This is a genomic window from Azorhizobium sp. AG788 (assembly GCF_943371865.1).
Lineage (GTDB): Bacteria > Pseudomonadota > Alphaproteobacteria > Rhizobiales > Xanthobacteraceae > Azorhizobium.
In genome coordinates this window covers 1-56,446 of the sequence record NZ_CALRWL010000014.1, presented here as the reverse complement: position 1 = coordinate 56,446, position 56,446 = coordinate 1, and the positions used below count along the sequence as shown (strand labels likewise).

Below are 56,446 nucleotides of genomic sequence, written 5' to 3'. Positions count from 1 at the left end.
CGGAGTAGCGACCCGGGAGCGTTTGCGCGTGGGCCGTCACGGCCAGAAGCGAAGCCCCAAGGGTGAGGAGAAGGGTGTTGCGCAGCGTCATGGAACCCGTGTTAACCCTGAAACGTGACGAAATTGGAAACGCGAAACCTGAATCTTTGTCCCAGTTTGGATCCAATTGACGCAGGCTATGTCTTCAAGGACTCAATGCCGAGATTTGTTCCGGTTATTGGTCTGTAACCCCGCGCGTCGGGGTGCGCAATCGTTGCGATGCCCCCGACAAGGGATCGTGAAGAATGGCACAAGCCTCATTCCAGCCTCACTCTTGCACTGCCCCTGATTTGAATATAAAGATATCTTTATGTCCTTTGGTTTGCCCGCTGCTTTCGATCCGCATCTGCCGTTTGCGACTCTCCTGGAGGGCCTCAAAGCGGCCGGCGAGGACACGCGCCTGCGGCTCCTCGCGGTTCTAGGGGAGGCCGACCTTACCGTATCCGACCTGACGGAGATCATGGGCCAGTCGCAGCCGCGCATTTCTCGCCATCTCAAGCTGCTAGCCGAGGCCGGACTGGTAGAGCGGCATCGGGAGGCCAGCTGGGTCTTCTACCGCCGCGCCACCGAAGGGGCGAACGGCGTCCTGGCGCTGCGTCTGCTAGCGCTGATGGACCCCAATGACCCGGTGCTGGCCCGCGATCGTGAGCGCCTCGCCGATGTGCGCGCCGCCCGCGCCGCCGCCGCGCAGAGCTATTTCCGCACCCATGCGGAGCAGTGGAACCGCATCCGCAGCCTGCATGTGCCCGAGGCGGAGGTGGAAGCCGCCGTGCGCGCCACCCTGGGCGGGGCGCGCATCGATGCGCTTTTGGATCTCGGCACCGGTACCGGCAGCATGCTGGAATTGTTCGGCGGCGAGATCACCCGCGGCCTTGGCCTCGATCTGTCGCCGGACATGCTGGCGGTGGCCCGGGCCAATCTGGAGCGGGCGGGCCTGCGCAACTGCTCGGTGCGCCAGGGCGACATCTATAATCTGGCCATGCCGCGCGACAGCTTCGACGTGGTCATCATCCATCAGGTGCTGCACTTCCTGGATGACGGCGCCCGCGCCGTGCGCGAGGCGGCCCGCGTGCTGCGACCGGGCGGGCGGCTGCTGGTGGTGGATTTCGCCCCCCATGATCTGGAATTTCTGCGTGAGGCCCATGCCCACCGCCGCCTCGGCTTTTCCGCCGAGACCGTGGAGGGCTGGATGGTGCAGGCCGGCCTGGAGCCGGTCAAGCACACCTCCCTGGAGCCCAAGGGCCTCGCCCCCGAGCGGAACACCGCCGGAACACTGATCGTATCGCTCTGGCTGGCCCGCGACCCGCGCGTCCGGGTGGCCGCCGAGCCCCAAAGGGAGATGGTTTGATGTCGGGCCCCATCCGGGCGAGCCGCGAACTGGGCAAGGCCCCGGTCTCGGTGTCGTTTGAGTTCTTTCCGCCGAAGACCGAGGAGATGGAGCGCACCCTGTGGGCCTCCATTCACCGGCTGGCGCCATTGGCGCCGCGCTTCGTCTCTGTGACCTACGGCGCCGGCGGCTCCACCCGTGAGCGCACCCATGCCACCGTCTCGCGCATCGTCACCGACACCGCGCTGGCGCCGGCCGCCCATCTCACCTGCGTCGCCGCCAGCCGGGCGGAGATCGATGACGTGGTGCGCGGCTATGCCAAGGCCGGGGTGAAGCACATCGTCGCCCTGCGTGGCGATCCCACCACCGGGGTGGGCACCGCCTATGAGCCGCATCCCGACGGCTATGCCCATGCCTGCGATCTGGTGGCGGGCATCAAGCGGCTGGGGGATTTCGAGGTGTCGGTCTCGGCCTATCCCGAGAAGCATCCCGAGAGCGCCAGCATCGATGCGGACATCGACGTGCTGGCCCGCAAGGTGGATGCGGGCGCCACCCGCGCCATCAGCCAGTTCTTCTTCGATAACGACGTCTATTTCCGTTATATGGACAAGGTGCGGGCGCGCGGCATCACCATTCCCATCGTGCCGGGCATTCTGCCGGTGACCAATTTCAAGCAGGCAGCCAAGTTCGCCGCCGCCACCGGGGCCAGCGTCCCGGCCTGGCTGGCGGCCCGCTTCGAGGGGCTGGACGACGACGTGGAGACCCGCAAGCTGATCGCCGCGGCGGTGGCGGCCGAACAGGTGACCGACCTGGTTGATCGCGGCGTCACCGATATCCATTTCTATACTTTGAACCGCGCCGACCTGGTCTATGCCGTCTGCCACCTGCTGGGCCTGCGCCCGCAGGGCGCGCCGGCGGAAGCGGCGGTGGCGGTCGCATACTAGGCTGAATTGAAACTAAGGGCCTGACCTCATGCCGCAGAAGGTCGTCATCCCCGGACTTGATCCGGGGATCCACGGGGCTCCGCCGGGGGCAACCTGCAAGGGTCTGCGCCGTCGGCGCTGCGTGGATGGCCGGGACAAGCCCGGCCATGACGGGCGTGAGCTGTGTGTTGGTTTGGGAGGAAAAGATGGGACATGAGCCAGACGATCCCATCCGGATGGATCTGGGCCGGTTGACGGCACGCATCGACACACCAGACGGCCAGCCTGCCGCAAGTCACCGGAGCAATGAATTGCTGCGCATGGTTATGAAGGGCGACGAGATCCTGCACCGCTGCGCGGCGGCCGGGATCGAACGGCGCCTCGAGAAGATCGAAACCCGCCTCGCCGAGCTTGAAAAGCGCGGCCAATAGCCAGATCGGGCCACCCGGCCCGCCCCGTTTTCAGCGGCTCTCAGTCATATGACCCCGAGCCACGAGGTGCCCCCATGAGCGATGTCCACGACGAGACCCAGTCAGCCCTCATCGCCGCCGCCCGCGCGCGCATCCTGGTGCTGGATGGCGCCATGGGCACCATGATCCAGGGGCTGAAGCTGGATGAGGCCGGCTATCGCGGCCCGCGCTTCGCCGACTGGCCGCGGGACGTGAAGGGCAATAACGACCTGCTGAATCTGAGCCAGCAGGACGACGTGCGGGCCATCCACCTGAAGTATTTCATGGCCGGCGCCGACATCGTCGAGACCAACACCTTCTCCTCCACCACCATCGCCCAGGCCGATTACGGCATGGAGGCCTTGGCCTATGAGCTGAACGTGGAAGGCGCGCGCCTCGCCAAGGAAGCGGCCATCGAAGCGGAAAAGCTGGACGGCCGCCGCCGCTTTGTCGCTGGCGCCATCGGACCCACCAACCGCACCGCCTCCATCTCCCCGGACGTGAACGACCCCGGCTTTCGCGCCACCTCGTTCGATGAACTGGCGGTGGCCTATGGCGAGCAGGCCCGCGGCCTGCTGGAAGGCGGCTCCGACCTGCTGCTGATCGAGACCATCTTCGACACCCTCAACGCCAAGGCGGCCATCTTCGCCATCGAGGGCCTGTTCGACGAACTGGGCTACCGCGTGCCGGTGATGATCTCCGGCACAATCACCGATCTGTCGGGCCGTACCCTGTCCGGCCAGACCCCGTCCGCCTTCTGGTATTCGCTGCGCCATTCCGAGCCGTTTTCCATCGGCCTGAATTGCGCCTTGGGCGCCAAGGAAATGCGCGCCCATATCGCCGAACTGGGCCGGGTCGCCGACACGCTGGTGTGCGCCTATCCCAATGCCGGTTTGCCCAATGAATTCGGCCTCTATGACGAGAGCCCGGAGGCCATGGCCGAACTGGTGGGCGAGTTCGCCGCCTCCGGTCTGGTGAACATCGTCGGCGGTTGCTGCGGCACCACGCCGGACCATATCGCCGCCATCGCCCGCGCCGTGGCCGGCAAGACCCCGCGCGCCATTCCCGATCTGGTGCCCATGCTGCGCCTGTCCGGCCTGGAGCCGTTCGAGCTGACGCCGCAGATCCCGTTCGTGAACGTGGGCGAGCGCACCAACGTCACCGGCTCCGCCCGCTTCCGCAAGCTGATCACCACCGGCGATTTTTCCGCTGCGCTGGCCGTGGCCCGCGACCAGGTGGAGAGCGGCGCCCAGGTGATCGACGTCAACATGGACGAGGGCCTGCTGGACAGCCAGGCGGCCATGGTCTCGTTCCTGAACCTCGTCGCCTCCGAGCCGGACATCTCGCGGGTGCCGGTGATGGTGGACAGCTCCAAGTGGGCGATCATCGAGGCGGGCCTGAAGTGCATCCAGGGCAAGGGCATCGTCAACTCCATCTCCATGAAGGAGGGGGAGGAGGCGTTCCGCCATTATGCCCGTCTGGTGCGCCGCTATGGCGCCGCCGTGGTGGTGATGGCCTTCGACGAGCAGGGCCAAGCCGACACCTTCGAGCGCAAGACCGAAATCTGCGCCCGCGCCTACAAGATCCTGGTGGACGAGATCGGTTTCCCGCCGGAAGACATCATCTTCGATCCCAACGTCTTCGCGGTGGCTACCGGCATCGAGGAGCATGCGCCCTATGGCGTCTTCTTCATCGAGGCCACCCGCTGGATCCGGCAGAACCTGCCCCACGCCCATATCTCCGGCGGGGTGTCGAACCTCTCGTTCTCGTTCCGCGGCAACGAGCCGGTGCGCGAGGCCATGCACGCGGTGTTCCTGTATCACGCCATCCAGGCGGGCATGGACATGGGCATCGTCAATGCCGGCCAGCTGGCGCTCTACAATGAGATCAAGCCGGAACTGCGCGAGGCCTGCGAGGACGTGGTGCTCAACCGCCGCGCCGACGGCACCGATCGCCTCCTGGCCCTGGCCGAAGGCTTCAAGGGCGGCGCCGGCAAGGAAAAGCGCGAAGCGGACCTGACCTGGCGCACCTGGGACGTGGATAAGCGCCTCGCCCATGCGCTGGTCAACGGCATCACCGACTTCGTGGAAGTGGATACGGAAGAGGCGCGCCAGTCGGTGGCGCGGCCGCTGCACGTGATCGAAGGCCCGCTGATGAGCGGCATGAACATCGTTGGCGACCTGTTCGGCGCCGGCAAGATGTTCCTGCCCCAGGTGGTGAAGTCCGCCCGCGTCATGAAGCAGGCGGTAGCCTATCTCATGCCCTATATGGAGAAGGAAAAGGAGGAGGCGGGCCTCGGGGAGGCCTCCGCCGCCGGCAAGATCCTCATGGCGACCGTCAAGGGCGATGTGCACGACATCGGCAAGAACATCGTCGGCGTCGTGCTCCAGTGCAATAATTACGAGGTCATCGACCTCGGCGTGATGGTGCCCGCCGCCAAGATCCTGGAAGTGGCCCGCGCCCAGAATGTGGACGTGATCGGCCTGTCCGGCCTCATCACCCCCTCGCTGGACGAGATGGTCTCGGTCGCCTCCGAGATGGAGCGCGAGGGTTTTCACGTGCCCCTCCTGATCGGCGGCGCCACCACCTCGCGCGTCCACACGGCGGTGAAGATCGCCCCGCAATATCTGCGCGGCCAGGCGGTTTATGTGACCGACGCCTCACGCGCCGTGGGCGTGGTCTCCAATTTGCTCAACGTCGACACCCGCGACAGCTACATGGCCGACATCAAGGCCGAATATGTGAAGCTGGCCGACGCCCATGCCCGCGCCGACGACGCCAAGCAGCGGGTGCCGTTGGCCAAGGCGCGCGAGAATGCCCTGAGGCTGGATTTCGCCGGCACCGTGCCGCCCAAGCCCAGCTTCCTCGGCACCAAGGTGTTCGAGGATTACGACCTCGCGGACCTGGTGCCCTATATCGACTGGTCGCCCTTCTTCGCCTCCTGGGAGCTGGCGGGGCGCTATCCGGCGATCCTTCAGGACGAGAAGGTGGGCGAGGCGGCGCGTTCCCTGTTCGCGGACGCCCAGGCCATGCTGGCCAAGATCGTGGAAGAAAAGTGGGTCACCGCCCGCGCGGTGATCGGCTTCTGGCCGGCCAATGCGGAGGGCGACGACATCGTCCTGTTCCGCGACGACACCCGCAAGACCCCGCTCGCCACCCTGCACACCCTGCGCCAGCAACTGGCGCGCCGGGAAGGGCGCTACAATCTGGCCCTGGCCGATTTCGTCGCGCCGCTGGAGACCGGGCTGCCGGACTATATGGGCGGCTTCGCGGTCACCACCGGCATCGGCGAGCAGGCGCGCTCCGACGCCTTCAAGGCCGCCAATGACGATTATTCCGCCATCCTGTTCAAGGCGCTGACCGACCGTCTGGCCGAAGCTTTGGCCGAGCGCATGCACCACCGCGTGCGGCGCGAATTCTGGGGCTATGCGGCGGATGAGGCGCTGGGGCCGGACGATCTGATCGCCGAGAAGTACCAGGGCATCCGCCCGGCGCCGGGCTATCCGGCCCAGCCGGACCACACGGAGAAGGGCACGCTGTTCACCCTTCTGGACGCCACCGCCAAGATCGGCCTGGAACTCACCGAGAGCTATGCCATGTGGCCGGGGGCTGCGGTGTCGGGGCTCTATTTCGCCCATCCGCAGAGCGCCTATTTCGGCGTCGGCCGCATTGAGCGCGATCAGGTGGAAGACTATGCCGCCCGCAAGGGCTGGACCGTGGAGCAGGGCGAGCGCTGGCTGGCGCCAATCCTGAACTACGACCCGGCCCGGCGCGCCGCGGCGGAGTAAGACGCCCCGTCTGCCGCAACGACACAAAAAAGGCCGGATGCCTCAGGGCACCCGGCCTTTTTCGTGGCCGAAGGGTCAATCCTCGTTCGCCTTGAACCGCCCCAGGTTCTTCATCACGAACGGCGCGATCAAAGCGATGGCGGCCACCGCCAGCAAGGTGGCGGAGATCGGGCTTTCCAGCAGCACCATGGGATCGCCGAGCGAGATCGACAGCGCCCGGCGCAATTGCGCTTCCGCCACCGGGCCGAGGATCAGCCCCACCACCACCGGGGCGATGGGATAGTCGAACCGGCGCATGATGTAGCCGAGCAGGCCGAAGGCCATCAGCATCATCAGTTCGACGATGGACGGCTTGGCGGCGATGGTGCCCATGGTGGCGAACACCAGGATGCCCGCATAGAGCCAGGGCTGGGGGATCGACAGCAGTCGCACCCACAGCCCCACCAGCGGCAAATTCAAAACCAGCAGCATGACATTGGCCAGATACAGCGAGGCGATCAGCCCCCACACCAGTTGGGGATGATCGGCAAACAGCAGCGGGCCGGGGTTGAGGCCATATTGCTGGAAGCCCGCCAGCATCATGGCGGCGGTGGCCGAGGTGGGCAGGCCCAAGGTGAGCAGGGGAACGAGGGTTCCCGCCGCCGAGGCATTGTTGGCGGCTTCCGGCCCCGCCACGCCCTCGATGGCGCCGGTGCCGAACTCTTCCGGATGCTTGCTCAGCTTGCGCTCCAGCGCATAGGACAGGAAGGTGGGGATCTCGGCGCCACCCGCCGGCAAGGCGCCGATGGGAAAGCCGAGCGCGGTGCCGCGCAGCCAGGGCTTCCAGGAGCGCTTCCAGTCCGAAAGGCTCATCCACAGCGAGCCGCGCACCGGCTCCAGTTTTTCTTCCTCGATATGCCGGCGCGAGGCCACGAACAGCGCTTCGCCAATGGCGAACAGCCCCACCGCCAGGGTGGTGATCTCCACCCCGTCCAGCAATTCCGGCACCCCGAAGGCGAGGCGCGACTGGCCGGTCAGCGTGTCGATGCCCACCAGCCCCAAGGCGAGGCCCACGAACAGGCTGGTGAGGCCGCGAATGGGACTGTCGCCGAAGGTGGCCGAGACGGTGACGAAGGCCACGCACATCAGCGCGAAATAATCCTCCGGGCCGAACTGGATGGCGATGTCCACCAGGGTCGGCGCCAAAAACGTGAGGCCCAAGGTAGCGATGGTGCCGGCGACGAACGAGCCAATGGCGGCGGTGGCCAGCGCCGGACCGCCGCGCCCGGCCTTGGCCATCTTGTTGCCCTCCAAAGCGGTGGCCATGGAGGCGCTCTCGCCCGGCGTGTTGATGAGAATGGCGGTGGTGGAGCCGCCATACATGCCGCCGTAATAGATGCCGGCGAACATGATCAGCGAGCCGGCGGGATCGAGCTTGTAGGTGACCGGCAGCAGCAGGGCGACGGTGAGCGCCGGCCCGATGCCCGGCAGCACGCCCACGGCGGTGCCCAGCAGCACGCCGATCAGCGCGAACAGCAAATTCATCGGGGCGATGGCCACCGAGAGGCCCTGCATCAGGGCGCCGAGCGTATCCATGGGGAGACCTCAGATCAGGCGTTCGAGGGGGCCCATGGGCAAAGACAAGGTGAGCAATTTGGCGAACAGCAGATAGGCCACGACGCCGATGCCGAAGCCGATGCCCAGATCCGCCAGCAGTGCCCGCCGCCCGAACGCCCGCGCGGTGGCGGCGAACAGCACGGCGGTGGCGGGAATGAAGCCGCCGCCGAGCCCGATCAGCGCGATCAGCGCCGCCATGCCGCCGAGAATCCAGCCGATGGCGTTGAGGTCGCCGCGCTCGCGGTGCGGCAGGGTTCCGCGCAGGGCCGAGCCGAGATTGGCCAGGGCCAGCACGCCGAGGCCGATGGCCACCACCTTTGGCGCGGCGTCGGGGCCGAGGCCATAAGGGGAGGGCGAGGCCAGAGTGGTGGCGTCCCACCAGATCACCCCGGCAATGACCGCCAGGGCGCAGGCGATGGTCACCCCCGCGCCGTCCGGTTTCCTGATTTTGGTGTCCATCTTGCCTCCCCCCAGCCCTGCGGGCCGGACCTCACCCCGTTCGGCGGCAGGCCGCCGCCGGACGCCTGGCTGCTCAGGGCTTCACCAACCCCACGGACTTGAGGATTTCGGTGGTGCGGACGTTTTCCTGCTTCAGGAAATCGGCGAAGGCATCGCCGGTCAGCAGCGCGTCGTCCCAGCCCTTCTGCTTCAGCACCTCCTGCCAGGCGGGGGACTTGGCCATCTTCTCCACCGTGTCCACCAGCGTCTTGCGCTGCTCCGGCGTGAGGCCGGGAGGGGCCACCACCGCGCGCCAGTTGGTGATCTTCAGCGGGATGCCGGCTTCGGTGAGGGTGGGGGTGTCCACGCCCGCGATGCGTTCGCCGGCGGTCACCGCCAGCAGACGCAACTTGCCCGCCTTCACCTGGCTTTCGAACTCGCCATAGCCGGAAATGCCCGCGGTCACCTTGCCGCCCAGCACCGCCGCCAGCGCTTCGCCGCCGCCGGAGAAGGGGATGTAGTTGATCTTGGCCGGGTCCGCGCCCGCCGCCTGCGCGATCAGGGCGGCGGCGATATGATCGACGCCGCCGGCCGAGCCGCCGGCCCAGGTCACTTTGCCGGGATTGGCTTTGATGGCGGCGGCCAGATCCGCCATGGTCTTGAGCGGCGAGTTGACCGGCACGGCGATCGCCTCGGTCTCCTCGGTGAGGCGGGCGATGGGCGTCACCTGGTCCAGGGTCACCGGCGCCTTGTTGGTGAGGATCGCGCCGACCATCACATAGCCGGTGACCATGAGCTGGTTGGGATCGCCCTTGGAGCCGGTGACGAACTGGGCGATGCCGATGGTGCCACCGGCGCCGGCCACATTGGTGACCTGCACGCTGCGGGCCGCACCCGAGGCCACCATCGCCTGCTGCATAGAGCGCGCGGTCTGGTCCCAGCCGCCGCCGGGAGCGGCGGGCGCCATGATCTTGAGGTCCGCCAGTTGGGCGAAGGCCGGCCCCGCGCTCAGCGGTGCGGCGAGCAGCATGAGGCCGCCGAGGGCGGCTTTCAGGCCGCGGCCGCTACCGACGGAGCGGCTCTGGACGCAGGTGTGCTGGCGAGGTGGCATGGCGTGTTGTCCTTCCCTGTACGGCTCACGTCCGCATGGCCATCGCCGCAGACCCGGCGTGGCTTTCGAGAAAGCATGGGTCGGTTCCGAAACGAAAGGAAGGGAGAAAGAGCACGCGGACGCGGGTTTTTCACCGCTGCGCCATACCGTTGGGGAATGCCCGCGATGATCCTCGGTCTCTGACCGCAGAACCGTCCCTTGCGCCCGCCCGGCGAAAGCGGGGCGGGCGCAAGGGCAAGATCGTCCGTGCCGGCGCGGCGGCGAGGCTCAGACGCTGGTGGGGTAGTTGGGGCTCTCGCGGGTGATGGTCACGTCATGCACGTGGCTCTCGCGCAGGCCGGCGGAGGAGATGCGCACGAAGCGCGCCTTCTCGCGGAATTCCGCCAGATCCGCCCCGCCCACATAGCCCATGGCGGCGCGCAGGCCGCCGGCGAGCTGATGCAGCACGCTGGCCAGCGAGCCCTTGTAGGCCACTTGGCCCTCGATGCCTTCCGGCACCAGCTTCAGCGCGTCGCGCACTTCGGCCTGGAAATAGCGGTCGGCGGAGCCGCGGGCCATGGCGCCCACCGAGCCCATGCCGCGATAGGCCTTGTAGGAGCGCCCCTGATACAGGAACACCTCGCCGGGGCTCTCCTCGGTGCCGGCCAGGAGCGAGCCGACCATGGCGCAGGAGGCCCCCGCCGCCAGAGCCTTGGCCAGATCGCCGGAGAATTTGATGCCGCCGTCGGCGATGATCGGGGTGTTGGTGGCCTGGGCGGCTTCCACCGCATCCATCACCGCGGTCAATTGCGGCACGCCCACGCCGGCCACGATGCGGGTGGTGCAGATGGAGCCGGGGCCGATGCCCACCTTCACCGCGTCGGCACCGGCGTCGATCAGGGCCTTGGTGCCGTCGCCGGTGGCGACATTGCCCGCCAGGATCTGGGTGGTGTTGGACATGCGCTTGATGCGCGTCACCTGGTCCAGCACCTTGCGGGAATGGCCGTGGGCGGTGTCCACCACCACCAGGTCCACGCCGGCATCGATCAGACGCTCGGTGCGCTCATAGCCATCGTCGCCCACGGTGGTGGCGGCGGCGACCCGCAGACGTCCCTGGTCATCCTTGGCGGCGTTGGGATTGGCCACCGCCTTCTCGATGTCCTTCACGGTGATGAGGCCGACGCAGCGATATTCATTGTCCACCACCAGCAGCTTCTCGATGCGGTGGTGATGCAGCAGGCGCTTGGCCTCGTCCTGGCGCACGTTTTCCGTGACCGTGATGAGGTTGTCCTTGGTCATCAGCTCGGCGACCCGCTGGGTGGGGTCGGTGGCGAAGCGCACGTCGCGATTGGTGAGAATGCCCACCAGCTTGCCGCCGCGCCCGTTCGAGCCACGCTCCACCACCGGAATGCCGGAGATGCCGTACCGCTTCATCAAGGTGAGCGCATCGGCCAAGGTCTCGTCGGGATAGATGGTGACCGGGTTCACCACCATGCCGCTCTCGAACTTCTTCACCTGCCGCACATGCTCGGCCTGCAATTCCGGCGTGAGGTTGCGGTGGATCACGCCGATGCCGCCGGCCTGGGCCATGGCGATGGCGAGGCGGCCCTCGGTCACCGTGTCCATGGCGGCGGAGAGGATGGGCAGGTTCAAGGTGATGGTGTTGGTCAGGCGGGTGACGAGGCTGACGCCGCCGGGCATCACCTCGGAGGCGCCGGGAACCAGCAGCACGTCGTCAAAGGTGAGGGCCTCGCGGAAGGGCGAGCCATTGAGGGTATGAATGAGTGCCGACATCGCCAACTCCTGGTCGCGGACCCACCTCGCCGGAGGTGGCACGCTGAGACGGGATCGAGACGCGCGACCGGTGCCGCATGACGCTTCGAGTTGGCAGTGGCGGATACCATGGGCGCACGACGAATAGAAGACCTCAGCGACGCTTTCGCCATGCGCTGCACGCAACGGCGTACCGTGCGCAGCGGGGTGCTGCGGCCTGCGGCCCCTTTTGCCGGGGTGTCGGACCTGGATTTCGCCACGCGGGCGGCGGCTGGCGAGGCCCGCGTGCCGCCACCCTCGCCGGCCGCGGCGCGACACAATTTTCGTATGGAATTCATCAAAACTCTGAATAGCTGCCTTTCTCCAACGAGTTAGGCGCGGAGCGCGCGCGAAATCCGGTTTCCCCTTTGCGCCATCATGTTCTAGGGTCCGGCCTCCCGCGCTGTCGCGGGGCGAGCCTCGCGCGGATTTCTGCCATGCCCATGATGCTCCTCGGACTTGTGCTTTTCCTCGGCACCCATGTGGTGACGAGCCTGCCCGGCGTGCGCGCCGGGTTGATCTCAAAGGTTGGGGAGGGGCCGTACAAGGGCTTCTATTCGCTGCTGTCCGCGTCCGGGCTGCTGTTGACCGCCTATGGCTTCGGCCTGTGGCGTGCCGCCGGCCCGGTGAATCTGTGGTATCCGCCCCTGGGCATGCGGCATGCGACCATGGGCCTGATGCTGCTGTCCTGCATTGCCCTGGTGGCGGCCTATGTGCCGAGCCATATCAAGGCCAAGCTCAAGCACCCCATGCTGGTGGGGGTGAAGATCTGGGCGCTGGCCCATCTGCTCAGCAATGGCGATATGGCGTCCGTGGTGCTGTTCGGCGCCGTGCTGGCCTGGGCGGTCTATGACCGGATCTCGGTGAAGCGGCGCGGCCTGCCGCTGCCGGTGGCCCCCAAGGGCTGGGGCGGCGACGCCATCGCCGTGGCCGGTGGCGTGGTTTTGTATCTGGTCCTCATCTTCCTGTTCCACCCGTTCGTGGTGGGCGTGCCGGTGATGGGCTGAAGCCCGAACGGGCAAACAAAAAAGGAAAGGGAAACGCGCCATGTCCATTCAAGCCGAGGCCCGCCGGGTCACCGCGCCCGAGATCCGTGCCCGCAAGGGCGGCGAACCCATCGTCAGCCTCACCTCCTATCATGCGCACACCGCCCAATTGCTGGATCGCCATGTGGATGTGATCCTGGTGGGCGACAGCCTGGGCATGGTCATGCATGGCCTGGAAACCACCGTGCCGGTGACCGTGGACATGATGATCGTCCATGGCCGCGCCGTGGTGCGCGGCACCAAGCAGGCGCTGATCGTGGTGGATCTGCCATTCGGCAGCTATGAGGCGAGCCCGGTGGAAGCCTTCCACACCGCCGCCCGCATCCTGAAGGAGACCGGCGCCGGCGCGGTGAAGCTGGAAGGCGGACGCCGCATGGCCGAGACCGTCCGCTTCCTGGTGGATCGCGGCGTGCCGGTGATGGGCCATGTGGGCCTCACCCCGCAGGCGATCAACACGCTGGGCTCGTTCAAGGCTCGCGGCCGCGACGATGCGGAGGCCGAGGAAATCCTGGCGGATGCCCATGCGGTGTCGGAGGCGGGCGCCTTCTCCATCGTGCTGGAGGCCATCGCCGAACCGTTGGCCCGCCGAATCACGCAGGAGGTGGCGACGCCCACCATCGGCATCGGCGGCAGCCCAGCCTGTGACGGCCAGATCCTGGTGCTGGAAGACATGCTGGGCCTGGCCCCCCGGGTACCCAAGTTCGTCAAGCGCTATGCGGAGCTGGGGCCGGCCATCGAGGCGGCGGTCTCCACTTATGCCCAGGAGGTGCGGGCGCGCACCTTCCCGGCAGCGGAGCATGTCTATGCTTCGCGGGTGAAGAAGGTCTCGTGAGGCGTTCGACCCGCGTTCCGGGACGTCTTGCCCCATGGCTGGCCGGCATCGCCCTCGGGCTGGTGCTGGCGGGCCTGATCGGGGGCGTGCGGCCCGCGGCGGCGGCGGAATGCCTGCTGGTGACCGATGCGCAGACCCGCACGGTGGTGGCGCAGTCGGGCGCCTGCATGGCGCGCCATTCGCCATTCTCCACCTTCAAGATCGCCATCTCCCTGATGGCGTTCGATGCCGGCCTGCTGGAAAGCGCAGCCTTGCCCGTTCTGGAGACGGAGCCAGGGCTGGCGGACTGGAACGCGGCTTGGCGTGGCCCGCAGACGCCGCAATCCTGGATGACCCACTCCGTAGCGTGGTTCTCCCAGGTGCTGACCCGCCGCCTGGGGCCGGAGCGGTTCGCCGCTTATGTTAAGGACTTTCGTTACGGGAACGAGAATGTGGGCGGGGTCAAGGGCGCCGAGGACGGATTGATCAGCGCCTGGCTGGGCTCGTCTTTGGTGATCTCGCCACGGGAGCAGGTGGATTTCCTGCGCCGCATGCTGGGGGGGGATCTGCCGGTGTCGCGGCAGGCGGTGGACCAGACCCGCGCCCTGCTGAAGGCGCAGGAGACCCCGCTCGGCTGGAGCCTGTTTGGTAAGACCGGCGCCGGCTATGCCCGCCGCCCCGATGGCACGCTGGACAAGTCCCGCCCCATGGGCTGGTTCGTGGGCTGGGTGGAAAAGGACGGGCGTACCCTGATATTCGCCCGCTTCACCGCTTTGGACATCCCGTCGGCGGAGCCGCTGGGGCAGGTGGCGCGGCGCCAATTGCTGGCGGCGCTGGCGCCGGTTCTGAGTGCCCAGGCGCGGTGAGAGGGGGGCCGCCATCGGGGCGCCCCTCTGCAATTTGATCGCGAAAGCCTATCAATGCGAGCCGATCTATGTCTTTTTCCGTCGACTGCCGGTGCGGGAGGCGTCGGGCGCGGGATCGTGTCCGGGGTCGGCATTGGGCTGACGGCGCCGGGCGAGATGCGGGCGCGGTCAAAAAATGGCAAGAATCGGGGCGTTTGCCACGATGAGGCCGCATGGATAACTTACCGGCCCTTGCCTGGCCCCCGTTTCACGGTGGCGTGCGGGCCGTCGCGCTTTTGGACTTTGAATGACCGACATTTTTCACGAGATCGATGAAGACCTCCGGCGCGAGCGCTTCCGCCGCCTGTGGGACCGCTTCGGCATTTACCTCATCATCGCCGTGGTGGCGGTCATTCTCGGCACGGCGGCGTTCAGCGGCTATCGCTGGTGGGTGCAGAAGCAGGCGCAGGCGGCCAGCGTGCAATTTGAAGCTGCCGTGAAGCTGGCCGACGCCGGCAAGCACCAGGAGGCGGAAGCCGCTTTCACGACGCTGGCCAAGGACGCACCCTCCGGCTACCGGGCCCTGGCGCGATTCCGCGCTGCCGGCGAACTGTCCGCGCGCGATGCCGCGGCGGGCGTCGCGGCCTTTGATGCCTTGGCGGCGGATACCAGCCTCACGGTCATCGAGCGCGATCTGGCGCGCATCCGCGCCGGCCTGATGCTGGTGGATACCGGCACGGTGGATGCGGTGAAGCAGCGCGTTCAGGCGCTCGCCGACGGGCAGAGCCCGCTGCGCCATGCGGCGCGCGAGCTGATCGCGCTGGCGCAATATCGGGCGGGCGACCTGCCGGCCACCAACGCCACCGCCTCCACCATCATTGCCGATCCGGAAGTGCCCTATGGCGTGCGCTCCCGCGCCGAGCTGCTGCGGACCCTGAGCGCTCCGGTGGCGGCGGCGGTTCCTGCGGCGCCCGGCGGCACTCCGGCCGCCCCGGCGGTCGCGCCGGCCTCCCCTTCCGTTCCGCCGGCGCCCGCCGCCGGCACTCCCGCCACGCAATGAGGAGCACCTTAATGCTTCGCGGCCGTCTTCGTATCGCCTGTGCCTTGATCCTCGCCCTTGGCGTTTCCGGGTGCGAGAGCCTGGAGAAGCTCAATCCCTTCGGCGACGGCAAGAAGCCGATCGTGGGCCAGCGCTCTCCGGTATTCCCGGAAGGCGTGCCCGGCGTCGAGGCCAAGGCCCCCGTGCTTCAGCCCAGCAATTCCAACGTTCCGCTCGGCGCTGCGCCCACTCTCAAGCCTGACTAGGCGGTGGGACCGGATGTCGGTCCGATCGCCTCACTCTTGTTCTCGCATCGGCTTTTTCGAAGTCCGCATCCCATTTTTTCGGGCCGATGCTACAGTTGCGGGCTCGTCCCGATGAAAGCCGTTCCCATGTCCTTCACCCTGGCCATCGTCGGGCGCCCCAATGTGGGCAAGTCCACCCTCTTCAACCGCCTGGTGGGCAAGAAGCTCGCGCTGGTGGATGACCGCCCCGGCGTGACCCGCGACCGCCGCGAGGGCGACGCGCGCCTCGGCGACCTGTCGTTCCGCATCGTCGATACGGCGGGGCTGGAGGAAGCCGATCCCGGCAGCCTCGAAGGCCGCATGCGGGCGCAGACCGAGACCGCCATCGGCGATGCGGACGCGCTGCTGTTCATGATCGACGCGCGCTCGGGCCTCACCCCCACCGATCACGCCTTCGCCTCCCTGGTGCGCCGGGCCGGCAAGCCGACCATCCTGGTGGCCAACAAGAGCGAAGGCCGCGGCGGCGAAGCCGGCGCGCTGGAGGCCTATAATCTTGGCCTCGGCACGCCGATTCCGCTCTCCGCCGAGCATGGCGAGGGTCTGTCCGACCTCTATGACGCCATCTGCGAGGCCCTGCCGGCGCAGACCTTGCCGATGCTGGAGGAGGATGAGGACCCCGACGGCGAGCTGGACCCCAACCGTCCCATCAAGGTGGCGGTGATCGGCCGGCCCAATGCGGGCAAGTCCACCCTCATCAACCGGCTGTTGGGCGAAAATCGTCTGCTTACCGGCCCGGAAGCCGGCATCACCCGTGATTCCATCGCCGTGGATGTGAACTGGAACGGCCGCGCTCTGCAGGTGTTCGACACCGCCGGCCTGCGCAAGCGCGCCCGCATCGACGACAAGCTGGAGAAGATGTCCGCCACCGACGCGCTCCGGGCGCTGAAGTTCGCCGAAGTGGTGGTGGTGCTCATGGACGCCACCTGTCCGTTCGAGGAGCAGGATCTGCGCCTCGCCGATCTGGTGGCGCGGGAAGGCCGGGCCATCGTGCTCGGCTACAACAAGTCCGACCTCGTGACCTCCGCCGCCTTCTCGCGGCTGCGGGAGGAGGCGGACCATTGGCTGCCGCAGGTGCGGGGCGTGCCCATCGTCCCCCTCTCCGGCCTCACCGGGCGCGGCCTGGATAAATTGGTGGAGGCCATCGGCGAGGCCCACGCGATCTGGAACACCCGCATCGCCACCAACCCGCTGAACAAGTTCCTGGAAAACGCCACCGATACCCATCCGCCGCCGGCGGTGTCCGGGCGCCGGGTGAAGATCCGCTACATGACCCAGCCCAAGGCGCGCCCGCCCACCTTCGTCATCTTCTGCTCGCGGCCCGAGGCCATCCCGGAGAGCTATCTGCGCTATCTGACCAACGGCTTGCGCGAAGCCTTCAAGCTGCCGGGGGTGCCGATCCGGCTGAATTTGCGCGAGAAGGACAATCCCTACGCCACCTGAGGGGTGGCGGGGATGTCGGTGAGGACCGCGATATGTCTGCGGCGTGGCGGCTGGTCGCCGGCCTTCTGGCGGTTCTGCTCATGCCCGCAGGCGCGCAAGCGGCTTGCAAGGGGAGCGCGGCCGCGCCGCGCTTCACCCTGTCCGGCGGCGAGGCGCGCGATGGCGCCTCCGGGCTCCTCTGGCAGCGGTGCAGCCTCGGCCTGACCTGGACCGCAAACGGCTGCACCGGCGAACGCACCGGCCTGAACCTTGCGGATGCGAAGACGGCGGCGCTGGCGGCTGGGGGCGGCTGGCGCCTGCCCACGGTGGATGAACTCTACGACCTGGTGGACGAGGGCTGCGGCGAGCCGCCCGTCGACGTGAGCGCATTTCCCGATCTCGGCGGCACCCTGGACATCGAAGAGTCGTTCTGGACCTCCACCGAGGCCGGCATGCTGAACATGGTCTACCAGGTGGACTTCGCCACCGGGCTCGCCGATGCCCGCAGCCAGGGCTATGCGCTCTCGGTCCGGCTGGTGCGCGCCGGGCCTTGAGGGGGAGGCGCACGGCATTCCGGCCCGCTCGTAACGGCCCGTTTACCCTACGGCGATAATCTTCCCGATCGAACAAAGCCGGGGAGAACGGGCATGTCGGTGCGCGGCGTGGATCGCAGGCAGATGCTGAAACTGGCGGCGGCCCTGGGCGGCGGTGCCGCGCTCGCCGCGCTGGGGCCGGCGCGGGCGGCGGAGGATGCCGACGAGGCCGCCATCCGCGCCCTGAAGCCCGGCGAGTTCGTCTGGTATCCCGAGCGGGCGCCGCAGGGCATGGTGGCCGTGGTGGTGGCCCTGCCGGAGCAGCGCTGCTTCGTCTATCGCAACGGCGTGCGCATCGGTGTCAGCGCCGTGTCCTCCGGCCGCGAGGGGCATTTGACCCCCACCGGAGTGTTCACCATCCTGGCCAAGGATGTGGACCATCATTCCTCGCTCTATAACGAAGCCTCCATGCCCTATTCCGAGCGCCTGACCTGGTCCGGCGTGGCGCTGCATGCGGGCGGGTTGCCCGGCTACCCGTCCTCGCACGGCTGCGTGCACCTGCCACTGGCCTTCGCCAAGCTGCTCTATGGCGTCACCGAGGTGGGAACGCCGGTGATCATTTCTGACGGCCATACCGGCCCGCAGGACGTGCTGGACCCCGGACTGATCCTGCCCCCGGACGTGACCGCCGCGCTGGGATCGAGCAAGGATGCCAAGGAGACACCCAGTCCCGAGCCCGTCTCCATCGTCGCCAGCGGCGCCGACCGCCGCATCATCGCCCTGAAGGGCGGGGTCGAGGTGCTGAACGGGGCGATCTCGATCCAGGACCCGGATCGGCCCCTGGGCAATGTGGTTTACGTGCTGACCGCGCAGCCCACCGGCGAGCCGCCGCGCTGGGTGGCGGTGAGCTATGAGGGCAACGGCGCCAAGGGCGGCGTGGCCCAGGAGGCGCTCTCCCGCCTGATCGTGGCCCCCGCCATCAACCAGCAACTGGCCGCGCTGCTGATGCCCGGCGCCACTTTGCTGGTGACCGAATTGCCGGCCAATCCCGATACTCGGTCCGGGCGGGATTTCGTCATCCTCAATCCCCATGGCACGGTGTGATGCGGCGTCCTGTTGTCGGTTCGATGGTTCGTATGCTCTCCCGCGGCGTGTCCCTCGTGGCTCTGGCCGGGGTTGCTTTCGGCGGTGGCGGTTTCGCCTTGGCCCAGACCGCGCCGTCCGCCTCGGTGCCGGCCAAGGAATTGTTCGGCGCCGCGGCGACGCCGGCGCCTTTGGCGGCGCGATCCATCGGCTTTTATTCCAAGGGCTGCCTGGCCGGCGGCGTGCCGCTGCCGGCCGATGGCCCCGCGGCGGGCGCGGCCAAGCCTGCGGGAACCGGACCGCTGTGGCAGGCCATGCGCCCGTCCCGCGACCGCGCCTGGGGTCATCCCGACCTGATCGACTTCCTGGAGCGATTCGCCACCGAGGTGCCGCGGGTCTCCCGCTGGCCGGGCCTGCTGGTGGGGGATATGTCGCAGCCCCGCGGCGGTCCCATGCGCACCGGCCACGCCTCGCATCAGGTGGGGCTCGATGCCGACATCTGGCTGACCCCCAGCCCCGGCCGGGCGTTGTCGCGGGCCGAGCGGGAAAGCCTTTCGGCCACCATGATCGTGCGCCCGGACCGCCTGGACGTGGATGCCAAGGCCTGGACCCCCGACCATCTGGCGGTGATCCGCACCGCCGCGCGTGATTCTCGCGTGGAACGCATCTTCGTGAACGCGGCCATCAAGAAAGCGCTGTGCCGGCAGGCGGAGGGCGATCGCACCTGGCTCTCCAAGGTGCGGCCCTACTGGGGGCACGATTACCACATGCATGTGCGGCTGTTCTGCCCCAAGGACAGCCCCGACTGCCGCCCGCAGGAACCGCCCGCCGCCGACGATGGCTGCGGCAGCGATCTGGCCTGGTGGTTTACGGATGAGGTTCTGCATCCGAAGCCCCCGACGAAGCCGGAAAAACCGCGCCCACCCTTGGTTCTCGCCGACTTGCCGCCGGCCTGCGCCGCGGTTCTGGACGCCCGCTAGGCCGTGGGCTTCCCAATAGGCAGCCACCTGCCGCGTTCCGCCTCATTTGCAAGAGCTCTAGGTTGCGGGTATCCAAGGGGCGATTTTCCAGAGCGCGCGTCGGGGCGGCGAGTGCGCACAAGGCATGGGTCTTGATGGGCCGTCTCGATCGTTACATCTTCTCGACCGCCGCGGTGGCGTTCGTCGGAGTTACCGTTGTGCTCGCCGGGATGATCTGGGCGACGCAGGCGTTGCGTCAGCTCGACCTGGTGACGAGCCAGGGGCAGACGATCCTGGCCTTTGTGGCCATCACCTCCCTGACCATGCCCACCCTGGTGCTGGTGATCGCGCCCGCGGCGCTGTTCATCGCCACCGCCTACACCCTGCTGAAGCTGAACGGCGACAGCGAGATCGTGGTGATGGCCTCCGCCGGCATGAGCCATTGGCGGGTGCTGCGGTCGCTGATTCTGCTGGCCGTCCTGGTCTCCCTGTTCTGCTCGGCGCTGGCCATCGACATCGTTCCGGCGAGCTTGCGGGGCTTCCGTGACCAGGTGTCGCGGGTGCGGGCGGACGTGGTGTCCTTCGTCGCCCAGCCGGGCCGTTTCGTGAACCTGGCACCGGGGTTGGTGTTCCATGTGCGCGACCGGGCGAAGAACGGGGTGATGCGCGGCGTCTTCATCAATGACGCCCGCGAAAAGGAAATATCCACTTATGTGGCCGATCGTGGCCAGATCGTAGAGACCGAAAGCGGCATTTTCCTCGTGTTGGAACAGGGTTCAATCCATCGCCGCGTCCCGGGAGCCGCCAGCAACGGCTCGGTGGTGGAGTTCCAGCGCTATGCGTTCGATCTCTCCGCCTTGACCCCCGGCGGGCAGAGCGGCGCCGATATCCGGCCCAACGAGCGCTCGTTCGCCTACATCACCGAGCCGGACAAGAAGGATCCCTATCTGCTGATGCAGCCGGGGCGCTTCCGCGAGGAGTTCCACAAGCGCCTGTCCTCCGGGCTCTATCCGCTGGCCTTCTTCGCGGTGGCGGCGGCGGCTCTGGCGCTGCCGCGCACCACCCGCGAAAGCCGCGGCCTGGCGCTGGCCGCCATCATTCCGGTCATGACCGCGCTGCAGATCGCCAATTTCGCGGTGACCGGCCAGTTGCGCACCGCCACCTGGGCGGTGCCGGTGGTCTATCTGCTGCCGGTGCTCTCCATCATCCTGGCGGCGCTGGTGCTACAAGGGTGGGTCAGGCTCTCCTTGCCGGGTCCGGTGGCGCGGCTGTTGAACAGCCTGTCGCGCCGTGTCGCGCGCCTTTCGGCACCGTGAGCGCACATGATCGGTCGCACGCTCGGATTTTATTTCGCACGGCGCTTCGTGTCGGCCGTGGCGATGATCTTTTTGTCCTGCGTCGGCCTCATCATGCTGGTCGACTTCCTGGAGATGAGTCGGCGTGTGGCCGATCGCGACAGTGTGGGCGCCCTCGATGTGGCGCTGCTGACGATCTACCGCACCCCGGCCTTTACCGAGCAACTGCTGCCCTTTGCGGTCCTGTTCGGCGCCATGGCCACGTTCGTGACGCTTTCGCGCAAGCTGGAACTGGTAGTGGCACGGGCGGTGGGTCTCTCGGTCTGGCAGTTCTCGTTTCCGCCCATCTTCGTGGCCTTCCTCATCGGGGTGTTTGCCACCTGCGTGTTCAATCCGATCTCCGCCGACTTCAAGGAGCGCGCGAACCGAATGGAGGCTGAGATCTTCAACACCGCCTCCGGCCTGTTCGCCCAAGGGTCCGCCGGCTTCTGGATCCGCCAGCAGAGCGTGGATGGTCAGGCCATCATCCAGGCGGCTGCCTCCCAGCAGGGCGGGCGGGTGCTTTCGGGCGTGACGGTGTTCGAGTTCGACCGCGCCGGACTGCTGCTGGAGCGCGTGGAAGCGCGATCCGCCACGCTCGGCGAAGGGGTCTGGAGCCTCGCGGACGCCCGGGTGGTGGTGCCCGGCTTCGATCAGCAGACGTTCGCGACCTATCTCATTGCCACCAAGCTGGATCCCAAGCAGATCCAGGAGACCCTGGTTTCACCCGAAACCGTGTCATTTTGGCAACTGCCTGATGCCATTCAAAATGCCGAGCAGTCCGGCTTCGGCGCGGCACGCTACCGCCTTCAACTGCAAAGTCTTTTGGCCCGGCCATTCCTGCTAATTGCCATGGTGCTGATTGCCGCAGTGGTTGGCTTAAGGGTGTTTCGTTTCGGCGGTGTGGGGCAGACGATTCTCGGTGGCGTGGTGGCGGGCTTTCTGCTTTATCTGGGAACCAAGCTCGCTGAGGATCTTGGCGAGGCCGGTGTGGTGCATCCCGTTGCGGCTGCATGGTTTCCTGCAGTCGCCGGCATCTTCTTGGGGGTATTGATCCTGTTGCATCGGGAGGACGGATGACGGTCGGGTTCCACCCCTCCGTGGCCCTTGGCGGGACGGCCCTGCGCACCATGGTGCGCCGGATCGGCACCCTTGCGGCTACCGGTTCCCTGATGCTCGGCCTGACCATGCTCGCCCCGGATGCGGCATTGGCGCAGGCGGCGGCTGGGCTGACCAGCGGGATTGGCATGGCCAATCCCAAGACCGATCCCAATTCCAAGATGCTCGTGACCGCCGACCAGCTGGTCTACGACTATAAGAACGACACAGTGTCCGCCGTCGGCAACGTCCAGGTCTATTATGACGGGCAGTCGGTGGAGGCCAAGCGCATCACCCTGTTCCGCAAGACCAACAAGCTGCGGGCCGAAGGCGACGTGCGCCTGAAGGAGAAGGACGGCAAGATCGTCACCGCCGACAATATGGAGCTGTCGCAGGACCTGAAAGAAGGCTTCCTGAACTCCTTGCGGCTGGACACGCCGGACAAGACCCATTTCGCCGCCACCCGCGCTGATCGCGCGGAAGGCAACATCACCGTCTTCCAGAATGGTATCTACACGGCCTGCGAGCCGTGCAAGGACAAGCCGGAAAAGCCGCCCCTGTGGCAGGTCAAGGCTGCCAAGATCATCCATAACGAAGACGAGAAGATGATCTACTACCAGGACGCGACACTCGAGTTCTTCGGGCTTCCGTTCGCCTATTTCCCGTATTTCTCGTCTCCCGACCCCACCGTAAAGCGCAAGACCGGCTTCCTGTTCCCGGAATTCTATTCCGGCAGCATGGTCGGCTACGGCGCCAGCGTGCCCTTCTTCTGGAACATTGCGCCGGATCGCGACGTGACGCTCGATCCCATGTTCTACAACAAGCAGGGCGTGTTGATGAAAGGGGAGTGGCGTCAGCGCCTGGAGAACGGCTCCTACAGCATCCGCGCCGCCGGCATTAACCAGCTGGACAAGGACGCGTTCATCAATAACGGCGTGCAGCCGGGCTATCGCGACAATCGCGGCATGGTGGAGAGCCATGGCCAGTTCGCCATCAACCAGAACTGGACCTTCGGCTGGGATGGCACCGTGGTGTCGGACCGCACCTTCCTGCGCGACTATGGGCTGGTCAGCTCGGACGTCACCGAGCGGGTGTCCCAGGCTTATCTGACCGGGCAGGGCGACCGCAGCTATTTCGATCTGCGCGGCATGTATTTCCTCGGCCTGTCGCTGACCGACGACCAGACCCGTCTGCCGGTGGTGGGAACGCTGGACTACACCTATGTGTTCGGGAAGCCGGTGTGGGGCGGTGAAGCGGGCATCAATGTCAACTTCACCACCTTGCAGCGCGACAATGCCGATTTCATCGGCATGTCCTCCACCACCGCGAACGGCGGCAATATTGGCATCCCGGCGGGGTCCTGCGCCCTGAGCAATCCAAATCCCACCCAGTGTCTGCTGCGCGGCGCGCCGGGCGACTACACCCGCCTGTCGGCGGAGCTCTACTGGAAGCGGACGCTGGTGGACAGCGCGGGCCAGATGTGGACCCCGTTCGCGCAGGTGCGCGTCGATGTGGCCCAGGCGGACATCAGCACGCTGCCCACCAACTACACCAGCGGCACCCTCATTCCCGGGCAGAACCCGTTGCAGTCCGGCAATGAGAGCCTGATCCGCGCCATGCCGGCGGTGGGCCTGGACTATAAGTATCCGTTCATCGCGGTGGAGAGCTGGGGCACCCAGACCCTCACGCCGCGGGCGCAGGTGGTGCTGCGGCCCAACGAAACCAGCATCGGCAAGTTTCCCAACGAGGACGCGCAGAGCCTGGTGTTTGACGACACCAATCTGTTCTCCGTGGACAAATACTCGGGCTATGACCGGGTGGAGGGCGGCGGCCGCCTGAACGTCGGCGTGTCCTATACCGCGTCCATCCGCGGCGCAGGTACCATCAGCGCCTTGGTGGGCCAGTCCTACCATCTGTTCGGGTTGAACTCCTTTGCCGAAGGCGACATGGCCAACACCGGCCTCCAGTCGGGCCTGGACACGGATGTGTCGGACTACGTCGCCCGGTTCAGCTACTCGCCCACGGACAAGCTGGAGTTCATCAGCCGCTTCCGCTTCGCCGAGGACAATGGCTCGCTCCAGCGCTTGGAACTGGAAGGCCGGACCCAGATCGACAAATGGTCGATCTCGGCGATTTACGGCCGTTACGCACCGCAGCCGCTGCTGGGTTATTATGATAACCGTGAAGGTATCTTCACCACAGTCGGGTACAAGCTGAACGAGAATTGGTCGCTGAACGGGGCCGTCCGCTATAACATCGTACAATCCGAGTTCGATTATACGATGGCCGGCATCAGCTATGCGGACGATTGCTTCACTCTCGCTCTGAACTACATCTCCGACTACGCAGCCAATGGCACCGGCGGGTCGCCAAACAACACCCTCTTGCTGCGCATCGGCCTGCGGACCTTGGGTGAGACCAGCATCAAGGGCAGCATCGGCAGTTCCACCACGTCAAATTAGTGTTGACGTGGCCTGCGGCTTGGCCCCATTGCCGCCACAGGAAAAGGGAACATGAAGCGCGCTCATCCTGACGACCTTTGCGGTGGTCGGGCGCAATTTCCGGGATGACCGATGACCGTTTGCCGTCGCCTCTGCCTTCTGATCGCTGCCGTCGTGGCCATTCTGTCGCCCGCCGCCGCCATGGCGCAGGTGCTGGTGATGGTTTCAGGCCAACCGATCACCGCCAATGACGTGAACCAGCGGGTCAAGCTGCATCAGCTGATCGAGCGCAAGGCGCCCTCCAATAAGGAGGTGCTGGAAGAACTGATCGACGAGCGCATCAAGATCCAGCAGGCCGCCCGCTTCACCATCACGGTGGACGATGACGAAGTGGACCGGATGTTTTCCAGTGTGGCCGAACGCTCGGGGCGTACGGCGGCTCAGCTGACCGCCGGCTTCGCCCAGTCCGGGCTCAATGCCAAGACCTTCAAGGAAAAGCTGCGCGCCGACTATGTCTGGAACCAATATGTGCGGGCCCGCTCGCCCGTGGTGAATGTGCGCGATTCCGACGTCGTCGCCGCCCTAAACCAGAAGGACGGGCCGCAGGCCTTCGTCGCCACCGAATACACCTTGCGCCCGATCGTTCTGGTGGTGCCGCGCAACGGCAGTAATCTCGGCGCGCGCATGCAGGAGGCCAGCGCGCTGCGCGCCAAGTTCAACGGCTGCGACGCGGGCATGGACCTGGTGAAGGGCATGAAGGAGACCGTCATGCGCTCCCCGGTCAGCCGTCTGTCCTCGGAAATGACCGAGCCCATGCGGAAGATCCTCGACAAGACCGAGGTCGGTCGCCTGACCCCGCCGGAAGCCTCCCAGTCCGGGGTGGAGCTGTTCGCCGTCTGCGCCAAGCGCGAGGTGAAGGGCGAGAGCTCCAAGAAGCGCGACGTCAAGGACCAGTTGATGAGCACGCAGTTCCAGGCGGAATCCAAGAAGCTGCTCGCCGAACTGCGCAAGACCACGCTGATCCAGTACCGCTGATGCCCGCCCCGGTGACGCCGGCCGCGCTGGCTCTGACGCTGGGCGAGCCCGCCGGCATCGGTCCGGACGTGACCCTCATGGCCTGGCAGGCCCGGCACACCGCCGGCCTGCCCGCTTTCTTCGCCGTGGGCGATCCTGATCTCCTGGCCGTTCGCGCCCGCGCTCTGGGGCTCGACATTCCGCTGCGCGCGGTCGCGCCCGGCGAAGCCGCGGCGGTGTTCGCCGATGCGCTTCCGGTGGTCCGCGCCGGTCCGCGTGCGACGGCGTCCCCCGGGACTCCCGATGCCACCAGTGCCGCCGCCGTGGTGGAAAGCCTCGACGCTGCGGTCGCCCTGGTGCTCTCCGGCGCAGCTGCCGGGCTGGTCACCGCCCCGTTGCACAAGGCGGTGGTCTATGGTGCGGGCTTCCCGTTTCCCGGCCATACCGAGTACCTCGCTGCCCGCTGCACCCCGCCGGGCGGTGCCGCCCCGCGGCCGGTGATGATGATCTGGTCTGAGCTGCTGGCGGTGGTGCCCGCCACCATTCATGTGCCGCTGGCCGACGTGCCGCGCCTGGTGACGGTGGACCTGCTGGTGGAGACCGGGCGCATCGTGGCCCACGACATGACCGCGCGCTTCGGCCTGGCCCGTCCCCGCCTCGCCTTCGCGGGTCTGAACCCCCATGCGGGCGAGAGCGGCACCCTGGGGCGCGAGGACGAGGACGTGGTGCGCCCGGCCGTGGCAGCGCTGCGCGCGCTCGGGATCGCGGCCTCCGGGCCATTCCCCGCCGATACCTTGTTCCATGCGGAGGCCCGTGCGGGATACGACGTGGTGATCGGCATGTATCACGATCAGGTGCTGATCCCCGCTAAGACGCTGGCCTTCCATGACGGGGTCAATGTCACCCTCGGCTTGCCCCTGGTGCGCACCTCGCCCGACCACGGCACAGCCTTCGACATTGCCGGCACCGGCCGGGCCAATCCCTCCAGCCTGATGGCAGCACTGCGCCTCGCCCGTCGGCTCGCGGATGTGGATGCCGGGAGCACGCGCCGATCTGCTTGATGCAGTCTGGCCGGATCGCACGGAGACGCGGCTGAGCGGACGCAAACCCCATGCGTTGCGGGAAGCGAGCGTGTAAGCAGGCGCGAATAGAGTTTGCGCAGGAGACGCATCGGCCGTGAGCGCCATCGACAATCTGCCCCCGCTGCGCGATGTGATCCGCGACCATGGTCTGTCCGCGCAGAAGTCGCTGGGCCAGAATTTCCTCCTGGACCTCAACCTCACCTCCCGCATCGCCCGCTCCTCCGGCCCCCTGGAAGGGGCGACCGTGGTGGAAGTGGGTCCCGGCCCCGGCGGCCTGACCCGCGCCTTGCTGGCGGGCGGCGTGGCCCGCGTGGTGGCGATCGAGCGCGACCATCGCTGCGTCGCTGCTCTCGCTGATGTGGCCGCCGCCTATCCCGGCCGGCTGGAGGTGATCGACGGCGATGCGCTGAAGGTGGATGTGGGCCCGCTAATCGCCGGTGCCGCGCCCGGCAGCGTGCGGGTGGTGGCGAACCTGCCGTACAATGTGGGCACCATGCTGCTGGTGAACTGGCTGTCCAGCGATCCCTGGCCGCCGTGGTTCTCCTCCCTGACCTTGATGTTCCAGCGCGAGGTGGCCGAGCGCATCGTGGCTCAGCCGGGCGACAAGGCCTATGGCCGGCTGGCGGTGCTCACCGGCTGGCGGGCCACGGCGCGCATTCTGTTCGATGTGGCGGCCTCCGCCTTTGTGCCTCCGCCGAAGATCACGTCGTCCGTGGTGCATCTGGTGCCGCGCACCGACCCTTTGCCCTGCGCGCTCGCCCATCTGGAGCGGGTCACCGAGGCGGCGTTCGGCCAGCGCCGCAAGATGCTGCGCCAGTCGCTGAAATCCCTGGGCGTCGATACGGCGGCGCTGCTGGAGCGCACCGGCGTGGAAGAGACCGCCCGCGCGGAGGAGATCGACGTGGCCGGCTTCGTGGCCCTGGCCAATGTCTATGCGGATCTCAAATCCGCCGGACGCCCGCCAAAGCAGGCTTGAACAGCGCCGGGCAAAACGGTTTACCTCTACCGTCTTGCCTGAGCTGGAAGCCCTCATGTCGATTCGTCCCCATGTCGTCGCCCTGACCCGCCCCGTGTCCAGCATGCTGGTGGCGATGGCGATCCTATGTGGGGCAGGGGGTACCCATGGCGCCCTGGCCGCCGAGCCGACCTTGGAAAAGGTGGTCCTGGTGCAGCGGCACGGTGTGCGTGCTCCCACCCAGGCGCCGGAGACACTGGCCGGCTGGACCGCGCGGCCATGGCCCACCTGGCCGGTGGGTCGCGGCCTGCTGACCCCGCACGGCGCGCAAGTGGTGGGCCTGGTGGCCGGCGGCATGCGGGACTATTTCGTCAAGGCTGGCGTGTTGCCGGCGCAGGGCTGTCCCGGCGAGGCCCTGGTGGTGTGGGCCGATGGCAAGGATGCGCGCACCCGCGAGAGCGGGCAGATGATGGCGGATCGCCTGGCGCCCGGATGCGGCGTCAAGGCGGCATTCTCGGACCCGGCGGCGTCGAAACGCCGGGACCCGGTGTTCGCCTCCATCGGCGGCGCCTGCGTGCTCGACAAGGCCGCGGCCCGCCGCGCGGTGGCCGCCGCGATCCAGACGCCCAATGGCCCGCAGATCGTCGACCCGGCCTCCGCCACGGCCATGGCCCGCATGACCGAAATCCTCAGGCCAGGCGCGCCGGCGAACGACCCTGCTGCCAGTAATGTGGTGGTGCGCAAGAGCGGCATCGCGGTGAAAGGGCCGCTGGCGGTAACGGCCAATGCGGCCGAGATCTTCCTGCTGGAATATGCGCAGGGCATGGCCGCGGGCGACGTGGCCTGGGGCGAAGCGTCAGATCCCGCCAAGCTCGGCGTGCTCCTGGCGACGCGGCAGCGGACGGTCGCGCTCACCCGCGCCTTGCCCTATGAGGCGCGCCGGCAGGGGGCGATGATTGCGCGCCTGTTCCTGGCCACCCTGGCGGGCAAGACCCGCCCGGCTGCGCCCGCGATCGGCCCGGGGGTGAAGGTGCTGGCGCTGGCTGGCCACGACACCAATCTGTCGAACATGGCCGGGGTGTTCGGCCTGGACTGGACCCTGCCGGGCCAGCCTGATGCCACCGCCCCCGCCACCGCCTTCTCCCTGGAATTGTGGCGCGACGACACCGGCACCCGCAGCGTGACCGCCACCATCTGGTATGCGGAGCTGGAGGGGATGCGGACCCTGAACCCCGCCTCCGTTAATCCGGTGCGGGTGCCGTTCCCCGGCTGCACGTCGGCCATCCCCGGCGCCTGTACCTTGGCGGATCTCAGCAAGACGGTGCTGGCCACCATTCCGGATGACTGCGGGCAGTGAGGGCAACGGCATATGCTTTCCCATGGAAAGCATATGCCGTCCCCGCGGCGATCGGCTGCCCAGGACCGCGCTTAGAGCGCGGCGCGCAAATCCGTCACGAAGCTGGCGAGGCCGGTGAGGCGGCGGCGCTTCAGGCGCTCGGCCTGGAGGATGGCTTTGAGCTTGGCGAGGCTGTCGTCCACATCCTGGTTGATCAGGATGTAGTCATATTCGGTGTAGTGGCTGATTTCGTCCGAGGCCTTGGACATGCGCTGGTGCACAACTTCTTCGCTGTCTTGGGCGCGGGTGCGCAGGCGCTGTTCCAGATCGGCGGCGGAGGGCGGCAGCAGGAACACCTTGACCAGGTCCTGGTCGGCGCTCTGGTCCAGCTGCTGGGTGCCCTGCCAGTCGATGTCGAACAGCACGTCGCGGCCGGCGGTCAGCGCCGCCTCCACCGCCTGGCGCGGGGTGCCGTAGAGATTGTTGAAGACGGTGGCGTGTTCCAGCAACTGGCCTTCGTCACGCAACTGCGCGAAGCGCGCCGCATCGACGAAGAAATAGTCCTTGCCGTCCTCTTCGCCGGGGCGGGGCGGGCGGGTGGTCACGGACACCGACATGGTGATGCGGTCGTCTTCCGCCAGCAGCTTGCGCGACAAGGTGGTCTTGCCGGCGCCGGAGGGCGAGGACAGCACCAGCATCAGGCCGCGACGGGCGAGGGCGGACTTTGAACCCGGCTTCCAACCCGGCAGAGCGAAATGGGAGGTGGGGGATGCGGCCATGGGTGGGCTCGGTCTCTATTCGATGTTCGCGATCTGCTCGCGGAACTGATCCACCAGCAGCTTCAGGTCAAGCCCGATCTGCGTCAGCGTCACCGCATTGGACTTCGAGCACAGGGTGTTGGTCTCGCGGTTGAACTCCTGGGCGAGGAAATCCAGCCGCCGGCCCACAGGCCCACCCTGGGCCAACAACTCCCGCGCGGCCCCCAGATGGGCGCTCAGGCGATCCAGTTCTTCGCGCACATCGGCCTTGGTGGCCAGCAGGATGGCTTCCTGATGGAGGCGCTCGGGGTCGAGGGCGTGATGGCTCTCGGCCAGCACCCGCACCTGCTCCGCCAGACGAGCCTGTATGGCCTCCAGGCGCCGCTCCGGCAGGGCCTCGGCGGCGGCGGCGAGGCGGGCGATGCCATCCAGACGCTCGGTGAGAATGGTGCGCAGGGCAGCGCCCTCGGCGAGGCGCATCACACTCAGGTCGGCGAGCGCCTGCTCGAAGCCTGCCAGGGCGTCACGGGCGATGGCCTCCCGGTCGCTCTCGGTCTGCTGGGCTTCCACCACCTCCACGATGCCCTTGACGCCCAGCAGGGCATCGAGCGTCGGCGGAGCGCTGCCGAGGGCGGCGGCGGCCTCGTTGGCAGCAGTGAACAGCGCCGCCAGAGCGGGGCGGTTGAGAGCCACCGCAATGCTGTCGCCTTCGCGGGTCACGGTGAAGGTGGCGGACACCGAGCCGCGGGACAAAGCCTTGGTAGCGGCAGCCCGCACGGCGGCATCCAGCGCATCGAAGCCGTTGGGCAACCGCAGGCGCAGGTCCAGGCCCTTGGCATTGACCGAGCGGATCTCCCACGCCCAGCGCCAGGCGCCGGTGAGGCCATGGGCGCGGGCAAATCCGGTCATGCTGGCAAGGGACATGGGGGCTTTCCTCGGGCCAGCTGGTGCCGGCACTTAGTTGTTGGGTTTCGCCGGGACCGGGGCGGGGGCCGCCGGAGCCGGCGCGGGCGGCGAAGGGGTGGTCGTGGCTGGCGCAGCCGGAGCTGCGGCAGGGGGCGCGGCCGGCGTTGCAGCCTTGGTCTTGGCGTCCGCCTCGATCTCGCGCCAGCGGGCGACGTTGCGGTTGTGCTGCTCCAGGGTCTCGGCAAAGACGTGGCCGCCGGTGCCGTCGGCCACGAAAAAGAGGTCCTTGGACTTCATGGGGTTGGCCACCGCCGCCAGCGAGCTCTTGCCCGGATTGCCGATGGGGCCCGGGGGCAGTCCGTCGATGGCATAGGTGTTGTAGGGCGTGGGGGTGGAAATGTCGGCGCGGGTGATGGGGCGCCCAAGGCTGCCTTTGCCGCCGACGATGCCATAGATGATGGTCGGGTCCGATTGCAGCCGCATCTTGCGGTTCAGGCGATTGACGAACACCGCCGCCACATGGCCACGCTCGTCCGCCTTGCCGGTCTCCTTCTCCACGATGGAGGCGAGAATCACCAGTTCTTCAGGCGATTTCAGCGGCAGGTCCGGTGCGCGCTTGGCCCAGATGTCGGCCACCACCTTCTGCTGGTCCGCGCTCATGCGCTTGATGATGTCCTGGCGCGGCTGGCCGCGCACCACCGCATAGGTCTCCGGCAGCAAGGTGCCTTCCAGCGGCACGCGGGTGGGACCGCTGAGCAGGTCACTGTCGTTCAGGCGATCGACCACCTGTTGGCTGGTGAGGCCTTCGGGAATGGTGATCTGATGCTGCACCACCCGGCCTTCCACCATGGCGTCAAGCACCGCTGGCATGGTGACGCCGGGCTTGAAGATATATTCGCCCGCCTTCAGCGCCTCGCCGCGATGGGTGAATTGCTGGCCGATCACGAACACCAGCCAGTTGCGGATGACGCCTTCGCGCTCCAGCAGGTCGGAAATATCGCGCAGGCCCTGGCCACGGGGAATGAGGACGTTCTTCTCGACCTTGAGCGGGCCGGGACCCTCGAACGCCAGACGGCCATACCAGGCGGTGAGGCCGCCGCCGACGGCGAGGAACAACAGCAAGGTGAATATGGCGCTGCCGATGGCCACCGCGGGGTGGTTGGCGCCGCGGCTGCGCCGCTTCGGCTTCGGCTCGGGCTGCGCCATTGCGGGTTTCCTCGGGGTTGCGCGGGGACGGGCTCCGCTCAGACTGCGCTCGCGCGCACCAGCCTCAATCGGAGCCGGAAAACCGCGTTGCCGGATATCACCGGCCGAGCGCGCCAGAGGCTAACGCGAAATATGGCGGGAGCGCGTCCCCCGTCACCGGACAGGGGACGCTCGCGCGTCAGGCGTCGTGGCGCTTGAACACCAGCGAGGCGTTGGTGCCGCCAAATCCGAACGAATTGGACAGAACCACGTCGATCTTGCGCGCCCGAGGCTTGAGCGGCACCAGATCGATCGGCGTTTCCACCGACGGATTGTCCAGATTGAGGGTGGGCGGAGCCACCTGGTCGCGAATCGCCAGCACGGAGAAGATGGCTTCCACCGCCCCGGCAGCCCCCAGAAGGTGGCCGATGGAGGATTTGGTGGAGGACATGGAGGTCTGCGCGGCGGTATTGCCCAAAAGGCGTTCCACCGCGCCCAGCTCGATGCCGTCGGCCATGGTGGAGGTGCCGTGGGCGTTGATATAGTCCACGTCGCCCGGCGTGACCCCGGCGCGCTTCAGCGCGGCGGTCATGCAGCGGAACGCGCCGTCGCCGTCCGGCGAGGGGGCGGTGATGTGGTAGGCGTCGCCCGACAGGCCGTAGCCGGTGAGCTCGGCATAGATCTTGGCGCCGCGGGCCTTGGCGTGCTCCAGCTCTTCGAGCACGACGACGCCGGCGCCCTCACCCATGAGGAAGCCGTCGCGGTCCCGGTCATAGGGGCGCGAGGCGCGGGTGGGATCGTCGTTGAACGCGGTCACCAGCGCCTTGCAGGCGGCAAAGCCGGCCAGTGCGAGACGATTGACCGGGGATTCGGTGCCGCCGGCCACCATCACGTCCGCATCGCCAAGCGCAATGAGACGGCCGGCATCGCCGATGGCATGGGCGCCGGTGGAGCAGGCGGTGACCACCGCATGGTTCGGCCCCTTGAGGCCGTGGGTGATGGACACATAGCCACCGGCCAGATTGATCAGGCGGCCGGGGATGAAGAAGGGCGACACGCGGCGCGGGCCCTTTTCCTTCAGCACCAGCGAGGTCTCGGCGATGCCTTCGATACCGCCGATGCCGGAGCCGATCAGGACGCCGGTATTGATCTGGTCTTCATAGCTGGTGGGATGCCAGTCGGCATCATCCAGAGCCTGCTTGGCAGCGGCCATGGCGAAGACGATGAACTCGTCCACCTTGCGCTGCTCTTTGGGCTCCATCCACTCATCGGCATTGAAGCTGCCGTTGCTGCCGTCACCACGCGGCACGCTCGCCGCGATCTTGCAGGGCAGATCGGAAACGTCAAAGTGCGAGACCCGGCTTGCGCCGCTCTCACCCGCCAGAAGCCGCCGCCAGGTCGGCTCGACGCCGCAGGCGAGCGGCGTCACCATGCCGAGGCCGGTGACGACAACACGTCTCATGAGGAGAACTCCGGAACCATCGTCACGACGGTCGCGGGCACAACGCGCCCGTCGACCGCCTGCACCTTTCGGGCAACCGTCAAGCGGCGTTCTTTTCCAGGAACTTGATCGCGTCGCCCACCGTCAGGATGGTTTCCGCTGCGTCATCCGGGATCTCGGTGTTGAAGGCCTCTTCGAAGGCCATCACGAGCTCGACGGTGTCGAGGCTGTCGGCGCCGAGATCGTCGATGAAGCTGGCATTCTCAGTCACCTTCTCGGGCTCAACCCCGAGATGCTCCGCGACGATCTTCTTCACCCGCTCGGCGATGTCACTCATCGATGCACCCTCATTATCTGAAATAGAATTGCCGTTCGGCGGCTGGAGGACGGCATAATGCCTTTCAGCCGCCGTGCCCAGCCCCCTGCGCACGCAGCTTTGAGAAACCGCGCGCAGATGGGCCTTGCATTAAGAGATCCGTGCCCACCGCTCGGATCAGTTCGAGCGGCTCGTAACACACTTCCCGAGCCTTTGCCAGCGAGCCGGTCGTTGCGTCAAACCCTTGGAAAATCCAAAGGCGTAGCCTCAGATCATCGCCATGCCGCCGTTCACGTGCAAGGTCTGTCCGGTGACATAACCGGCTTCGTCGGAGGCCAGATAGACGCAGGCCGCCGCAATATCCTCCGGCGTGCCCAGACGGGCGGCGGGAACCGACTTCAGGATGCCCTCGCGCTGCTTCTCGTTCAAGGCGTCGGTCATGGGCGTGGCGATGAAGCCCGGGGCGATGCAGTTCACCGTGACGCCGCGGCTGGCCACTTCCTGGGCCAGGGACTTCGACATGCCGATCATGCCGGCCTTGGCGGCGGCATAATTGCCCTGGCCCGCATTGCCGGTGACGCCGACGATGGAGGTGATGGAGATGATGCGCCCGGTCCGGCGGCGCATCATGGAGCGCACCGCCGCCCGCGACAGGCGGAAAGCCGAGGTGAGGTTCACGTTGAGAACCTGCTCCCAATCCTCATCCTTCAGCCGCATGAAGATGTTGTCGCGGGTGATGCCGGCATTGTTGACCAGAATGTCCAGCACGCCCATCGCCGCTTCCGCGTCGGGTACCAGCTTTTCCACCTGCTCGGCCTCGCCGAGATTGCAGGGCAGCACATGCACCCGCTCGCCCAAAGTGGCGGCGAGGGCATCGAGCGCCTCGCGGCGGGTGCCGGAGATGGCCACGGTGGCGCCCTGGGCGTGCAAGGCAGTGGCGATGGCGCCGCCGAGGCCGCCGGTGGCGCCGGTGACGAGGGCGGTCTTGCCGCTCAGATCGAACATGGTCGGTCCTTCAAAGAAGAGAACGGGGGGAGCGGACCGCCTCAGGCGGCCGGTGCCGCCTTGGCGGCGATGAAGGCGGCGACATCCTCGGGCGTGCCCACGGCGGTCGCGGCAATTTCCTTGACGATGCGGCGCGACAGGCCGGACAGCACCTTCCCGGCGCCCACCTCGACCGTCTTGCGCACGCCGGCGCCGGCCATATAGATCACCGATTCGCGCCAGCGTACGGTGCCCGTCACCTGCTCCACCAGCAAACGGACGATTTCCACCGGATCGGTCACCGGCGAGGCGCGCACATTGGAGACCAGGGGCACGCACGGGGCATTCACGGTCGCGTCTGCCAGAGCCGCCGCCATGATCTCGGCGGCGGGCTCCATCAGGCGGCAGTGGAACGGCGCGGACACCGGCAGCAGGATGGCGCGCGAGGCGCCCTTGGCCTTGGCGATCTCGAGCGCCCGCTCCACGGCGACCCGATGACCGGAGACCACCACCTGCCCGGTGGCATTGTCGTTGGCGGCTTCGCACACATCGTCGCCGGCGGCTTCCGCCGCCACCGCGACCGCCTGATCATAGTCGAGGCCCAGCAGAGCGGCCATGGCGCCGACGCCCACGGGCACCGCATCCTGCATGGCCCGGCCGCGGATGCGCAGCAGCCGTGCCGCGTCGGTGACGGAGAGGGCACCCGCGGCGGCGAGGGCCGAATATTCCCCCAGCGAATGGCCGGCCACGAAGGCGGCGTCGCGGGCGAGGTCCAGGCCCGCTTCCACCTCCAGCACCCGGAGCGCGGCCAGCGAGGTGGCCATCAGCGCCGGCTGGGCGTTGGCGGTGAGGGTGAGATCCTCCAGCGGGCCTTCCCACATGATGCGGGTGAGATGCTCACCCAGGGCCGCATCCACCTCGGTGAACACCTCGCGGGCGGCGGGGAAGGCTTCGGCCAAGGCCTTGCCCATGCCGACGGCCTGGCTGCCCTGGCCGGGGAAAATGAAGGCTGTGCTCATGGGGCGCTCCCTGCCGTTTAATTTGGCGAGGGGAGAGACACCGCGCGGCCGGGGAAGTCAAGGAAAGGTGCGGGCGGGAGCGGGCGTCGGCGCCGGAGCGGCCAAGGCCCAGGGATCCCGATGGGGGCAGGGCTCGGATCATCTGCATTTCTTGTGAGCGAAATCTCTGCTATTCTTTCTATGGAAATTCCCGGACGCAGCGCGCGCCGAACGCACCAGGGTCGAGCCTCACGCCATGCCATCTGGTCTCTCTCATCTCGCTCCCAGCCCGGCGCCCCGGCCCGATGCGGGCGCCGTGGTGACCAAGGCAGCGGTGCGCGCCGCCGAGATGCTGGGGGTGACGGCCCGGGTGCTGGCGGAGGTGATTGGCGTGTCCGAGGCCACCGTGTCCCGCATGCGCAACGGGCAGCATGCCTTGGAGGCGGGCTCCAAGCCGTTCGAACTGGCGGTCCTGTTCGTGCGTCTGTTCCGGGGGCTGGATGCCATTGTCGGCGGCGATGCGGCCGCTGCCCGCGCCTGGATGGCCGCGCCCAATACGGCGCTGGAGGCGGTGCCGGCCGAACGCATCCGCACCGTGACGGGACTGGTCGATGTCATTGCCTATCTGGACGCCCGCCGCGCTCGCGTCTGAACTGCGCCCCTACGCCGGCCGCGTCTGGCGGCTGGTGGAGGCGCAGCACCGGGTCTCCACCCTGAAGCTGGTGGACACGTTGGCCGAGCAGGCGCTGCTGGAGGATGTGATCGAGGCCACCAAGCCCCGGATCCCGGCGGAGTGCGCGAACCTGCCCTATCTGCTGGCCTCGCCCTTCCGCTATGAGCCGCCCTATCCCAACGGCTCGCGCTTCCGCCGCGCCGGCCGCACGCCGGGGGTGTTCTATGCCGCCGAAACCCCGGAGACGGCGGTGGCGGAGATGGCGTTCTACCGGCTGCTGTTCTTCGCCGAATCACCGGCAACGCCGTGGCCCCGCGATCTGGCGGACTACACCGCCTTCTGCGCCCAGGTGGCCAGCGACCGCGCCCTGGACCTCACCGTCCCGCCGCTCGTGGCCGATGCCCAGCTCTGGACCCACCCCACCGATTACGGCCCCTGCCAGAGTTTGGCCGAGGCGGCGCGGGCCGGCGGGGCGCTGGTGCTGCGCTATCTCTCGGTGCGCGATCCCGCCGCTGGGCGGAATGTGGCCGTCCTGACCTGCGCGGCCTTTGCCGACGCGCAGATCGGCGAGCGCCAGACCTGGCGCATGCGGCTGAGCGCCTCCGGGGTGCAGGCGGTGTGCGATTTTCCCGACCGACGCCTGGATTTCCCGGCCGCCACTTTTTCCGGCGATCCGCGCCTGGCGGCCCTGCCTTGGCGACGGTGAGGCCGCTCCCTCCGAGTCAGTAGCCGTTGGCCTCCTGGCCCATCCAGCGGCCCATGGCATCGGGACAGAAGCGCAGCAGCATGAAGGCATTGCTGCGCTGGGCGGGGTAGAGTTCCATATAGCGGCACGGACGTGGCCCGCCGCGCAGCCGGCCCCGGACCACATCGCCGCTGGGCCGCTCCTCAATCACGTCGGTTTCGTCCGGCTGGCGATCCAGCGCCCGCACCAGGATTTCGATGGTGCGCCCGTCAAGCCAACGCACCTGCTGGATGATGCTGGGCGGCACGCCCAGCCGCTGCGGCAAGGGCAGGCTGGAGCGGGGCGGCTGCGGCATCAGGGCGGCCATCAAAGCCGGATTGGCGGGCGGGGGTGCGGGGTCCGCACCCGGAGGCTTGGGCGCCTGTGGCGCGGCTGCCGGGTCGTCCGCGGCCGCGACCGTCGTCTCGGCGCTGGCGGGCCGGGGCAGCGGCATGGGCGCGGGTTGGAGGGCGGTTGCCGCCGGCGCTTCCGTCACCGGCTCCGGCGCAATGGCCGGCGGCTGGACCGCGGCAGCGGCCTGGACGGCCTGCGCGCTCTGCACGGCGGGTGCGGCGGGCGCGGACGGCTGGACCTGCGCCACTTGTTCCACCTTGGCTGGTACGGGGCGGTTGGGCTCATGGAACACCGCCACCCACGCCACCGCCACCGCCACCAGCGCCAAAGACGCGGCGATCACATTGAACAGGAACAACCACGACAGCGGGCTGCGCCGCCTGGGGAAAGCCAGGGCCTGGGAGGGGCTCGGAGTCTGGACGTGGGCCTGGGCGTCGGTGGCGGCATCGCAGATGGGGCACGGGCCGGGCACGTGATAATGCCCCGCCGCGCAGCGGACGAGCTGAATGGGCAGTGCCGCGTTGGATTCCTCTGGTACACTCATGGCTCGCCGCCACCCATTCCTCTGCTTTGCGACACGCTGCGATGGCGACGGTCCGGGTCCGATACGAGGCCGCGTCCTGCAATCCAGGCGTGATGCGCTTGCCCTACGGACCCAAAGCGTCGGGGGTGAGGCGCAAGGCCCCGCGCCCGGCAGGCTGACTTTCCTCTTTTTTCTCTATCCTTCATGGCCGTGTTGAGGCTGACGCTGCCGACGGGCCGAAGGGTGGTGCGGTATTTCTTACGGCAAGCCGGTCCGGCCAGATCGTTCCGGCGGCAATGGCCCGCTGATAATACAGCAGATCAACGTCCGGCGCCCGCCCTGTCAGCGCGGTGAATATGCCGTGCACCGAGTGGAAGGAAGAAGGTGCCGCGGTCGGCCGTGAATTCCGTAGGCGTCAGTTCGGCGGTCGCCGCATCGAGGCGCATTGGTCTAGGCATTATAGCCGGCAAACATCCTGAAATGCGGTATCATCGACCGGCTTCGTCCCGTCTGCATGCTGCGCGTGGATCTGCCGGACCCTGGCCCGGCACCGCCTGGTTGGCTTGGCGCCCAAGGCTGGTAAACCGGGCACCAGCCTTGCGTTTGCGCCAGAAGCTGCTATACGCCCCGCTTCCGTTGCCCCGGCCGGGGGCTGAACGGACGGTTGCCTGTTGCCATAAGCGAAAGCCGATGGTGCGGGCAATAGGGTTGAAAGATCCGTCGTCCCGTGTCCCCGCCTTCCGAGCAAACGAGCCTTTCCTTAAGGTTCGAAAGGGCTTGGCGCCGGGGGCGGATGAACAGGAAAGGCTTAAGAACACATGTCGCTCTACGAGCACGTGTTCCTCGTGCGCCAGGACGTTACGGCGCAGCAGGTCGAGGAACTGACCACCCGATTCAAGGGTGTCATCGAAGCGAACGGCGGGTCTGTCCCCAAGGTTGAGTCCTGGGGCGTGAAGACCTTGACGTATCGCATCAACAAGAACCGCAAGGCGCACTTCACGCTCATGAACATCGACGCCCCCCCGGCGGCGGTTCAGGAGATGGAGCGCCAGATGGGCATCGACGAAGACGTCCTGCGCTTCATCACCGTGCGCGTGGAAGAGCTGGAGGAGGTCCCCTCCGCCATGCTCCAGAAGCGTGACCGTGACGATCGCGGCGACCGTGGCGATCGCGGCTTCGGCGGCGACCGTGGCTTCGGCGGTGGCGGCGGCTTCGGCGGCCGTGACCGTGATGACCGCCCGCGCCGTCCGCGCGACCGTGAAGAGACCCCCAGCGAGGAGACGGTCTGATGGCTTTCGCTCAAGCTGGTGGGGCCGGCGGCCAGCGCCGTCCGTTCTTCCGTCGTCGCAAGACCTGCCCGTTCTCCGGCCCGAATGCGCCGAAGATCGACTACAAGGATGTGCGTCTCCTGCAGCGCTACATCTCCGAGCGCGGCAAGATCGTGCCGAGCCGCATCACTGCGGTGTCCGCGAAGAAGCAGCGTGAACTGTCGACCGCCATCAAGCGGGCGCGGTTCCTCGGCCTGCTGCCGTTCGTCATCCGCTGATCGTCGTTCGCCGCAAGGCGTGACGTTGCACCCGCCCCGGCAACGGGGCGGGTGTTGTTGAATTCGACGCGTCGCCGGGACTGATCCCCGCGGCGTCTGCTGGGGTGGACATCGATCCACCTCTAACCGCACCAGCGGGACAGCTCGTCCATGGGACCGCATCTTCTGATTGGCATCGCCGCGGGCGCCACGTCCGCGCTTCTCGTCGCCGGCGTGGCGTCGGGATCGGTGCTGGCCGTCCCCTTGTTCTATCTTGCCCCGCTGCCGCTGATGATCGCCGGCCTCGCCTTCTCCCATGTCTCCGCTGCCATTGGCGTGGTGGCGGCATGCCTCGGGCTTAGCCTGATCTATGGCGTCACCTTCATGCTGGCCTATTTCATGGGCATCGGCATGCCGGCCTGGGCTTTGGCCTATTGCGTTCTGCTCGCCCGCAGCGATCCGGCGGCCCGCGACGGCTTGGCCTGGTTCGCCATTGGCAATGTCATGATGGTCGGCGCCGCACTGGCGACGCTGAGCGTCATGGTGGCGCTGTTCTCTCTGGCCGGCAGCTATGAGGTCTATCGCGACGCCATTGTCATGGCCTTCAACGCCTTCGTGAAGGCGCAGGGGGCGTCCCCCTTGGGGCCGGTTCCCGCCAGCGGTGATCCAGCCGCCATGGGCACCATGGTCGCCGCCATCCTGCCGCCAACCGCCGCCTCGCTGATGCTGGCGACCCAACTGGGCTGCCTCTATCTCGCGGGCCGGGCGGCAAAACTGTCCGGCCGGCTGGCGCGGCCGTGGCCGGATTTGGCGGCCACGCGGCTGCCGGCCTCGACCCCGGTGGTGCTGGCGGTTCTGGTGGCCGGGGCCATGCTGCCGGGCCTGCTCGGCCTGTGCGCGGCAGCGGCGGGCGCCACCTTGATCGTCGCTTATGCGGCGGCGGGGTTCGCGGTGCTGCACTTCCTGACGCGGGGACGGGCGGGCCGCCCCTTCATCCTGACGGCTGCCTGGGTGCTGACGCTGGCCATTGGCTGGCCAGCCCTGGTGATCGCCCTTCTGGGCGTTCTGGACGCCATGTTCGACCTGCGCCGGCGCTTCGGCACCGGCGGCGGCCCACCGGCCGCCAACGATCACTGACACCGGCGAACCTGTTCGCCTTTCTCAATCCTCGACACCTGAACACACAAACAAGGAGCTTAAAATGGACGTCATTCTTCTGGAGCGCGTGGCCAAGCTGGGTCAGATCGGCGACGTGGTGCGCGTGCGCGATGGCTACGGCCGCAACTTCCTCCTGTCCAACGGCAAGGCGCTGCGCGCCACCAAGGACAATCGCGCCCGGTTCGAGACCATGAAGGTCCAGCTGGAAGCCCGGAACCTGGAGCTGAAGACCGAGGCCACCGCGGTCGCCGCCAAGCTGGACGGCCAGAGCGTCGTGATCCTGCGCCAGGCCGGCGACACCGGCCAGCTCTACGGCTCGGTGTCCACCCGCGACATCGCCGCTGCCTTCGAGGCCGCCGGCTTCACCGTGGATCGCCAGCAGATCGTGCTGAACCACCCGATCAAGACCATCGGTCTGCACACGCTGCCCGTGGCGCTGCATCCGGAAGTCGAGGTCAAGGTCATCGTCAACGTGGCGCGCAACGCCGACGAAGCCGCTCGTCTCGCCCGCGGCGAAGAAGCCCGCCGCCCCGGCGACGAGGATGACGACGAGGTCGAAGTCGCGGTTGAGGCCGAGGCGGAAGATGTCGCAGAAGTTGAAGAAGAGGCCACCGAGGCCTGAGCCTCGATCCCTCTCCGTACGCTTGAGGAAAACGCCCGGCCTTGTGCCGGGCGTTTTTCGTTTGCGCAGTTGACGTAAAGGCATATTGCCGGATTGCCGCGGAGATGCTGTCATTTGCTGCCAAGGTGGAGTTCCGGACCCAGAACCGGACCAGGAGGAGCAAAAGATGGTTCTCTGACGGAGGCTGTGCGATGGAGGGATTACTTGAAGTGGTCTTGCGCCGCGTGGTCACGCGCGGCAGCCTGGGTGTCACGACCGCCGCCGGCCGAACCTATGTGGTCGGCACGGGGACGCCGAAGGTCCGTGTGCGGTTCACCACTGCGGCGGCGGAGCTGCGCTTGTTGTTCGATCCCGAGATGCAGCTCGGGGAGACCGTGACCGACGGCACTCTGGTGGTCGAGCAGGGCAGTATCGCCGATTTGCTGGACGTCCTGATGGCCGAGCCGGGCGCGATAACGCCGACGCTGACCGCGCGCCTTCTGCTCTGGCTGCGCATGGCGGGGCGACGGCTGGCGCAGTTCAATCCGCGCGCACGGTCGAAGCGCAACGTGGCGCACCATTATGATATCGACGGACGCCTCTATTCCCTGTTCCTCGATTCCGACCGGCAATATTCCTGCGCCTATTTCGAGTTTCCCGGCCAGTCGCTCGATGACGCCCAACTGGCCAAGAAGCGGCATTTGGCGGCCAAGCTGGCGCTGGATAAACCCGGTCTGAAGCTGTTGGATATCGGCTGCGGCTGGGGTGGCCTTGGGCTGTACATGGCGGAGGTGGGTGGGGCAGATGTCACCGGCGTCACCCTGTCCAAGGAGCAATTGGGGGTCGCGAAGGCACGGGTACGGGAGAAGGGCCTGGAGCGGAGGGTGGATTTCCGCCTCCAGGACTATCGCGACATTGCCGAGCGCTTCGACCGCATCGTCTCCGTGGGCATGTTCGAGCATGTGGGCATCGCCCATTACGGCACCTTCTTCCGCAAGGCCCGCGATCTGCTGACCGAGGACGGGGTGATGATGCTGCATGCCATCGGCCGGTCCGATCCGCCGGGCGTGACCAATCCCTGGATCGCCAAATACATCTTTCCCGGCGGCTATATCCCCGCTTTGTCCGAGGTGCTGCCGCAGATCGAGAAAGCGGGGCTGGTGGTCACCGATGTGGAGATTCTGCGCCTGCACTATGCCGAGACCCTGAAGGCCTGGCGCGAGCGCTTCCTCGCCCATCGCGCCGAAGCCCAGCAGATGACGGACGAAAAGTTCGTCCGCATGTGGGAATTCTACCTCGCGGGCTCGGAAATGGCCTTCCGCTACCAGGGCCTGATGATCTTCCAGATCCAGATTGCCCGGCGCCAGGATGCGGTGCCGCTGACCCGCGATTATCTGGGTGCCGCCGAGGAGCGGCTGCGGGCCGCGGAGTTCGCCGTCCGCGCGGAACCCATGCGCCTGGCCGGGGAGTAGTCCCCGGTCCGCCTTCCTCCCGGTCGTCTTGTGCGGCGGTGGAAGATGTGAGAATCGGCAAGGGGCGGCTGGCCACAGGCAAGCGGCTGCCCCGAGTCGTCCCCGTAATTCTTCACAGGGGACAGCAGCACGCGGCACAGGGCTGAGACCCGCCGCAGTCTGTTACAAGGAAGCACCGCACCCCGAACCAGAACGTGACCGATGCTCGATATTGCCGCGTCGCAGGACGATCTGCCCGCCTACCGCCAGGCGCCCCACAATGTGGAGGCCGAGCAGGCGCTGCTGGGCGCCGTGCTGGTGAATAACGAGGCCTATTACCGGGTCTCCGATTTCCTCAAGGCCGAACATTTCTTCGAGCCGCTGCACGCCAAGATTTATGAGCTGATCGGCTCCCTGGTGCGGGCCGGCAAGATCGCCACGCCGGTGACGCTGAAGACCTTCCTGCCGCCTGATCTCGACATCGGCGGCCTGAATGCCCCGCAATATCTGGCGCGCCTTGCCGCCGAAGCCACCACCATCATCAATGCCGAGGACTACGGCCGCGCCATCTATGATCTGGCCATCCGCCGCGATCTCATCCGCATCGGCGAGGAGATCGTCAACGAGGCCTATGATGCCGAGGTGGACTCCTCTCCCCAGGAGCAGATCGAGGAAGCGGAAAAGCGCCTCTACACCATCGCCGAGAGCGGTCGCTATGACGGTGGCTTCGTGCGCTTCGGCGAGGCGCTGCGCCTGTCGGTGGACATGGCCAGCCGCGCCTTCCAGCGCGAGGGCCATCTGTCGGGCGTCGCCACCGGGCTGGACGATCTCGACCACCAGATGGGCGGCCTGCAATCGTCGGATCTGATCATCCTGGCGGGGCGTCCGGCCATGGGCAAGACGGCTCTGGCCACCAATATCGCCTACAACATCGCCGCCGCCTATCGCGGCGAGACCAAGCCCGACGGCAGCATCGAGGCGGTCTCCGGCGGCATCGTCGGCTTCTTCTCGCTGGAAATGTCGTCGGAGCAATTGGCCACCCGTATCCTGGCGGAACAGGCGGAGATCCCGTCCTACAAGATCCGCCGCGGCGACATCTCCGAGAGCGAGTTCTCCAAGCTGGCCGCCGCCGCCCAATCCATGCAGGTGGTGCCGCTCTATATCGATGACACCGGCGGCATCTCCATCGCCCAATTGGTCGCCCGCGCCCGGCGCCTGAAGCGCCAGCGGGGGCTGAACTTCATGGTGGTGGACTATCTCCAGCTGCTCACCGGCTCCGGCAAGAAGGGCCAGGAGAACCGGGTGCAGGAAATCACCGAGATCACCACCGGCCTGAAGGCCCTGGCCAAGGAATTGAACGTGCCGATCATGGCGCTGTCCCAGCTCTCCCGTCAGGTGGAGCAGCGGGAGGACAAGCGGCCGCAGCTGTCGGATCTGCGCGAATCAGGTTCTATCGAGCAGGACGCCGACGTGGTGATGTTCGTGTACCGCGAGGAATATTACCTCAAGGGCCGCGAGCCGAAGCCGGGCACCGAGGACTGGTTCAAGTGGGAAACCGACATGAAGGCGGCCGAGGCGGTGGCGGAAGTCATCATCGGCAAGCAGCGCCACGGTCCCACGGGATCGGTGAAGGTGCACTTCGAGGCGCAATACACCCGCTTCCAGAATTTGGCGCGCGAAGATCGCCTGCCGGATCACCACTGACGCAGTTGGATAACGGACGATGAACCCGGTGCTGACCTCAACGGCGCGGCTGCATGAGGCGCCGCGGGGCGCCGGACGCCTGACCATCGACCTTGGCGCGCTGACCGCCAATTGGCGGACGCTGGCGGATCTGGCGGCGCCCGCCGCCAGCGCGGCGGTGGTGAAGGCAGATGCCTATGGCCTCGGCATCGCCGCGGCGGCACCCGCTTTGTGGGCCGCCGGTGCGCGCATCTTCTTCGTGGCGGTGTTCGAGGAAGGCCGCGCCTTGCGGGCCTTGCTGCCGGACGCCACGATCTATGTGCTGGGCGGGTTGCTGCCGGGTCTCGGGCCGGACTTCGCCGGCCTCGATCTGCGCCCCGTTCTGGGCAGCCTGCCGGAAATTGCCGAATGGGCCGGCTTCTGCGGTGAGAGCGGCGCCGACCGGCCGGCGGCGCTGCACGTGGACACCGGCATGAACCGCCTGGGGGTGAGCGTCGATGCGGCGCTGGCGCTGGCGGCCGACGGCGCCGGTCTCGGCTTCACACCCTCGCTGGTGATGACCCATCTGGCCTGCGCGGACGCCCCGGACCATCCCCTGACCGCGATCCAGAAGGCGCGATTTGCGCAGGTGGCGGCGGCATTTCCCGGTGTCATGGCCTCGCTGGCCAATTCCGCCGGCACCCTGACCGATCCCTCGTTCCATTTCGATCTGGTCCGGCCGGGCATCGCCATGTATGGCGGCACCCCGGTAGCAGGCGGCGCGCCGCTACGCTCTGTGGTGCGGCTGGAGGTGCCCATCATCCAGGTGCGCGAGGCGGACGCCGGTGAGACCGTGGGCTATGGCGCCGCCCAGTGCCTGACGCGGCCCAGCCGGATCGCCATCCTGTCGCTGGGCTATGCGGACGGCTTTTTGCGCGCCTTCGGCGCTTCCGATGGATCGCCTGGGGCGGATGCGATGGTGCGTGGCCGGCGCTGTCCGCTGGTGGGCCGGGTATCCATGGACCTCACCGCCGTCGACGTCACCGACGTGCCCGATGCCGGGCGGGGAGACAGCGCGGTGCTGTTGGGCGACGGCATCGGCGTGGACGAACTGGCCGCCCACGGCCGCACCATCGGCTATGAGGTGCTGACCTCCCTGGGGTCGCGGTATCAACGGATCTATATGGGTGGGGTCGGGGGCTGATCGCGATTGGTTCCAGCGCGGGTGCCGCGACAAAAGGAATCATCTGACGCAAAGGGACCAAGGCCCCTCGACAGCCTGGCGCCAGCAAAGCGATGATTCCCCATCCGCGAAACGATTCGCGGCAGGATCGGTCGCCATGGTGGACCCCACGCTTCTCTCTTCGTCTGACGAGGCCTATGTCGCCGCCCTGGTGGCGAGCGGCCGCTATGCCGACACCGCTTCCGTCTGGCGGGAGGCTCTTCATCTGCTGGCGGTGCATGAGCGCGCCCGCGACACCCGCGAGGCGGGCCAACTCGCTTTGCTGCACGATGTGCTGGCACGCGACTTGACGCATCCTGCGCTCACCTCGCCCACGCCGGTTGAGGACGAGGGCGTGGTCATCCCCCTGGTGGTGGATGCCGATGCGGTGCTGAGCGAGATCGAACTGCTGCTCAGCACCCGCGCGCCGCGCCAGTATCGCAAGGCCGGCTGACCGGCCTCGCATGCTCGCGACCAGGCCGCGTCAGGCGGCCTGGCATTGGATGGCCCGTCCTCACGCCGCCTTGGGCGCGCATTCCGGCACGGGCGTCAGCACCGGGCGCCCCGAGAAGTGGGCGTTGAGATTCTTCAGTGCCAGTGCGCTCATATTGTCCACAGAGTTGGGTGAGCGGCCTGCGCTGTGCGGGGTGATCACCAGGTTCGGCGCGGTCAGCAAAGCCGGCGGCACCGCAGGCTCGCCGTCCACCACGTCGAGGCCGGCACCGGCGATGCGGTGGTCGTTCAGCGCGGCGATGAGCGCCTCGGTGTCCACCAGAGATCCGCGGGCGATATTGATCAGATAGCCCTGCGGGCCCAGCGCGGTCAGCACCGCCGCATTGACCATGTGGCGGGTCTGCGCGCCGCCGGGCGCGGCCACCACCAGCACGTCTGAGGCTTCCGCCAGCGCGAGCACGGTGTCGTAATACGTGTAGTCCGTATCCGCCGCGCGGCGGCGGCTGTGGTAGGCGACGCTCATGGCGAAGCCGGCATTGCAGCGCCGCGCCACTTCGCGGGCGATGGCGCCGAAGCCGATCAGGCCGAGCCGCAGGCCGGTGAGTTCGGGCGTGGTGCGGCGGGCGTCATGCCAGGAGCCGGCGCGCACCTCCTGGTCGGACACCGCAATGGCGCGGATGACGGACAGCATGAGCGCCATGGTGTGGTCGGCCACCGAGATGGTGTTGGTGCCGGGGCCGTGGGTCACGATGATGTTGCGGGCGATGGCCGCGGGAACGTCGATGCGATCATAGCCGACGCCATAGCAGGAGATCATTTCCAGCTTGGGCAGGGCGTCCATCTCCGCGGCGGTGAGGCCGGCGGTGCCGTGGGTGAGGACCGCGCGGAACTTCGGGCCGTCCGCAGCGATGGCTGCGGCGCGCAGGTCGGGCGTCGGGGCATAGGTGACGGTAAACGCCGCCTGAAGCCGTGCCAGCTCGGGCGCCGAGAAGGGAATGAGAACGAGCAGGTCCACGGAAGCCGGCGCCATTGCGCTGTCCTTACAGTTCTGGGGAAAACAGGATGGCAAGCTATATCGTCAGCGCAGCCAGCGGAATGCGTTGCGCTCATGGCGGCCATGCGGCGTTTCCGCCGACGGGGTGTAAAATGCTAAAGGCGAACACCGCCGGGCGGAATCGATTTGTGCGGCCCTGAGCAGTCGCGCCGTCGGCAGCCGCGCCGCGCACGCAAGACCCGCCGGTGCGGCGCAAGATAGGCCGCGGCGGCGGCCCTGGCTCTGGAGCCCCTGTTTGATGGCCAAGCGTGATCTGTATTTTGCCTGCCAGTCCTGCGGCGCGGTCTATAACCGCTGGCAAGGCAAATGCGATTCCTGCGGCGGCTGGAACACCATTTCCGAAGAGACCAACCTGGCCGCCAGCGTGCCGCAGGCCCAGCGCTCCGGCCGCAAGGGCCGCGCCGTGGTGCTGGAAAGCCTGCAGGGCGAGGCCAAGCCCGCTCCGCGCATGATCTCCGGCATTGGCGAACTGGACCGGGTGGCGGGCGGCGGCTTCGTGCCGGGCTCCATCGTGCTCTTGGGCGGCGATCCGGGCATCGGCAAGTCCACCTTGCTGGTGCAGGCCTCCGCCGCTCTGGCCAATGCCGGCCACCGGGTCATCTATGTGTCGGGCGAAGAGGCGGTGGATCAGGTGCGCATGCGCGCCACCCGCCTGGGCCTCGGCGAGGCGCCGGTGTCGCTGGCGGCCGAAACCAATGCGGAGAACATCCTTGCCACCTTCGCAGCCGGGCCGCCGGTGCAGTTCGTGGTGATCGATTCGATCCAGACCATGTGGAGCGACTCGGTGGAATCCGCCCCGGGCACGGTCACCCAGGTGCGCACCTCCGCCCAGTTGCTGGTGCGCTTTGCCAAGCAGAGCGGCGCGGCGGTGATCCTGGTGGGCCACGTCACCAAGGACGGCCAGATCGCCGGCCCCCGGGTGGTGGAGCACATGGTGGACGCGGTGTTCTCGTTCGAGGGCGACGGCGCCAACCAGTTCCGCATCCTGCGGGCGCAGAAGAACCGCTTCGGGCCCACCGACGAGATCGGCGTGTTTGAGATGACCGGGCGCGGCCTGTCGCAGGTGCCCAACCCCTCCGAGCTGTTCCTCTCCCATCGCGATCTGGGCGCGCCGGGCACCGCGGTGTTCGCCGGCATGGAGGGCACCCGCCCGCTGCTGATGGAGATCCAGGCGCTGGTGGCGCCCTCCAGTCTGGGCACGCCGCGCCGGGCGGTGGTGGGCTGGGACAGCAATCGCCTCGCCATGGTGCTGGCGGTGCTGGATGCCCGCTGCGGCGTGCGGCTCGGCGGCCATGATGTCTATCTGAACGTGGCCGGCGGCCTGCGCATCAGCGAGCCGGCGGCGGACCTGGCGGTGGCGGCCGCGCTGGTGTCCTCGCTCACGGGGGCGCCGTTGCCGGCGGATGCGGTTTATTTCGGCGAGGTCAGCCTCACCGGGGCGGTGCGGCAGGTCTCGCAGGCAGCGGCCCGGCTGAAGGAAGCCGCCAAGCTGGGTTTTAACAAAGTGGTGATGCCGGCGCTGGCGGACGGCAGCAACAGCACGCTCACCGCTGACACCATCGGCTCCCTGGCGGGGCTGGTGGCGGGCATTGCCGCCCGCGCTCCACGCAGGGCAGCGATGCCAAAGCCCGAGATGTCGGAGCAAGACGAAGGATGACGGGGACCTTCTTGCCAGCTATACGTCGCCGCTCACGGCGCTCCGCCATTTCCCCATCGGCCCGCCGGTTGCCTTACGGCAGCCGCATCGACGGATCTTTGCACCGATGCCAGTGACGCTGCTCGATCTCATCCTGATCGGCGTAATGCTGATTTCAGGCCTGCTTGCCATGGTGCGCGGTCTGCTGCGGGAAGTCTTCAGCATCGTGTCCTGGGTCGCCGCCGCCGGCGTGACCCTGTATTTCTATCCCCAGCTTCTGCCCGTCACGAAACAATATGTGGCGCAGGACATGGTGGCGACGGTGGTGACCGTGGCGCTGCTGTTCCTCGGCACCTTGTTAATTGTCACCATCATCAGCGCCCGCCTGTCGGATGCGGTGCTGGACAGCCGCATCGGCGCGCTGGATCGCAGCCTCGGCTTCGTGTTCGGGCTGGCTCGCGGCCTCTTGGTGATGGTGGTCGCTTTCCTGTTCTTCAACTGGCTGGTGCCGGAGAAGACCCAGCCGCCATGGGTCGTGAACGCCAAATCACGCCCTGTTTTGCAAAATACCGGAGATTGGCTGGTCTCCTTGTTGCCGGATGATCCGGAAAACACCATCTTGAAACGACTTAAGAAGCCGCCAGCCAGCGAAGACGGGGCTCCCCCGGATTCGACCAGCGGCCCTCGGACGGAGCGTGGGGGGACTACCACGGTCGCTGCTGGGGCGAGCGCCAGCGCGGAAGTTAGTCATGCCGGATACCGCCGCGGTGAGCGGCAAGGGTTCGAACAGCTGCTCGAAAGCACGCGCGCCAACGGCCAGTGATCGCCGGGCGGAGGTATCGATGGATCTGGATAGCGCCTTGGGAACCGACAAGTCCCCCCTTGAAGACCCGCACCATGTGGCGGCCCACCATGCCAGCTATGAGCCGGCAGGGGCGGGGGAGCGCACGGCGCTGAACCTCGACCTCGACGGCGATACGCTGCGCGAGGAATGCGGGGTGTTCGGGATCTTCAACCATCCCGACGCGGCGGCCATCACCGCCATCGGGCTGCATGCGCTCCAGCATCGCGGCCAGGAAGCCGCCGGCATGGTCACGTATGACGGCCGCCGCTTCCATTCCGAGCGCCGCCTGGGCCTGGTGGGCGATGCCTTCTCCGATGCCCGCGTGATCGCCCGCCTGCCGGGCCACATCGCGGTGGGCCATGTGCGCTATTCCACCACCGGCGAGACCCTGCTGCGCAATGTGCAGCCTTTGTTCGCCGAACTGGACGCCGGCGGCTTCGCGGTCGGCCACAATGGCAACCTCACCAATGGCCTTTCGCTGCGCAAGCAGCTGGTGCGGGACGGGGCCATCGCCCAGTCCACCACCGATACCGAGGTGATCCTGCATCTGGTGGCGCGGTCGAAGAAGAACCGCTTCATCGACCGGTTCATCGATGCCCTGCGCGCCCTGGAAGGGGCTTATGCGCTGGTGGCGGTGACCAACAAGAAGCTGATCGGCGCCCGCGACCCGCTGGGCATCCGCCCGCTGGTGCTGGGCTCGCTGGACGGCTGTCCGATCCTGGCCTCCGAGACCTGTGCCCTCGACATCATCGGCGCGCGCTATGTGCGCGAGGTGGAGAATGGCGAAGTCATCGTGATCGACGACGAGGGCGTGCAGTCCTTCAAGCCGTTCCCGGAAATGGCGGCCCGCCCCTGCCTGTTCGAGTACATCTATTTCGCCCGTCCCGATTCCATCGTCGGCGGCCGTTCCGTCTATCAGGTGCGCAAGAGCTTCGGCGAGATGCTGGCCAAGGACGGCCCGGCGGTGGCGGACGTGGTGGTGCCGGTGCCGGATTCCGGCGTGCCGGCGGCCATCGGCTTCTCCCAGGCCTCGGGCATCCCCTATGAGCTGGGCATCATCCGCAACCATTATGTGGGCCGGACCTTCATCCAACCCACCCAGACGGTGCGGGACCAGGGCGTGCGCATGAAGCACTCCGCCAACCGTTCGGTGGTGGAAGGCAAGCGCATCGTGCTGGTAGACGACAGCCTGGTGCGCGGCACCACCTCGGTGAAGATCGTGCAGATGATGCGCGATGCCGGCGCCCGCGAAGTGCATTTCCGCATCGCCTCGCCGCCCATCACCCATCCCGATTTCTACGGCATCGATACGCCGGACCGGGACAAGCTGCTGGCGGCCAATCTCGATCTGGAGAGCATGCGCCGCTATATCGGCGCCGATTCGCTGGCCTTCCTGTCGGTGGAAGGCGTGTACCGGGCGCTGGGCTGCGAGCGCGATCCGGTGCGGCCGCAATTCTCCGACCATTATTTCACCGGCGACTATCCCACCCCGCTCACCGACCGCGCCGGCTCGGTGGCCTCGCAGCAGCTTTCGCTGCTGGCCGAAGCCAGCTGAGAGCGACAGTCCTAACCCTCCGGCGGCCCCAGCCCTGAGGCCGCCGCGGGACACCGGTCCTGTGCGGCCGGGTCCCCGCGGCCGGCGGCGCCGGTCCCCCATCCCTGCCATCGAGATCGCCCCATGACCGAACGGCCGTTTGCCGACAGGATCGCCCTCGTCACCGGCGCCACCCGCGGCATCGGTGCCGCCGTGGCCGTGGCCCTTGCGGCCGGCGGCGCCCATGTGATCGCCACTGGCCGCACCGAAGGCGCGCTGGAAGAGCTGGACGACAAGATCGTCGCCGCCGGCGGCTCCGCCACCCTGGTGCCCATGGACATCACCGATTACGACGCCATCGACCGCCTCGGCGGCGCGCTGTACGAGCGTTATGGCCGGCTCGATGTGTTCGTGGGCAATGCCGGCTTCCTCGGGCCGCTGACGCCGCTGCGCGATGTGGAGCTGAAGGACTGGGATAAGGCGGTCAGCATCAATCTCACCGCCAATTTCCGCCTGGTGCGCTCGCTCGACCCGCTGCTGCGCATGGCGCCCGCCGGCCGCGCGGTGCTGGTATCGTCCGGCGCGGCGCACAAGGCGCGGGCCTATTGGGGGCCGTACGCCATCACCAAGGCCGCGCTGGAGACCCTGGGCCGTACCTGGGCGGCGGAGACCGTCACCGGCCCGCTCAAGGTCAATCTGTTCAATCCCGGCCCGATCCGCACCGGCATGCGCGCCAAGGCGTTTCCCGGCGAGGATCCGATGACCCTGCCGACCCCGGAAGAGGCCGCTGTGGCCATCGTCGATCTGTGCCGCGCGGACTTTGGCGAGACCGGCAAACTGTATGATTTCCCCACCCGGACCTTGCAGAGCTTCAACGCTCCGGCCTGAGGGGATCATGGCCGTTGATGCCTGGCGCATCACACGAGTCGCGCACTTGTGAGGCTGGGTGCCTTACCCACGCCCGGCTGGGGCGCGATTTGGTTAAAAACCTGCCTCCCCCTTGCTTCCCTCTGGCCCTGCGGGGTTCTAGACAGGAGCGGGTAACCTTTCCGCGCATCCACCCGTGATTGCCACATCACCATTTTTGGAGTGCCTCATGTCCGAGCCCGTGACGATCTCTTTCGCCAAACACGGCGCGGCGCCCTCCGGCGTCCTCCTCGTCCTCACCGATGAGACGCTGGGCTTTGGCAAGGAGACGCAGAAGCTGCTCAAGCCGGTGCTGGACTTCGTGGCCCGGGCCATGGAGGCGGACCGCTTCAAGGGCAAGCTGGGCGGCGCCCTGGACCTGATCGCGCCCGAGGGGCTGCCGGTCTCGCGGCTGGTGGTGCTGGGCCTCGGCAAGGTCGCGGAGCTGAAGTCCACCGATTATCTGCGCCTCGGCGGCATCGCCGCGGGAAAGCTGCCCGCCGGCACCACGGCGGCGATGCTGGTGGCGGACCTGCCCACCGGCAAGTTCAGCCCGGACGCGGCTGCCGAGATCGCGCTCGGCGCCCGGCTGCGCAGCTATAAGTTCGATCGCTACAAGACCCGCAAGAAGGACGACGAGACCGATCCGGTCGCCCTGACCTTCACCTTGTCGGTGGCCGATGTGGCGTCCGCCACCCGCGCCTGGGCCGACCGAGCGCCGGTGGCCGAGGGCGTGCTGATGGCCCGCGACCTGGTGAACGAGCCTTCCAACGTGCTCGACCCGCCGGAGTTCGCCAACCGCGCCGCGCTGCTCACCTCGGTGGGTGTCGAGGTGGAGGTGCTGGACGATGCGGATCTCTCGCGCATCGGCATGCGGGCGCTGCTGGGCGTCGGCCAGGGCTCCATCAAGGAGAGCCGGGTGGTGGTGATGCGCTGGAACGGCGGCCTGCCCGGCACCGCTCCGGTGGCCTTCATCGGCAAGGGCGTGACCTTCGATACCGGCGGCATCTCCATCAAGCCCGCCGCCGGAATGGAAGACATGAAGGGCGACATGGGCGGGGCTGCCTGCGTCACCGGTTTGATGCACGCGCTGGCCGCCCGCAAGGCCAAGGTGAATGCGGTGGGCGTCATCGGCATTGTCGAGAACATGCCCGACGGCGCCGCCCAGCGCCCCGGCGACATTGTCACCTCGCTGTCCGGCCAGACCATCGAGATCATCAATACCGACGCCGAGGGCCGCCTCGTGCTGGCGGACGTGCTCTGGTACACCAAGGACCGCTTCAAGCCGCAGTTCATGGTGGATCTGGCCACGCTGACCGGCGCCATCCTGGTGGCGCTGGGTTCGGACTATGCCGGCCTGTTCTCCAATGACGACACCCTGAGCGCCCAGCTCACCGCCGCCGGCCAGGCTACGGGCGAGCGGGTGTGGCGCATGCCGCTCGGCCCGGAATATGACAAGCTGATCGACAGCAAGTTCGCCGACATGAAGAACACCGGCGGCCGCAATGCGGGCTCGATCACTGCGGCGCAGTTCCTCCAGCGCTATGTGGAAAAGACCCCCTGGGCGCATCTGGACGTGGCCGGCACCGCCATGGGGTCGCCCGCCACCGACATCAACAAGAGCTGGGCCGCCGGCTGGGGCGTGCGCCTGCTCGACCAGCTGGTGCGCGACAATTACGAGAAGTGAGCTCGTCCTCGGCAGGGGAGAACATCTCCCCTGCCTCTGAAATCCAGCCTCTGGTGGCAGCATGACCGAAGTCCTGTTCTACCATCTGGAGCGCCGGCCGCTGGAGGAGGCGTTGCCGGCCCTGTTGGAGAAGTCGCTGGAGCGCGGCTGGAAGTGCGTGGTGCAGGTGGGCTCGCCGGAGCGGCGCGATGCGCTGGACGCCCAGCTCTGGACCTATAATGACGCCTCGTTCCTGCCCCACGGCACCGATGCCCAGCCGCAGCCGGAGCGTCAGCCGGTGCTGCTGACCACGACGGAGGCCAATGCCAATGGCGCCAGCGTGCGCTTCCTGGTGGATGGGGCCAGTGTGCCGGACGCCTCGCCTTATGTGCGGGTGGTGCATATGTTCGACGGTCGCGATGACGCCGCAGTGGGCGCCGCCCGCGAGCGCTGGCGCGAAGCCAAGGCGGCGGGGCATACGCTCACCTATTGGCAGCAAGACGAAAACGGCCGCTGGGCCCGCAAGGCCTGAGGCCAGCCCGCTCCAATCTTACTCTTTGCCGCTCTTGCGGAAGCCGCGGATCAGGCTGGTGACCAGCGGGATGGCCAAAGCCGGCAGCGCTGAATCCAACGGATGACGCACCACATTGACGATGGCCCGCACCTCCGCCTCGGCGCCGCGCAGGTCGCCGGCCAGGGCGTCCATCGCCGAAGCGTGAATCTCCTGGGCGAAGTCGAGGTCCCGCCCTGGCTTCACCCGCGCGGCGATGGCTACCAGGACCAGGGCCAGCACCACATTGCCGGCGCCGATGGTGGCGGCGGCCCGCACCGGGCTCCACAGCTCCGCCAGCGCCAGATAGAGCGCCAGATCCAGCATCAGCAGCCCGAACGCGGCCACCGGCGCCGCGAACATGTAGAGGCTGGCGCGGGTGGCCAGCGCCCGCAGGCGGATATCGGCGATAATGGTGTTGGCGCGCAGCAGGACCCGCAGGTTCCGGGCGGCATTGTCGAAATTCATGGGTGATCCCCGATCATCATGGCCAAAACCTCACCGCCACGCGCGGCCCACCAGAACCCCCAGCAGGAATGCGGAGGCCAGGGCGGCGGTGGGATGGGCGGTGACGGCGTCCTCGGCAGTCTCGGTGGCGTCGTGGACGGCATCCTGAAGCTCGCGCACCAGGGCCTGGAGCTCCGAAAGGGTGGACGGGGCGCTTGCGCCGGCTTCCGGTGTCTCCGGCGGAGGGGAGGCGGCTTCGCTGTGTGCGGACGGCTCTGTCCCCGCTGCCGCCTTGGCTGAACGCGTCCGGCGGGCGGGTTTGGGCGTGGCGTCCGGCGCGGCGGCGGTCTCCGCCAGCTCCGCATGGAGGGCCTGCAATTCCTTGCGGGTGCGCGCGCTGGGCATGCTTAGGCCTCCCGGCTGTGGGGATGGGGGCATTGGGGCAGTCTGCGGTGGTGCATATGACCCTCCCTCACCGAGGCCGACCTCGGCATTGCGCGTTCATAAGCCCATGTCGCCGAGGGGCCGGCCTTGATCCCGCGCAACCGCCGCGGTCGGTTGGCAAGCGTCACCTTGGCCATGGACAGGGTGCCCTGCGGCGGCGGGCGGCGCAAGCGGTGGAGCTGGCGGCAAAAAAGAGGCGCGGGTCCGGGGACCCGCGCCAGTCTACCTTCAGGGAGGACCTACCAAAAAGACGGGGCGCGTTTGGTAAAACGAACGCACCGTCGCCCATGCCGAACAGATTGGAAATTTCACATCAAACTGTCAATAGTAAATAAAATATACAGTTATTTCATGTTTTATAGAGTGTAGCAGGTCTCCCCCTTCCGGCCCGCCTCTGCTAAGCACACCGCAGAGGGAGGAGCGCCATGACCCAACGCATCGATTATTTCTTCTCGCTGGCCAGCCCCTGGAGTTTCCTGGGCCATGACCGCCTGATGGCGGTGGCCCGCCGCGCCGGCGCCGACGTGGTGTTTCACCCGGTGGCGCTGGGGCCGGTGTTCGCCGAAACCGGCGGCCTGCCGCTCGCCAAGCGCGCCCCCGCCCGGCAGCGGCTGCGGCTGGTGGAATTGCAGCGCTGGCGGCTGAAGCTGGGCCTGGACTTCCATATTCAGCCCACCCATTGGCCCTTCGACGCCAGTCTGACCGATCGCCTGGTCATCGCGGCGCTCCTGGATGGTCATAGTGTGGACGCGCTGCTGCCGCGGCTGTTCTCCGGCGTTTGGCAGAAGCAGGAAGACCTGGCCGAACCGGCGGTGCTGGCCGCTCTGGCCGATGAGGTGGGCCTGCCCGGTGCCGCCTTGGTGACACGGGCGGACGCTGCGGACGTGGTGGAGGCCTATGCGGGCAACGGCGCCCTGGCGTTGGCCAGCGACGTGTTCGGCGCCCCCTCATACGTTTTGAGCGGCGAAGTCTTCTGGGGGCAGGACCGGATCGATCTGCTGGAGGATGCCCTCACCTCCGGCCGCGCGCCGTTCCGGCCCTGACGCCGCCGTTCCGCCCCGATCGTGACGTATCCCAACGGCATGCGGCTTCCAGGCCGCGTGCCGGCGTCCGATCGGATCGGGCAGAACCGAGCGTGCCCATGAGCGTCGGCTCCGGGGCGCGTAAAAGTGTCAGCACCTCCGGGTAGGATCGCGGCGCGGCCTTCTTGTGTCAGGAGATTTCATGCGGCGGATGATGCTTGTTCTCGGTGTGGTGCTGCTGCCCGCTGTCGCTTTGGCCCAGCAGCCGGCGCCGCCGGCGGCGTCCAACAGCGCCGCTTTGCCCGCCGGCACCCAGCCGCGCTACAGCTTCACTCCGGTGGAGGGCGGCGCCCTCAAGCTGGATGTGGAAACCGGCAAGGTGTCGTTCTGCAGCAAGGGCGATACCGGCTATGCCTGTCTGGCGGTGCCCGACAGCCGCGATGCCTATGAGGCCGAAATCGGCCGCCTTCAGGCCCAACTCGCTGCCCGCGGTCCCGCCGCCAAGGCCGACACCGGCAATTCGCTGGTGGTGCCCCTGCCCAACCAGTCCGATTTCGATGCGGCGCTGGATTATGCCACGCGGCTCTATCAGCGCCTGCGCGCGGTCATCAACGGCACCGCGCCCTGATCCGCGCCCGTGGCGAGGC

53 protein-coding genes are annotated in these 56,446 nt (G+C 67.5%); 38 read left to right on the top strand and 15 right to left on the bottom strand.

Annotated elements, in window-relative coordinates; all coding sequences use genetic code 11:
- The first annotated feature begins 349 nt into the window (after positions 1-349).
- The 4 genes from AAG816_RS10580 (at position 350) to metH (ending at position 6,526) form a co-directional block, all read left to right on the top strand.
- Positions 350-1,387, top strand: coding sequence for a metalloregulator ArsR/SmtB family transcription factor (locus AAG816_RS10580; protein WP_341989577.1), 1,038 nt, complete (start codon positions 350-352; stop codon positions 1,385-1,387).
- On the top strand, positions 1,387-2,310 hold the full coding sequence (metF, locus tag AAG816_RS10575; protein ID WP_341989576.1) for a methylenetetrahydrofolate reductase [NAD(P)H]: 924 nt from the start codon (positions 1,387-1,389) through the stop codon (positions 2,308-2,310). The genes AAG816_RS10580 and metF overlap by 1 nt, the downstream gene beginning before the upstream one ends.
- Positions 2,311-2,456: 146 nt before the next feature.
- Positions 2,457-2,720, top strand: a complete 264-nt coding sequence (locus AAG816_RS10570) for a hypothetical protein (RefSeq protein WP_341989575.1) — start codon at positions 2,457-2,459, stop codon at positions 2,718-2,720.
- A 74-nt stretch (positions 2,721-2,794) separates the two neighbouring features.
- On the top strand, positions 2,795-6,526 hold the full coding sequence (metH, locus tag AAG816_RS10565) for a methionine synthase (protein ID WP_341989574.1): 3,732 nt from the start codon (positions 2,795-2,797) through the stop codon (positions 6,524-6,526).
- 75 nt (positions 6,527-6,601) lie between these two features.
- On the opposite strand, the gene AAG816_RS10560 is transcribed toward metH, so the two are convergent.
- From AAG816_RS10560 to guaB, 4 genes are all read right to left on the bottom strand, one after another.
- A complete protein-coding gene (locus tag AAG816_RS10560; RefSeq protein ID WP_341989573.1) occupies positions 6,602-8,101 on the bottom strand; it encodes a tripartite tricarboxylate transporter permease in 1,500 nt (499 codons plus the stop codon).
- Positions 8,102-8,110: 9 nt separating this feature from the next.
- A complete protein-coding gene (locus AAG816_RS10555; protein ID WP_341989572.1) occupies positions 8,111-8,581 on the bottom strand; it encodes a tripartite tricarboxylate transporter TctB family protein in 471 nt (156 codons plus the stop codon).
- Positions 8,582-8,654: 73 nt separating this feature from the next.
- Positions 8,655-9,590: a tripartite tricarboxylate transporter substrate-binding protein gene (locus tag AAG816_RS10550; protein ID WP_341989635.1), complete on the bottom strand. Its 936-nt coding sequence runs from the start codon at positions 9,588-9,590 to the stop codon at positions 8,655-8,657.
- A 348-nt stretch (positions 9,591-9,938) separates the two neighbouring features.
- Positions 9,939-11,444, bottom strand: coding sequence for an IMP dehydrogenase (gene guaB / locus AAG816_RS10545; protein ID WP_341989571.1), 1,506 nt, complete (start codon positions 11,442-11,444; stop codon positions 9,939-9,941).
- A 455-nt stretch (positions 11,445-11,899) separates the two neighbouring features.
- Between guaB and AAG816_RS10540 the strand changes: the two genes are divergently transcribed.
- From AAG816_RS10540 to AAG816_RS10465, 16 genes are all read left to right on the top strand, one after another.
- Positions 11,900-12,469, top strand: coding sequence for an NnrU family protein (locus AAG816_RS10540; RefSeq protein WP_341989570.1), 570 nt, complete (start codon positions 11,900-11,902; stop codon positions 12,467-12,469).
- A 40-nt stretch (positions 12,470-12,509) separates the two neighbouring features.
- On the top strand, positions 12,510-13,340 hold the full coding sequence (gene panB, locus AAG816_RS10535; protein ID WP_341989569.1) for a 3-methyl-2-oxobutanoate hydroxymethyltransferase: 831 nt from the start codon (positions 12,510-12,512) through the stop codon (positions 13,338-13,340).
- Positions 13,337-14,185, top strand: coding sequence for a penicillin-binding transpeptidase domain-containing protein (locus AAG816_RS10530; protein ID WP_341989568.1), 849 nt, complete (start codon positions 13,337-13,339; stop codon positions 14,183-14,185). Before panB ends, AAG816_RS10530 begins: the two co-directional genes overlap by 4 nt.
- Before the next feature lie 286 nt (positions 14,186-14,471).
- The gene (locus AAG816_RS10525) at positions 14,472-15,224 is read left to right on the top strand and encodes a tetratricopeptide repeat protein (RefSeq protein WP_341989567.1); all 753 of its coding nucleotides are present in this window, start codon (positions 14,472-14,474) and stop codon (positions 15,222-15,224) included.
- An 11-nt stretch (positions 15,225-15,235) separates the two neighbouring features.
- A complete protein-coding gene (locus tag AAG816_RS10520) occupies positions 15,236-15,469 on the top strand; it encodes a hypothetical protein (protein ID WP_341989566.1) in 234 nt (77 codons plus the stop codon).
- Positions 15,470-15,595: 126 nt separating this feature from the next.
- Positions 15,596-16,948, top strand: coding sequence for a ribosome biogenesis GTPase Der (gene der / locus AAG816_RS10515; RefSeq protein WP_341989565.1), 1,353 nt, complete (start codon positions 15,596-15,598; stop codon positions 16,946-16,948).
- A gap of 32 nt (positions 16,949-16,980) precedes the next feature.
- Complete coding sequence (locus AAG816_RS10510; protein WP_341989564.1) at positions 16,981-17,481, top strand: DUF1566 domain-containing protein; 501 nt, start codon at positions 16,981-16,983, stop codon at positions 17,479-17,481.
- 93 nt (positions 17,482-17,574) lie between these two features.
- Positions 17,575-18,564 (top strand): L,D-transpeptidase, encoded by a 990-nt coding sequence (locus AAG816_RS10505; RefSeq protein WP_341989563.1) that lies wholly within the window; start codon positions 17,575-17,577, stop codon positions 18,562-18,564.
- 32 nt (positions 18,565-18,596) lie between these two features.
- Positions 18,597-19,523 (top strand): penicillin-insensitive murein endopeptidase, encoded by a 927-nt coding sequence (gene mepA / locus AAG816_RS10500; RefSeq protein ID WP_341989562.1) that lies wholly within the window; start codon positions 18,597-18,599, stop codon positions 19,521-19,523.
- Between the two features lie 134 nt (positions 19,524-19,657).
- The gene (gene lptF, locus AAG816_RS10495; RefSeq protein WP_341989561.1) at positions 19,658-20,818 is read left to right on the top strand and encodes an LPS export ABC transporter permease LptF; all 1,161 of its coding nucleotides are present in this window, start codon (positions 19,658-19,660) and stop codon (positions 20,816-20,818) included.
- A gap of 6 nt (positions 20,819-20,824) precedes the next feature.
- Positions 20,825-21,916: an LPS export ABC transporter permease LptG gene (gene lptG, locus AAG816_RS10490; RefSeq protein ID WP_341989560.1), complete on the top strand. Its 1,092-nt coding sequence runs from the start codon at positions 20,825-20,827 to the stop codon at positions 21,914-21,916.
- Complete coding sequence (locus AAG816_RS10485; RefSeq protein ID WP_341989559.1) at positions 21,913-24,396, top strand: LPS-assembly protein LptD; 2,484 nt, start codon at positions 21,913-21,915, stop codon at positions 24,394-24,396. The genes lptG and AAG816_RS10485 overlap by 4 nt, the downstream gene beginning before the upstream one ends.
- A gap of 111 nt (positions 24,397-24,507) precedes the next feature.
- On the top strand, positions 24,508-25,410 hold the full coding sequence (locus tag AAG816_RS10480; protein ID WP_341989558.1) for a SurA N-terminal domain-containing protein: 903 nt from the start codon (positions 24,508-24,510) through the stop codon (positions 25,408-25,410).
- Positions 25,410-26,450: a 4-hydroxythreonine-4-phosphate dehydrogenase PdxA gene (pdxA, locus tag AAG816_RS10475; RefSeq protein WP_341989557.1), complete on the top strand. Its 1,041-nt coding sequence runs from the start codon at positions 25,410-25,412 to the stop codon at positions 26,448-26,450. The genes AAG816_RS10480 and pdxA overlap by 1 nt, the downstream gene beginning before the upstream one ends.
- A gap of 115 nt (positions 26,451-26,565) precedes the next feature.
- Positions 26,566-27,447 (top strand): 16S rRNA (adenine(1518)-N(6)/adenine(1519)-N(6))-dimethyltransferase RsmA, encoded by an 882-nt coding sequence (gene rsmA, locus AAG816_RS10470; RefSeq protein WP_341989556.1) that lies wholly within the window; start codon positions 26,566-26,568, stop codon positions 27,445-27,447.
- 55 nt (positions 27,448-27,502) lie between these two features.
- Positions 27,503-28,783 carry a histidine-type phosphatase gene (locus tag AAG816_RS10465; RefSeq protein ID WP_341989555.1) on the top strand — a complete coding sequence of 427 codons (1,281 nt, stop codon included), beginning with the start codon at positions 27,503-27,505 and terminating at the stop codon, positions 28,781-28,783.
- Between the two features lie 71 nt (positions 28,784-28,854).
- Here the strand turns inward: AAG816_RS10465 and gmk are convergent, their stop codons facing one another.
- The 7 genes from gmk to fabD form a co-directional block, all read right to left on the bottom strand.
- Positions 28,855-29,460, bottom strand: a complete 606-nt coding sequence (gene gmk, locus AAG816_RS10460; protein ID WP_341989634.1) for a guanylate kinase — start codon at positions 29,458-29,460, stop codon at positions 28,855-28,857.
- A gap of 96 nt (positions 29,461-29,556) precedes the next feature.
- A complete protein-coding gene (locus AAG816_RS10455; protein WP_341989554.1) occupies positions 29,557-30,444 on the bottom strand; it encodes a YicC/YloC family endoribonuclease in 888 nt (295 codons plus the stop codon).
- A 33-nt stretch (positions 30,445-30,477) separates the two neighbouring features.
- A complete protein-coding gene (mltG, locus tag AAG816_RS10450) occupies positions 30,478-31,632 on the bottom strand; it encodes an endolytic transglycosylase MltG (protein ID WP_341989553.1) in 1,155 nt (384 codons plus the stop codon).
- Between the two features lie 178 nt (positions 31,633-31,810).
- On the bottom strand, positions 31,811-33,073 hold the full coding sequence (fabF, locus tag AAG816_RS10445; RefSeq protein WP_341989552.1) for a beta-ketoacyl-ACP synthase II: 1,263 nt from the start codon (positions 33,071-33,073) through the stop codon (positions 31,811-31,813).
- A 79-nt stretch (positions 33,074-33,152) separates the two neighbouring features.
- A complete protein-coding gene (locus AAG816_RS10440; RefSeq protein ID WP_029003376.1) occupies positions 33,153-33,389 on the bottom strand; it encodes an acyl carrier protein in 237 nt (78 codons plus the stop codon).
- A gap of 246 nt (positions 33,390-33,635) precedes the next feature.
- Entirely contained in the window at positions 33,636-34,373 is a 738-nt protein-coding gene (gene fabG, locus AAG816_RS10435) for a 3-oxoacyl-[acyl-carrier-protein] reductase (protein ID WP_341989551.1), read from the bottom strand.
- Positions 34,374-34,414: 41 nt separating this feature from the next.
- Complete coding sequence (gene fabD / locus AAG816_RS10430; protein ID WP_341989550.1) at positions 34,415-35,371, bottom strand: ACP S-malonyltransferase; 957 nt, start codon at positions 35,369-35,371, stop codon at positions 34,415-34,417.
- Between the two features lie 235 nt (positions 35,372-35,606).
- On the opposite strand from fabD, the gene AAG816_RS10425 reads away from it, so the two are divergent.
- Both AAG816_RS10425 and AAG816_RS10420 read left to right on the top strand, forming a co-directional pair.
- The gene (locus AAG816_RS10425) at positions 35,607-36,002 is read left to right on the top strand and encodes an antitoxin Xre/MbcA/ParS toxin-binding domain-containing protein (RefSeq protein ID WP_341989549.1); all 396 of its coding nucleotides are present in this window, start codon (positions 35,607-35,609) and stop codon (positions 36,000-36,002) included.
- Entirely contained in the window at positions 35,962-36,729 is a 768-nt protein-coding gene (locus tag AAG816_RS10420) for an RES family NAD+ phosphorylase (RefSeq protein WP_341989548.1), read from the top strand. Before AAG816_RS10425 ends, AAG816_RS10420 begins: the two co-directional genes overlap by 41 nt.
- 16 nt (positions 36,730-36,745) lie before the next feature.
- On the opposite strand, the gene AAG816_RS10415 is transcribed toward AAG816_RS10420, so the two are convergent.
- Positions 36,746-37,645, bottom strand: coding sequence for a hypothetical protein (locus tag AAG816_RS10415; protein ID WP_341989547.1), 900 nt, complete (start codon positions 37,643-37,645; stop codon positions 36,746-36,748).
- 797 nt (positions 37,646-38,442) lie between these two features.
- Here AAG816_RS10415 and rpsF point away from each other — a divergent pair.
- The 8 genes from rpsF (at position 38,443) to AAG816_RS10375 (ending at position 45,697) form a co-directional block, all read left to right on the top strand.
- A complete protein-coding gene (gene rpsF, locus AAG816_RS10410; RefSeq protein WP_341989546.1) occupies positions 38,443-38,913 on the top strand; it encodes a 30S ribosomal protein S6 in 471 nt (156 codons plus the stop codon).
- The gene (gene rpsR / locus AAG816_RS10405; protein ID WP_341989545.1) at positions 38,913-39,170 is read left to right on the top strand and encodes a 30S ribosomal protein S18; all 258 of its coding nucleotides are present in this window, start codon (positions 38,913-38,915) and stop codon (positions 39,168-39,170) included. Before rpsF ends, rpsR begins: the two co-directional genes overlap by 1 nt.
- Before the next feature lie 150 nt (positions 39,171-39,320).
- On the top strand, positions 39,321-40,286 hold the full coding sequence (locus AAG816_RS10400; RefSeq protein ID WP_341989544.1) for a DUF2232 domain-containing protein: 966 nt from the start codon (positions 39,321-39,323) through the stop codon (positions 40,284-40,286).
- Positions 40,287-40,350: 64 nt separating this feature from the next.
- Positions 40,351-40,929, top strand: a complete 579-nt coding sequence (gene rplI / locus AAG816_RS10395) for a 50S ribosomal protein L9 (RefSeq protein ID WP_341989543.1) — start codon at positions 40,351-40,353, stop codon at positions 40,927-40,929.
- 191 nt (positions 40,930-41,120) lie between these two features.
- Positions 41,121-42,380 (top strand): cyclopropane-fatty-acyl-phospholipid synthase family protein, encoded by a 1,260-nt coding sequence (locus AAG816_RS10390; RefSeq protein ID WP_341989542.1) that lies wholly within the window; start codon positions 41,121-41,123, stop codon positions 42,378-42,380.
- Positions 42,381-42,581: 201 nt separating this feature from the next.
- Positions 42,582-44,063, top strand: coding sequence for a replicative DNA helicase (locus tag AAG816_RS10385; protein ID WP_341989541.1), 1,482 nt, complete (start codon positions 42,582-42,584; stop codon positions 44,061-44,063).
- Positions 44,064-44,082: 19 nt separating this feature from the next.
- Positions 44,083-45,225 carry an alanine racemase gene (gene alr / locus AAG816_RS10380; protein WP_341989540.1) on the top strand — a complete coding sequence of 381 codons (1,143 nt, stop codon included), beginning with the start codon at positions 44,083-44,085 and terminating at the stop codon, positions 45,223-45,225.
- Positions 45,226-45,361: 136 nt separating this feature from the next.
- Positions 45,362-45,697: a hypothetical protein gene (locus AAG816_RS10375; RefSeq protein ID WP_341989539.1), complete on the top strand. Its 336-nt coding sequence runs from the start codon at positions 45,362-45,364 to the stop codon at positions 45,695-45,697.
- Between the two features lie 60 nt (positions 45,698-45,757).
- On the opposite strand, the gene AAG816_RS10370 is transcribed toward AAG816_RS10375, so the two are convergent.
- Complete coding sequence (locus AAG816_RS10370; RefSeq protein WP_341989538.1) at positions 45,758-46,726, bottom strand: 2-hydroxyacid dehydrogenase; 969 nt, start codon at positions 46,724-46,726, stop codon at positions 45,758-45,760.
- Positions 46,727-46,988: 262 nt separating this feature from the next.
- On the opposite strand from AAG816_RS10370, the gene radA reads away from it, so the two are divergent.
- From radA to AAG816_RS10340, 6 genes are all read left to right on the top strand, one after another.
- Complete coding sequence (gene radA / locus AAG816_RS10365) at positions 46,989-48,407, top strand: DNA repair protein RadA (RefSeq protein ID WP_341989537.1); 1,419 nt, start codon at positions 46,989-46,991, stop codon at positions 48,405-48,407.
- Positions 48,408-48,513: 106 nt separating this feature from the next.
- Entirely contained in the window at positions 48,514-49,209 is a 696-nt protein-coding gene (locus AAG816_RS10360; RefSeq protein WP_341989536.1) for a CvpA family protein, read from the top strand.
- Between the two features lie 19 nt (positions 49,210-49,228).
- Entirely contained in the window at positions 49,229-50,785 is a 1,557-nt protein-coding gene (gene purF, locus AAG816_RS10355) for an amidophosphoribosyltransferase (RefSeq protein WP_341989535.1), read from the top strand.
- A 123-nt stretch (positions 50,786-50,908) separates the two neighbouring features.
- Positions 50,909-51,652 carry an SDR family NAD(P)-dependent oxidoreductase gene (locus AAG816_RS10350; RefSeq protein WP_341989534.1) on the top strand — a complete coding sequence of 248 codons (744 nt, stop codon included), beginning with the start codon at positions 50,909-50,911 and terminating at the stop codon, positions 51,650-51,652.
- 208 nt (positions 51,653-51,860) lie between these two features.
- The gene (locus AAG816_RS10345) at positions 51,861-53,357 is read left to right on the top strand and encodes a leucyl aminopeptidase (RefSeq protein WP_341989533.1); all 1,497 of its coding nucleotides are present in this window, start codon (positions 51,861-51,863) and stop codon (positions 53,355-53,357) included.
- Between the two features lie 61 nt (positions 53,358-53,418).
- Entirely contained in the window at positions 53,419-53,868 is a 450-nt protein-coding gene (locus AAG816_RS10340) for a DNA polymerase III subunit chi (protein ID WP_341989532.1), read from the top strand.
- A gap of 18 nt (positions 53,869-53,886) precedes the next feature.
- Here AAG816_RS10340 and AAG816_RS10335 read toward each other — a convergent pair whose 3' ends face one another.
- Both AAG816_RS10335 and AAG816_RS10330 read right to left on the bottom strand, forming a co-directional pair.
- Positions 53,887-54,354 (bottom strand): phage holin family protein, encoded by a 468-nt coding sequence (locus tag AAG816_RS10335; protein WP_341989531.1) that lies wholly within the window; start codon positions 54,352-54,354, stop codon positions 53,887-53,889.
- A gap of 30 nt (positions 54,355-54,384) precedes the next feature.
- Positions 54,385-54,738: a hypothetical protein gene (locus tag AAG816_RS10330; protein WP_341989530.1), complete on the bottom strand. Its 354-nt coding sequence runs from the start codon at positions 54,736-54,738 to the stop codon at positions 54,385-54,387.
- A gap of 464 nt (positions 54,739-55,202) precedes the next feature.
- Between AAG816_RS10330 and AAG816_RS10325 the strand changes: the two genes are divergently transcribed.
- Positions 55,203-55,820: a 2-hydroxychromene-2-carboxylate isomerase gene (locus AAG816_RS10325; RefSeq protein ID WP_341989529.1), complete on the top strand. Its 618-nt coding sequence runs from the start codon at positions 55,203-55,205 to the stop codon at positions 55,818-55,820.
- 190 nt (positions 55,821-56,010) lie between these two features.
- Complete coding sequence (locus tag AAG816_RS10320; protein ID WP_341989528.1) at positions 56,011-56,427, top strand: hypothetical protein; 417 nt, start codon at positions 56,011-56,013, stop codon at positions 56,425-56,427.
- The last annotated feature ends 19 nt before the right edge of the window (positions 56,428-56,446 follow it).

Coding starts and splice junctions, on each gene's coding strand:
- AAG816_RS10540 (WP_341989570.1), top strand. CDS start 11,900: ATGCCCATGATGCTCCTCGGACTTGTGCTTTTCCTCGGCACCCATGTG.
- pdxA (WP_341989557.1), top strand. CDS start 25,410: ATGCCCGCCCCGGTGACGCCGGCCGCGCTGGCTCTGACGCTGGGCGAG.
- AAG816_RS10420 (WP_341989548.1), top strand. CDS start 35,962: ATGTCATTGCCTATCTGGACGCCCGCCGCGCTCGCGTCTGAACTGCGC.
- rplI (WP_341989543.1), top strand. CDS start 40,351: ATGGACGTCATTCTTCTGGAGCGCGTGGCCAAGCTGGGTCAGATCGGC.
- AAG816_RS10385 (WP_341989541.1), top strand. CDS start 42,582: ATGCTCGATATTGCCGCGTCGCAGGACGATCTGCCCGCCTACCGCCAG.
- AAG816_RS10330 (WP_341989530.1), bottom strand. CDS start 54,738: ATGCCCAGCGCGCGCACCCGCAAGGAATTGCAGGCCCTCCATGCGGAG.
- rpsR (WP_341989545.1), top strand. CDS start 38,913: ATGGCTTTCGCTCAAGCTGGTGGGGCCGGCGGCCAGCGCCGTCCGTTC.
- AAG816_RS10455 (WP_341989554.1), bottom strand. CDS start 30,444: ATGTCCCTTGCCAGCATGACCGGATTTGCCCGCGCCCATGGCCTCACC.
- metH (WP_341989574.1), top strand. CDS start 2,795: ATGAGCGATGTCCACGACGAGACCCAGTCAGCCCTCATCGCCGCCGCC.
- AAG816_RS10555 (WP_341989572.1), bottom strand. CDS start 8,581: ATGGACACCAAAATCAGGAAACCGGACGGCGCGGGGGTGACCATCGCC.
- AAG816_RS10335 (WP_341989531.1), bottom strand. CDS start 54,354: ATGAATTTCGACAATGCCGCCCGGAACCTGCGGGTCCTGCTGCGCGCC.
- AAG816_RS10350 (WP_341989534.1), top strand. CDS start 50,909: ATGACCGAACGGCCGTTTGCCGACAGGATCGCCCTCGTCACCGGCGCC.
- AAG816_RS10345 (WP_341989533.1), top strand. CDS start 51,861: ATGTCCGAGCCCGTGACGATCTCTTTCGCCAAACACGGCGCGGCGCCC.
- AAG816_RS10325 (WP_341989529.1), top strand. CDS start 55,203: ATGACCCAACGCATCGATTATTTCTTCTCGCTGGCCAGCCCCTGGAGT.
- metF (WP_341989576.1), top strand. CDS start 1,387: ATGTCGGGCCCCATCCGGGCGAGCCGCGAACTGGGCAAGGCCCCGGTC.
- fabG (WP_341989551.1), bottom strand. CDS start 34,373: ATGTTCGATCTGAGCGGCAAGACCGCCCTCGTCACCGGCGCCACCGGC.
- AAG816_RS10320 (WP_341989528.1), top strand. CDS start 56,011: ATGATGCTTGTTCTCGGTGTGGTGCTGCTGCCCGCTGTCGCTTTGGCC.
- AAG816_RS10375 (WP_341989539.1), top strand. CDS start 45,362: ATGGTGGACCCCACGCTTCTCTCTTCGTCTGACGAGGCCTATGTCGCC.
- der (WP_341989565.1), top strand. CDS start 15,596: ATGTCCTTCACCCTGGCCATCGTCGGGCGCCCCAATGTGGGCAAGTCC.
- lptG (WP_341989560.1), top strand. CDS start 20,825: ATGATCGGTCGCACGCTCGGATTTTATTTCGCACGGCGCTTCGTGTCG.
- AAG816_RS10480 (WP_341989558.1), top strand. CDS start 24,508: ATGACCGTTTGCCGTCGCCTCTGCCTTCTGATCGCTGCCGTCGTGGCC.
- AAG816_RS10425 (WP_341989549.1), top strand. CDS start 35,607: ATGCCATCTGGTCTCTCTCATCTCGCTCCCAGCCCGGCGCCCCGGCCC.
- AAG816_RS10580 (WP_341989577.1), top strand. CDS start 350: ATGTCCTTTGGTTTGCCCGCTGCTTTCGATCCGCATCTGCCGTTTGCG.
- fabD (WP_341989550.1), bottom strand. CDS start 35,371: ATGAGCACAGCCTTCATTTTCCCCGGCCAGGGCAGCCAGGCCGTCGGC.
- mepA (WP_341989562.1), top strand. CDS start 18,597: ATGCTCTCCCGCGGCGTGTCCCTCGTGGCTCTGGCCGGGGTTGCTTTC.
- AAG816_RS10520 (WP_341989566.1), top strand. CDS start 15,236: ATGCTTCGCGGCCGTCTTCGTATCGCCTGTGCCTTGATCCTCGCCCTT.
- AAG816_RS10570 (WP_341989575.1), top strand. CDS start 2,457: ATGACGGGCGTGAGCTGTGTGTTGGTTTGGGAGGAAAAGATGGGACAT.
- AAG816_RS10510 (WP_341989564.1), top strand. CDS start 16,981: ATGTCTGCGGCGTGGCGGCTGGTCGCCGGCCTTCTGGCGGTTCTGCTC.
- radA (WP_341989537.1), top strand. CDS start 46,989: ATGGCCAAGCGTGATCTGTATTTTGCCTGCCAGTCCTGCGGCGCGGTC.
- purF (WP_341989535.1), top strand. CDS start 49,229: ATGGATCTGGATAGCGCCTTGGGAACCGACAAGTCCCCCCTTGAAGAC.
- AAG816_RS10440 (WP_029003376.1), bottom strand. CDS start 33,389: ATGAGTGACATCGCCGAGCGGGTGAAGAAGATCGTCGCGGAGCATCTC.
- AAG816_RS10415 (WP_341989547.1), bottom strand. CDS start 37,645: ATGAGTGTACCAGAGGAATCCAACGCGGCACTGCCCATTCAGCTCGTC.
- AAG816_RS10525 (WP_341989567.1), top strand. CDS start 14,472: ATGACCGACATTTTTCACGAGATCGATGAAGACCTCCGGCGCGAGCGC.
- AAG816_RS10340 (WP_341989532.1), top strand. CDS start 53,419: ATGACCGAAGTCCTGTTCTACCATCTGGAGCGCCGGCCGCTGGAGGAG.
- AAG816_RS10360 (WP_341989536.1), top strand. CDS start 48,514: ATGCCAGTGACGCTGCTCGATCTCATCCTGATCGGCGTAATGCTGATT.
- AAG816_RS10560 (WP_341989573.1), bottom strand. CDS start 8,101: ATGGATACGCTCGGCGCCCTGATGCAGGGCCTCTCGGTGGCCATCGCC.
- AAG816_RS10400 (WP_341989544.1), top strand. CDS start 39,321: ATGGGACCGCATCTTCTGATTGGCATCGCCGCGGGCGCCACGTCCGCG.
- AAG816_RS10370 (WP_341989538.1), bottom strand. CDS start 46,726: ATGGCGCCGGCTTCCGTGGACCTGCTCGTTCTCATTCCCTTCTCGGCG.
- gmk (WP_341989634.1), bottom strand. CDS start 29,460: ATGCTGGTGCTGTCCTCGCCCTCCGGCGCCGGCAAGACCACCTTGTCG.
- rpsF (WP_341989546.1), top strand. CDS start 38,443: ATGTCGCTCTACGAGCACGTGTTCCTCGTGCGCCAGGACGTTACGGCG.
- fabF (WP_341989552.1), bottom strand. CDS start 33,073: ATGAGACGTGTTGTCGTCACCGGCCTCGGCATGGTGACGCCGCTCGCC.
- AAG816_RS10505 (WP_341989563.1), top strand. CDS start 17,575: ATGTCGGTGCGCGGCGTGGATCGCAGGCAGATGCTGAAACTGGCGGCG.
- lptF (WP_341989561.1), top strand. CDS start 19,658: ATGGGCCGTCTCGATCGTTACATCTTCTCGACCGCCGCGGTGGCGTTC.
- AAG816_RS10485 (WP_341989559.1), top strand. CDS start 21,913: ATGACGGTCGGGTTCCACCCCTCCGTGGCCCTTGGCGGGACGGCCCTG.
- mltG (WP_341989553.1), bottom strand. CDS start 31,632: ATGGCGCAGCCCGAGCCGAAGCCGAAGCGGCGCAGCCGCGGCGCCAAC.
- alr (WP_341989540.1), top strand. CDS start 44,083: ATGAACCCGGTGCTGACCTCAACGGCGCGGCTGCATGAGGCGCCGCGG.
- guaB (WP_341989571.1), bottom strand. CDS start 11,444: ATGTCGGCACTCATTCATACCCTCAATGGCTCGCCCTTCCGCGAGGCC.
- AAG816_RS10465 (WP_341989555.1), top strand. CDS start 27,503: ATGTCGATTCGTCCCCATGTCGTCGCCCTGACCCGCCCCGTGTCCAGC.
- AAG816_RS10390 (WP_341989542.1), top strand. CDS start 41,121: ATGGAGGGATTACTTGAAGTGGTCTTGCGCCGCGTGGTCACGCGCGGC.
- panB (WP_341989569.1), top strand. CDS start 12,510: ATGTCCATTCAAGCCGAGGCCCGCCGGGTCACCGCGCCCGAGATCCGT.
- AAG816_RS10550 (WP_341989635.1), bottom strand. CDS start 9,590: ATGCTGCTCGCCGCACCGCTGAGCGCGGGGCCGGCCTTCGCCCAACTG.